The 56,398-nt window shown below is 61.5% G+C and carries 55 protein-coding genes and 1 pseudogene (2 of these 56 only partly in view); 25 read left to right on the forward strand and 31 right to left on the reverse strand.

Going from position 1 to position 56,398, the window contains the following annotated elements:
- The 8 genes and pseudogenes from BSF40_RS25930 to BSF40_RS25970 form a co-directional block, all read right to left on the reverse strand.
- Positions 1-288: the 5' end (the start) of a CoA transferase subunit A gene (locus BSF40_RS25930; protein WP_095967400.1), read on the reverse strand. Its footprint begins 594 nt before the window's first position; 288 of the gene's 882 nt are visible here — the first part of the coding sequence; its start codon is at positions 286-288; its stop codon lies beyond the left edge, outside the window.
- Between the two features lie 11 nt (positions 289-299).
- The gene (locus BSF40_RS25935) at positions 300-1,190 is read right to left on the reverse strand and encodes a VOC family protein (RefSeq protein WP_095967401.1); all 891 of its coding nucleotides are present in this window, start codon (positions 1,188-1,190) and stop codon (positions 300-302) included.
- 263 nt (positions 1,191-1,453) lie between these two features.
- Positions 1,454-1,747 carry a DUF6124 family protein gene (locus BSF40_RS25940; protein WP_095967402.1) on the reverse strand — a complete coding sequence of 98 codons (294 nt, stop codon included), beginning with the start codon at positions 1,745-1,747 and terminating at the stop codon, positions 1,454-1,456.
- Between the two features lie 581 nt (positions 1,748-2,328).
- Positions 2,329-2,763, reverse strand: coding sequence for a hypothetical protein (locus BSF40_RS25945; RefSeq protein WP_095967403.1), 435 nt, complete (start codon positions 2,761-2,763; stop codon positions 2,329-2,331).
- Between the two features lie 119 nt (positions 2,764-2,882).
- Entirely contained in the window at positions 2,883-3,383 is a 501-nt protein-coding gene (locus BSF40_RS25950; RefSeq protein ID WP_095967404.1) for a DUF4822 domain-containing protein, read from the reverse strand.
- 320 nt (positions 3,384-3,703) lie between these two features.
- Positions 3,704-3,892, reverse strand: a pseudogene (locus tag BSF40_RS25955) (DUF6124 family protein); the annotation flags it as partial.
- 344 nt (positions 3,893-4,236) lie between these two features.
- On the reverse strand, positions 4,237-5,358 hold the full coding sequence (locus BSF40_RS25965; RefSeq protein WP_095967405.1) for an LLM class flavin-dependent oxidoreductase: 1,122 nt from the start codon (positions 5,356-5,358) through the stop codon (positions 4,237-4,239).
- Positions 5,359-5,482: 124 nt separating this feature from the next.
- Positions 5,483-6,667: a flavin-dependent monooxygenase gene (locus BSF40_RS25970; RefSeq protein WP_095967406.1), complete on the reverse strand. Its 1,185-nt coding sequence runs from the start codon at positions 6,665-6,667 to the stop codon at positions 5,483-5,485.
- Between the two features lie 1,063 nt (positions 6,668-7,730).
- On the opposite strand from BSF40_RS25970, the gene BSF40_RS25980 reads away from it, so the two are divergent.
- From BSF40_RS25980 to BSF40_RS26005, 6 genes are all read left to right on the forward strand, one after another.
- Positions 7,731-8,246 carry a flavin reductase family protein gene (locus BSF40_RS25980; protein WP_015094274.1) on the forward strand — a complete coding sequence of 172 codons (516 nt, stop codon included), beginning with the start codon at positions 7,731-7,733 and terminating at the stop codon, positions 8,244-8,246.
- A 9-nt stretch (positions 8,247-8,255) separates the two neighbouring features.
- Positions 8,256-9,935, forward strand: coding sequence for an FAD-binding protein (locus BSF40_RS25985; RefSeq protein WP_095967408.1), 1,680 nt, complete (start codon positions 8,256-8,258; stop codon positions 9,933-9,935).
- Entirely contained in the window at positions 9,923-10,678 is a 756-nt protein-coding gene (locus BSF40_RS25990; protein WP_095967409.1) for a glucose 1-dehydrogenase, read from the forward strand. Before BSF40_RS25985 ends, BSF40_RS25990 begins: the two co-directional genes overlap by 13 nt.
- Positions 10,679-10,691: 13 nt before the next feature.
- Complete coding sequence (locus tag BSF40_RS25995; RefSeq protein ID WP_095967410.1) at positions 10,692-11,774, forward strand: ferredoxin--NADP reductase; 1,083 nt, start codon at positions 10,692-10,694, stop codon at positions 11,772-11,774.
- A gap of 237 nt (positions 11,775-12,011) precedes the next feature.
- The gene (locus BSF40_RS26000; protein ID WP_095967411.1) at positions 12,012-12,758 is read left to right on the forward strand and encodes an SDR family NAD(P)-dependent oxidoreductase; all 747 of its coding nucleotides are present in this window, start codon (positions 12,012-12,014) and stop codon (positions 12,756-12,758) included.
- A 72-nt stretch (positions 12,759-12,830) separates the two neighbouring features.
- The gene (locus BSF40_RS26005; RefSeq protein ID WP_095967412.1) at positions 12,831-14,411 is read left to right on the forward strand and encodes a FadD3 family acyl-CoA ligase; all 1,581 of its coding nucleotides are present in this window, start codon (positions 12,831-12,833) and stop codon (positions 14,409-14,411) included.
- Between the two features lie 152 nt (positions 14,412-14,563).
- On the opposite strand, the gene BSF40_RS26010 is transcribed toward BSF40_RS26005, so the two are convergent.
- Both BSF40_RS26010 and BSF40_RS26015 read right to left on the reverse strand, forming a co-directional pair.
- The gene (locus BSF40_RS26010) at positions 14,564-15,442 is read right to left on the reverse strand and encodes an SDR family NAD(P)-dependent oxidoreductase (RefSeq protein WP_095967413.1); all 879 of its coding nucleotides are present in this window, start codon (positions 15,440-15,442) and stop codon (positions 14,564-14,566) included.
- Positions 15,439-17,181: an FAD-dependent oxidoreductase gene (locus BSF40_RS26015; protein WP_095967414.1), complete on the reverse strand. Its 1,743-nt coding sequence runs from the start codon at positions 17,179-17,181 to the stop codon at positions 15,439-15,441. Before BSF40_RS26015 ends, BSF40_RS26010 begins: the two co-directional genes overlap by 4 nt.
- A 324-nt stretch (positions 17,182-17,505) precedes the next feature.
- Between BSF40_RS26015 and BSF40_RS26020 the strand changes: the two genes are divergently transcribed.
- From BSF40_RS26020 to surE, 3 genes are all read left to right on the forward strand, one after another.
- Positions 17,506-19,023, forward strand: a complete 1,518-nt coding sequence (locus BSF40_RS26020) for a DUF1302 domain-containing protein (protein WP_371918126.1) — start codon at positions 17,506-17,508, stop codon at positions 19,021-19,023.
- 23 nt (positions 19,024-19,046) lie between these two features.
- The gene (locus tag BSF40_RS26025) at positions 19,047-20,426 is read left to right on the forward strand and encodes a DUF1329 domain-containing protein (protein ID WP_095967416.1); all 1,380 of its coding nucleotides are present in this window, start codon (positions 19,047-19,049) and stop codon (positions 20,424-20,426) included.
- Between the two features lie 78 nt (positions 20,427-20,504).
- Positions 20,505-21,482 carry a 5'/3'-nucleotidase SurE gene (surE, locus tag BSF40_RS26030; RefSeq protein ID WP_095967417.1) on the forward strand — a complete coding sequence of 326 codons (978 nt, stop codon included), beginning with the start codon at positions 20,505-20,507 and terminating at the stop codon, positions 21,480-21,482.
- A 626-nt stretch (positions 21,483-22,108) separates the two neighbouring features.
- Here surE and BSF40_RS26040 read toward each other — a convergent pair.
- The 4 genes from BSF40_RS26040 to BSF40_RS26060 form a co-directional block, all read right to left on the reverse strand.
- Positions 22,109-22,567, reverse strand: a complete 459-nt coding sequence (locus tag BSF40_RS26040) for a transposase (RefSeq protein WP_095967419.1) — start codon at positions 22,565-22,567, stop codon at positions 22,109-22,111.
- 271 nt (positions 22,568-22,838) lie between these two features.
- Entirely contained in the window at positions 22,839-23,954 is a 1,116-nt protein-coding gene (locus BSF40_RS26050) for a 3,4-dihydroxy-2-butanone-4-phosphate synthase (RefSeq protein ID WP_095967421.1), read from the reverse strand.
- Positions 23,951-24,877: an alpha/beta hydrolase gene (locus BSF40_RS26055; protein WP_095967422.1), complete on the reverse strand. Its 927-nt coding sequence runs from the start codon at positions 24,875-24,877 to the stop codon at positions 23,951-23,953. Before BSF40_RS26055 ends, BSF40_RS26050 begins: the two co-directional genes overlap by 4 nt.
- Positions 24,864-25,703: an SDR family NAD(P)-dependent oxidoreductase gene (locus BSF40_RS26060; protein ID WP_095967423.1), complete on the reverse strand. Its 840-nt coding sequence runs from the start codon at positions 25,701-25,703 to the stop codon at positions 24,864-24,866. Before BSF40_RS26060 ends, BSF40_RS26055 begins: the two co-directional genes overlap by 14 nt.
- Before the next feature lie 146 nt (positions 25,704-25,849).
- Here BSF40_RS26060 and BSF40_RS26065 point away from each other — a divergent pair, with 146 nt between their 5' ends.
- From BSF40_RS26065 to BSF40_RS32790, 4 genes are all read left to right on the forward strand, one after another.
- The gene (locus tag BSF40_RS26065) at positions 25,850-26,893 is read left to right on the forward strand and encodes a Rieske 2Fe-2S domain-containing protein (RefSeq protein ID WP_095967424.1); all 1,044 of its coding nucleotides are present in this window, start codon (positions 25,850-25,852) and stop codon (positions 26,891-26,893) included.
- Positions 26,894-27,029: 136 nt separating this feature from the next.
- Entirely contained in the window at positions 27,030-28,160 is a 1,131-nt protein-coding gene (locus tag BSF40_RS26070) for a helix-turn-helix transcriptional regulator (RefSeq protein ID WP_095967425.1), read from the forward strand.
- Positions 28,161-28,247: 87 nt separating this feature from the next.
- Complete coding sequence (gene nudE, locus BSF40_RS26075; protein ID WP_095967426.1) at positions 28,248-28,796, forward strand: ADP compounds hydrolase NudE; 549 nt, start codon at positions 28,248-28,250, stop codon at positions 28,794-28,796.
- A gap of 347 nt (positions 28,797-29,143) precedes the next feature.
- Entirely contained in the window at positions 29,144-29,311 is a 168-nt protein-coding gene (locus tag BSF40_RS32790; protein WP_007976884.1) for a hypothetical protein, read from the forward strand.
- Between the two features lie 65 nt (positions 29,312-29,376).
- On the opposite strand, the gene dmpG is transcribed toward BSF40_RS32790, so the two are convergent.
- The 4 genes from dmpG to BSF40_RS26095 are packed head-to-tail and all read right to left on the reverse strand — an operon-like array spanning position 29,377 to position 32,982.
- Positions 29,377-30,411, reverse strand: coding sequence for a 4-hydroxy-2-oxovalerate aldolase (dmpG, locus tag BSF40_RS26080; RefSeq protein WP_095967427.1), 1,035 nt, complete (start codon positions 30,409-30,411; stop codon positions 29,377-29,379).
- Between the two features lie 13 nt (positions 30,412-30,424).
- Positions 30,425-31,333: an acetaldehyde dehydrogenase (acetylating) gene (locus tag BSF40_RS26085; RefSeq protein WP_095967428.1), complete on the reverse strand. Its 909-nt coding sequence runs from the start codon at positions 31,331-31,333 to the stop codon at positions 30,425-30,427.
- A gap of 18 nt (positions 31,334-31,351) precedes the next feature.
- Positions 31,352-32,143, reverse strand: a complete 792-nt coding sequence (locus BSF40_RS26090) for a fumarylacetoacetate hydrolase family protein (protein ID WP_095967429.1) — start codon at positions 32,141-32,143, stop codon at positions 31,352-31,354.
- Complete coding sequence (locus tag BSF40_RS26095; RefSeq protein WP_095967430.1) at positions 32,140-32,982, reverse strand: alpha/beta fold hydrolase; 843 nt, start codon at positions 32,980-32,982, stop codon at positions 32,140-32,142. Before BSF40_RS26095 ends, BSF40_RS26090 begins: the two co-directional genes overlap by 4 nt.
- 273 nt (positions 32,983-33,255) lie before the next feature.
- Between BSF40_RS26095 and BSF40_RS26100 the strand changes: the two genes are divergently transcribed.
- Together BSF40_RS26100 and BSF40_RS26105 are read left to right on the forward strand one after the other, a co-directional pair.
- Positions 33,256-34,032: an SDR family oxidoreductase gene (locus BSF40_RS26100; protein ID WP_095967431.1), complete on the forward strand. Its 777-nt coding sequence runs from the start codon at positions 33,256-33,258 to the stop codon at positions 34,030-34,032.
- A 13-nt stretch (positions 34,033-34,045) separates the two neighbouring features.
- Positions 34,046-34,540: an SRPBCC family protein gene (locus tag BSF40_RS26105; RefSeq protein WP_095967432.1), complete on the forward strand. Its 495-nt coding sequence runs from the start codon at positions 34,046-34,048 to the stop codon at positions 34,538-34,540.
- A 307-nt stretch (positions 34,541-34,847) separates the two neighbouring features.
- Here BSF40_RS26105 and BSF40_RS26115 read toward each other — a convergent pair whose 3' ends face one another.
- The 7 genes from BSF40_RS26115 to BSF40_RS26145 are packed head-to-tail and all read right to left on the reverse strand — an operon-like array spanning position 34,848 to position 40,520.
- Positions 34,848-35,282, reverse strand: coding sequence for a nuclear transport factor 2 family protein (locus tag BSF40_RS26115; protein WP_095967433.1), 435 nt, complete (start codon positions 35,280-35,282; stop codon positions 34,848-34,850).
- Positions 35,279-35,668, reverse strand: coding sequence for a steroid Delta-isomerase (locus BSF40_RS26120; RefSeq protein ID WP_095967434.1), 390 nt, complete (start codon positions 35,666-35,668; stop codon positions 35,279-35,281). The genes BSF40_RS26115 and BSF40_RS26120 overlap by 4 nt, the downstream gene beginning before the upstream one ends.
- Entirely contained in the window at positions 35,669-36,871 is a 1,203-nt protein-coding gene (locus BSF40_RS26125) for an acetyl-CoA C-acyltransferase (RefSeq protein WP_095967435.1), read from the reverse strand.
- 29 nt (positions 36,872-36,900) lie between these two features.
- The gene (locus BSF40_RS26130) at positions 36,901-37,359 is read right to left on the reverse strand and encodes a MaoC family dehydratase (RefSeq protein WP_095967436.1); all 459 of its coding nucleotides are present in this window, start codon (positions 37,357-37,359) and stop codon (positions 36,901-36,903) included.
- Positions 37,360-37,361: 2 nt separating this feature from the next.
- A complete protein-coding gene (locus BSF40_RS26135) occupies positions 37,362-38,144 on the reverse strand; it encodes an SDR family oxidoreductase (protein ID WP_095967437.1) in 783 nt (260 codons plus the stop codon).
- Positions 38,145-38,157: 13 nt separating this feature from the next.
- The gene (locus tag BSF40_RS26140) at positions 38,158-39,351 is read right to left on the reverse strand and encodes an acyl-CoA dehydrogenase family protein (protein ID WP_095967438.1); all 1,194 of its coding nucleotides are present in this window, start codon (positions 39,349-39,351) and stop codon (positions 38,158-38,160) included.
- Positions 39,348-40,520, reverse strand: a complete 1,173-nt coding sequence (locus tag BSF40_RS26145) for an acyl-CoA dehydrogenase family protein (protein ID WP_095967467.1) — start codon at positions 40,518-40,520, stop codon at positions 39,348-39,350. Before BSF40_RS26145 ends, BSF40_RS26140 begins: the two co-directional genes overlap by 4 nt.
- Before the next feature lie 172 nt (positions 40,521-40,692).
- On the opposite strand from BSF40_RS26145, the gene BSF40_RS26150 reads away from it, so the two are divergent.
- Positions 40,693-41,337: a YceH family protein gene (locus BSF40_RS26150; RefSeq protein WP_095967439.1), complete on the forward strand. Its 645-nt coding sequence runs from the start codon at positions 40,693-40,695 to the stop codon at positions 41,335-41,337.
- Positions 41,338-41,813: 476 nt separating this feature from the next.
- Here BSF40_RS26150 and BSF40_RS26155 read toward each other — a convergent pair whose 3' ends face one another.
- Both BSF40_RS26155 and BSF40_RS26160 read right to left on the reverse strand, forming a co-directional pair.
- A complete protein-coding gene (locus BSF40_RS26155; protein WP_095967440.1) occupies positions 41,814-42,332 on the reverse strand; it encodes a cupin domain-containing protein in 519 nt (172 codons plus the stop codon).
- 9 nt (positions 42,333-42,341) lie between these two features.
- Positions 42,342-43,160: a shikimate 5-dehydrogenase gene (locus tag BSF40_RS26160; protein WP_015094240.1), complete on the reverse strand. Its 819-nt coding sequence runs from the start codon at positions 43,158-43,160 to the stop codon at positions 42,342-42,344.
- A gap of 246 nt (positions 43,161-43,406) precedes the next feature.
- Here BSF40_RS26160 and BSF40_RS26165 point away from each other — a divergent pair, with 246 nt between their 5' ends.
- The 3 genes from BSF40_RS26165 (at position 43,407) to BSF40_RS26175 (ending at position 44,511) form a co-directional block, all read left to right on the forward strand.
- Positions 43,407-43,772, forward strand: a complete 366-nt coding sequence (locus BSF40_RS26165) for a hypothetical protein (RefSeq protein WP_015094239.1) — start codon at positions 43,407-43,409, stop codon at positions 43,770-43,772.
- A gap of 237 nt (positions 43,773-44,009) precedes the next feature.
- The gene (locus BSF40_RS26170) at positions 44,010-44,204 is read left to right on the forward strand and encodes a hypothetical protein (protein ID WP_095967441.1); all 195 of its coding nucleotides are present in this window, start codon (positions 44,010-44,012) and stop codon (positions 44,202-44,204) included.
- A gap of 115 nt (positions 44,205-44,319) precedes the next feature.
- A complete protein-coding gene (locus tag BSF40_RS26175) occupies positions 44,320-44,511 on the forward strand; it encodes a hypothetical protein (protein ID WP_095967442.1) in 192 nt (63 codons plus the stop codon).
- On the opposite strand, the gene BSF40_RS26180 is transcribed toward BSF40_RS26175, so the two are convergent.
- Entirely contained in the window at positions 44,508-45,569 is a 1,062-nt protein-coding gene (locus BSF40_RS26180; RefSeq protein WP_095967443.1) for an AI-2E family transporter, read from the reverse strand. The two genes, BSF40_RS26175 and BSF40_RS26180, sit on opposite strands and share 4 nt — an antisense overlap.
- 159 nt (positions 45,570-45,728) lie before the next feature.
- On the opposite strand from BSF40_RS26180, the gene yegQ reads away from it, so the two are divergent.
- Entirely contained in the window at positions 45,729-47,054 is a 1,326-nt protein-coding gene (yegQ, locus tag BSF40_RS26185; RefSeq protein ID WP_095967444.1) for a tRNA 5-hydroxyuridine modification protein YegQ, read from the forward strand.
- Positions 47,055-47,157: 103 nt separating this feature from the next.
- On the opposite strand, the gene BSF40_RS26190 is transcribed toward yegQ, so the two are convergent.
- A complete protein-coding gene (locus BSF40_RS26190; protein WP_095967445.1) occupies positions 47,158-48,021 on the reverse strand; it encodes a LysR family transcriptional regulator in 864 nt (287 codons plus the stop codon).
- 96 nt (positions 48,022-48,117) lie between these two features.
- Here BSF40_RS26190 and BSF40_RS26195 point away from each other — a divergent pair, with 96 nt between their 5' ends.
- Positions 48,118-49,029, forward strand: a complete 912-nt coding sequence (locus BSF40_RS26195) for a DMT family transporter (RefSeq protein ID WP_095967446.1) — start codon at positions 48,118-48,120, stop codon at positions 49,027-49,029.
- A 147-nt stretch (positions 49,030-49,176) separates the two neighbouring features.
- On the opposite strand, the gene BSF40_RS26200 is transcribed toward BSF40_RS26195, so the two are convergent.
- Positions 49,177-49,887: a FadR/GntR family transcriptional regulator gene (locus BSF40_RS26200; protein ID WP_095967447.1), complete on the reverse strand. Its 711-nt coding sequence runs from the start codon at positions 49,885-49,887 to the stop codon at positions 49,177-49,179.
- 280 nt (positions 49,888-50,167) lie between these two features.
- Here BSF40_RS26200 and BSF40_RS26205 point away from each other — a divergent pair, with 280 nt between their 5' ends.
- The 3 genes from BSF40_RS26205 to ampC all read left to right on the forward strand — a co-directional run bounded on the left by BSF40_RS26205 (position 50,168) and on the right by ampC (position 54,169).
- Positions 50,168-51,514: an MFS transporter gene (locus BSF40_RS26205; protein ID WP_095967448.1), complete on the forward strand. Its 1,347-nt coding sequence runs from the start codon at positions 50,168-50,170 to the stop codon at positions 51,512-51,514.
- 25 nt (positions 51,515-51,539) lie between these two features.
- A complete protein-coding gene (gene gudD / locus BSF40_RS26210) occupies positions 51,540-52,883 on the forward strand; it encodes a glucarate dehydratase (protein WP_095967449.1) in 1,344 nt (447 codons plus the stop codon).
- Between the two features lie 176 nt (positions 52,884-53,059).
- Entirely contained in the window at positions 53,060-54,169 is a 1,110-nt protein-coding gene (ampC, locus tag BSF40_RS26215) for a class C beta-lactamase (RefSeq protein WP_371918127.1), read from the forward strand.
- Positions 54,170-54,340: 171 nt separating this feature from the next.
- Here ampC and BSF40_RS26220 read toward each other — a convergent pair whose 3' ends face one another.
- Complete coding sequence (locus BSF40_RS26220; protein WP_095967468.1) at positions 54,341-54,694, reverse strand: DUF6124 family protein; 354 nt, start codon at positions 54,692-54,694, stop codon at positions 54,341-54,343.
- A gap of 523 nt (positions 54,695-55,217) precedes the next feature.
- Here BSF40_RS26220 and BSF40_RS26230 point away from each other — a divergent pair.
- A protein-coding gene (locus BSF40_RS26230; RefSeq protein WP_095967452.1) for an AAA family ATPase crosses the window boundary here: on the forward strand, positions 55,218-56,398 show its 5' portion. Its footprint extends 187 nt past the window's final position; the window shows 1,181 of its 1,368 coding nt (coding positions 1-1,181); its start codon is at positions 55,218-55,220; its stop codon lies beyond the right edge, outside the window.

Genomic DNA, 56,398 nt, shown 5'->3' on the forward strand with positions numbered 1-56,398 from the left:
CATCACCTCCAGCGCCGCTTCCTGGCGCGCCTTGCGGAAGTAAGGCTCCAGCGGAATGAAATCCAGGGAGACGAAGGCGAACACCAGTTTCCTGATCTTGCCGGCGGCGCAGAGCATGCCGACATCGGCGCCACCGTAGGCGACCACAGTCAGGTCCTTGAGGTCCGAGCGCAGAATCTCGCGCACCAGCGCCATCGGCTTGCGACGCGGACCCCAGCCACCGATACCGATGGTCATGCCATCACGCAGTTGGCCGACGATCTCGGCGGTGGTCATTTGCTTGTCCATCGTCATGTTCCTCATTGGCGACCGACACTGAAGTCGTGGCCCCAGTGGCTGACCACGGTGCTTTCGAACGGCGTGTGGCGGTCCCAGTCGACCACCAGGCCGTCGCAGCCGTACTCCAGGTCAAACCCGGACGGGGTCTTGATATAGAAAGAAATCATCTGGTCGTTGGTGTGCTGGCCGAGGGTGGCCGACAGCTTCACGCCGTTGGCGTGGACGCGGTCCAGGGCACGGCCGACTTCGTCCAGCGCGTTGACCTCAACCATCATGTGCACGCAGCCGTGGGGCATCGGGCACTCGAAAATCGCCAGCGAGTGGTGACGGCCGTTGTTGCAGTGCAGGAAGTGGATGCGCTTTTGCGGCTCGGCCGGGTCCGGGGTGAAGCGGACTTTCATCAGGTCCGACAGGCCAAAACCCATCACCTGTTCGTAGAAGTCGCGGCAGCGTTCGAAGGCGGGCGCCGGCAGCACCACGTGGCCCATGCCGAGGTCGTTGGTGACAAAACCTTTAACGCCCAACGGCGAAACGAAGCGAGCAAAGTCCTGCAGCGGGCCCCAGAAAATTTCGTGGCGATTGCCATCCGGATCACTGAAGTGCACCAGGTCCTGAACCTTGCGCAGCTCGGCCTCGGCCGCTGTGCCACGGGTCACTTGCACGTCGGCCTGTTGCAGCTCGCTGACCGCCTGCTCCAGCGCCGCCTTGCCGGCCACTTCCCAGCCGCAGGCACCGAAGCCGTTCTCGGCATTTTTCTGCACCAGCACGCGGTAATGACGCTCGTCCATTTTCAGGTACAAAAGCTCATCGTCGCCGCTGACCATCATGCCCAACACCTGGCTTGCGTAATGACGCCATTGCGCCAGGTCGCTGGATAACAGGGTGACGTAACCCAGACCGCGGATATCCATGGATGCACTCCTCGTTTTACTCAGGCCGTGCCGCCCTTCGGCGACTGCCGGGGGAGACTTTATGTAGGGCCTATTCAAACGGGTTCGGGCAGGGGCAACATCGTCCAATGGGACTAGCGGAAATGATGGCTGGGGCATCAAAAATAACTTGTGGGAGCGAGCCTGCTCGCGAAGGCGGAGTGTCAGGCAACAACAATGTTGTATGTGCCGGCCTCTTCGCGAGCAGGCTCGCTCCCACAGTTTTCACATTTGCAGATCAGTAGCTATTCAGGTGGGTCTAGCCGATCCAGTGCACGGTTCACCGACAGCTCGCCGAGCATGATGATCTGGGCGATGCCCAGCAGGGTGTGGCGGCTTGGGCCCTCGGTATGGTCCGCCAGATCGAGTGTCATGACATTCGCCGAGGCCAGCGATTGGCAGGCATCGCCCAGCAGGGTTTGGGCATCGAGTTCGGGATTGACGGTGTACATGGTGCTGGGTTTGCGCGGCATGGCGCGGATGTCGGCGAGTGAGGGGATGCGTTCGGTTTCGGGGGGATTAGGTGAAGGTTTGACCATGATTCAGTCTCCAGAAATTGGAGCCGTCACCCAATTGCGACCAAACAAGGGGGTGGCAGCTGTACGCAGGTTAGTCGACCGGGGAGACACGAAACCGGCGCGCCCGAGAGCGCCCTGCGCACAGCTACCATCAAGTGCAGACATGAAATGACCTGACTTTTTGGAATGCATGCACGCTTCGTGTAACCACAGGCGACTAAACCCGATCACTGATGGGCAGTGACACGAATCAAGTTACCGAGGGGGTCCAAGGCGCACAAGCCGGCGGATTCTGGCGTACCTGTAGGCAACGACGCAAGGCGCTGTAGCTTTCAAGAAGTGATTCCGACAGGCATTAAACACCCCTCACAAACACCCTGTAGGAGCTGCCGCAGGCTGCGATCTTTTGGCGGAGTTGGAGTGGCTGAAGATCAAGATCAAAAGATCGCAGCCTGCGGCAGCTCCTACAGAGGTGTGGTGACTGTGGGATGAGTGCAGGCATAAAAAAACGGGCCGGAAATGGCCCGTTTGAGGAAAGTGCAATTGTGTTCGCAGCCGAGGAAAATCCTACGCGCTCAAGACGCTGCGCACTGGCGTTGTGGTTACTGGGTAGATTTGGCTTCTCGCACTTTCTTTTGCTCTGCCAGGGCTATTTCCTTGAAATCATAGGTCGGAAAGAACTCTGTCCGGTAACTGCCCCACGCGGTGTTTTCGAGTGCGAGGTTGACCGCTGCGAGACGCGAGGCAGGCAGGCGTAAAACGATGACCTGTCCTATCCCCATGGTTATATTCCAGCTGACAACCTCCACCCCGGTCGGAGGGAACACCTTGTAAAACTCCTGTTTGGCGAGTTGCTCTTTCAACTCCCCCAATGGGCGCGATTGATCGTGCTTCAGGAAAACAGTCAACATGAGTGCATTATCTGGCGTGGCGATAGCGTCTTTTGCCGCCGAAGGCGTTGTCGGCTGTGCATGGGCGCCAGCCGAGTATATTCCGGCCAGTAGTAGCGTAGACATCAATAGCGTTCTGAATTTCATACTCATGTTGCACCTTTTATTTTTGGGTTTTTATGGATGCCACTTCAGAGTGGCGTCATTTAACGCGGACGCCTTGAAGTATCGAAATAACTACTTAATAAATGACTGCCGAAAGCCTTTTAGTGCGACATCGAGGTCTTTAAAGGTCCTCTGTAGGGCGCATGGACCACATAGATCCGGACAGGCGCATTGGTATCTACCATGTCGCGAGGCACCTCTCGTGAGTAGGTGAATTCTTCGTCATTTAACTTTTCCAGTCTTCTGACCACCGTTCTGACCGTTCCTTTATCAGGCACCAGGATATGCGTTGTTTTGTCACCGGTGACAAGGAAGTAACCGCCGCCGCCATTGTCATACTTTGATTGCCCGGTATCGGTATAAAAAAATTCATAGCGATTACGGCCGGGATCCCACATGGATATCCCAACAACACCCGGATATTTTTCCTTGACGTCTACTTCCGGGGCTCCCTCTATATAAACCTTGGTTGTCAACCATTGAGGAGATGTGGCCAATGCCTGAATATCAGTCTTATCCTCCATCTGCTTTCCATGGCTGACCAGTGGACTGAGTAATCCAGCGAGGAGCAGGCCTGCAAACATTGTGTTGTATTTTCGCATGGAATAATTCCTTGCCGAGTTTAGTGGTGACGCTTGTTTGTTGTTTTTTCTCTCGTGAAAAAATAATCACTGCGAGCAGCTGATGAAATATAGGAGCGATATCAGTCACTCACAATGCCAGATATATATTTGCAACAATTGCAGCAGTAATGACCTTCAATAAAGCCGAACAAAATAATGAGCGTTTGAACATCTTCGTCAATACCCGGAAATCCCTGTAGGAATTATCGCTGGTCGCGATTTTCTGATCTTGATCTTCTCGGAGTCGATGGAAAATAGAGATCAAAAGATCGCAAACCGCGGCAGTTCCTGGCGTTGCGTTATACCGGTGGTGAGATTTGGTCCAGTACCTGGTTCGCCGTGATCTCCGCCAGCATCACACTGTTTGAAATACCCAGCAAAACATTGCGTGAACTGCCCTCCAGATGGTCGACCAGGTAATGGACCATGACATCGACCGAGGCCAGCGTCTCGACCAAATACACCACCAGGGTTTCGGTCGTGGCCAGTGACGCGAACTTGCGCAAAAACCTGTAGGAGCGAGCTTGCTCGCGATGGTCGCCAACGATAACGCTGAAAGCCTGACACCCCGTGGCGTTTTCCGGTTTATCGCGAGCAGGCTCGCTCCTACAAGGGGTATGCGGTGTTCAATCTTATTCGGCAGGCATAAAAAAACGGGCCTTGGGGGCCCGTTGGAAAGGTGACCTGGCGTCCGTGCCTGGCCTGAAATGCGGTCAAACTGTGGGAGCGGGCTTGCTCGCGAAGGCGGTGTGTCAGGCAGCATAAATATTGAATGTGCCGGCCTCTTCGCGAGCAAGCCCGCTCCCACAGGGGTTGTGGGGTTTGACCCGCATCAACCCTTGCGGAAGTGCGGAATCACCTTCTCGCCAATGTTCTTCAGCGTCTCGAGTTGCGCCCACTGCGGCACGGTGCCCATCTGGCAGATGAACAGGATTTCGTCGGCGCCGGCGTCGATCAGGCGCTGCACGTAGCCGATGCAATCCTCGACGGTGCCGTAGGCGTGGTTCGGGTTCATCATGGCCATGGTCGGGTCGGAGAAGTCGACGCTGACTTCTTCGGAGGCGAAGCGCGACTTGATCACGCTCTGGCCGTTGCCGTCGACGAAGGTGTCGTCCTTCCACTTCTGCGGATCCGGGCGCTCGCCACCGCCGTACCAGTAGCCCAGGGATTCCATGAAGTAACGCTGGCCACGGATACCGATGCGGCGCGCTTCTTCGTTGTCGTCCAGCACGATGGCCGGGCACAGCGCGGCGATGTGGCGGTTAGGACGGAAGCCCACTTGCTTCTTCTCATCGCGGTTGTCGTAGGCCGTGTGATACACCTCGACCTTCTTGGCGATTTCTTCCGGGCCACCGAAGCCCAGTACCAGCGCGCCCATGCCACGACCGCCGGCATTTTTCAGCGACTCGGTGTTGGTGCACGCCAGGTACATCGGCGGGTGCGGATCCTGATACGGTTTTGGATGGATCGGGCGCTTGGGGATCTGCACGAAGTCGCCGTTGTGCTCGATCTCGTCCTGCACGAACATTTTCGGGATCAGGTACATCATCTCGTCGATCTGCGGCTGCAAGGTCGCCAGGTCGTAGCCGAAGGTGCCGGCTTCCTGCTGGGTGCCGCCCTTGCCGACGCCGAAGTGCACACGGCCCTTGGACAGCAGGTCGAGGGTGGCGATGCGCTCGGCGACCTTCACCGGGTGGTTCATCGCCGGAGGCAGGCAGACCACGCCGTGGCCGATGCCGATGCGCTCGGTTTTACCGGCCACGAAAGCCAGCATGGTTTCCGGCGCGGACATGTGCGAGTAGTTGCTCAGCGCGGTGTGCTCTACGCACCAGAAGGTGTCGAAGCCAAGCTTGTCGGCGAGCACAGCCTGCTCGACGGTGTCTTCGAAAATCTTGCGGTCGCCTTCGCGGCTGGAGTCCACCGTCTGGGCTTCGTAAATCAGGGAAAATTTCATGGTTGATCCTTGTGCTTATTTGGATGCGCAGTCGGCGCCGTAGACCTTCGCCTTACCGTCAATGGTCGTGCATCGACGGGGCGCTCGAATCACGCAAACGGACTAGCCGATTTGTAGGGAAGCGTCAGAGGAAAAAGTCGCTGCTTTCCTGCCCCATGCTCACGCCGCCAAGGTTCCAGGCGTACTTGGCCGGGCTGTTGGCGACGTGGGCGCGACCGGTGTGAATGTCGCGGAAGGCACGGTTGATCGCGTGACTGCGGAAGATCGTCGAAGCACCGCTGTTGAACATCAGGTCGCCAACGGCCTTGGCGCACTTGTCGGCCACCAGCGCCGAGTCGTAACGCATCTTCACCCGCTCGGGCATGCTCAACGGCTCACCCTTTTGCGCGCGCTCCAGCATCAAGGCAAAGTTGCGATGCAGCACGGTCTTGCACTCGTCGACGCAGACCATGGCATTGGCCAGCGACGACTGCGCGGCCGGGTCCTGGACCATCTTGCGACCGTCATTGACCCCGACCCGGGCGCGGTTGTGCTCGACAAACTGATCCACCGCGCCTTGCAGGGCACCGATGGCGGACGACGACACCGCTCGCACGAAAATCTGCCCGAACGGCAGGCGGAATAGGGGCGCGGTGTTGACCGCATTGCCCGGACTGTTCTGCATGAAACCGTCGAGCGCACGATGGGTGCGATACTCGGGAACGAAGGCGTTTTCCACCAGAATGTCGTGGGAGCCGGTGGCTTCCAGGCCCATGACGTTCCAGTTGTCGAGAATCTGGTAGTCGCTGCGCGGCACCAGGAACGTCCGATAATCCGGCGCACCGCCCGCCTCTTCCGGCGGCACCAGCGCACCGAGAAACGCCCAGTCGCAGTGCTTGCTGCCGGAAGAAAAGCCCCAGCGGCCGCTCAACTTGAAACCACCGTCGACCCGCTCGACCTTGCCCACCGGCATGTACGAAGACGAGATCAGCACGCTGGAATCGCTACCCCAGACATCCTGCGCCGCGCGGTCGTCGAACAACGCCAGCTGCCAGTTGTGGATCGCCACCACCCCCAGCACCCACGCCGAGGACATGCAGCCCTCGGCCAGGGTCATCTGCACGTCGAAGAAATCCTTGGGCTCCAGCTCATAGCCTTCCCAACGGGACGGTTGCAGGATGCGAAAGAACCCGGCGTCGTGGAAATCCTTCAGGGTTTCTTCAGGCAACTGCCCGGCTTGCGCGGCATTCAGGGCGCGTTCACGCAGGATCGGCACCAACTCACGGGCACGTTGGCTCAGACGCTGGCGAATCAGGTCTTGGTTGAGCATTTTTATTGTTCTCCTTTGTTCACCCCATCCGCCGGGGCGCGCGTGCAACGGGGCGGGTGTAGTGCCCCTACGCTCGCATTCAAACAATGCGCAAAGCGGCGGGCATCCCTCAAACGGACCATGTGGGATAGCGGGATGGGTATCAGGGGGTGTATCTGAAAGGGATGTGTTGCTTGGCAGGCGATATGGATTTTTGAGGGTGTACATATCCGTTGCTGCGGTAACGGCCTCTGGCGGTTCCGCTCTTACAGCGGGTCACTTTGAAAAGCGCAAAGTAACCAAACGCTCTTGCCCCTGACATTCGGTGCCTCGCCGTGGCTCGGCATGCCCTCACTCCGGTCCTGCTCCGTGGGCCCGCCGCCATCGCGAGCAAGCTCGCTCCTACAGTATTTACGGCGAACACCAATTATTCGAACCACACCAAACCTGTGGGAGCGGGCTTGCCCGCGAAGAGGCCGGCACATCTGACATTGATGCTGGCTGACAGACCGCCATCGTACATCCGCCAGATTCAGGTCGGCTGTCAGGCCGCCTTCGCGAGCAAGCTCGCTCCCACAGAAGAGCAAAAGCAGAGCAGCCCACACCGCGCCGCTTCTCACCACTCATCAGGCCGAGCGTTAGCTCGCCTGCAGCTTGTGATCTTGATCCACCCGCCCCCTCGGCAGGCTGAGCGCAGGTGTTCATCCGGGGATGGGCGCGCAGCGCCGTTCGACGCAGTCGAACTCATTGCATGTAGGTCGAAGCGAAGCCGACCGGAGGGCAATGCCCCCGGATGAATACCGGAGCGAAGGAACCCCGAGCCTCAGCGAGGGGCCGTACGTAAGGGGCGAGACCTTTTGGTTACTTTTGGCTGGGCCGGCACTCCGGGCGTTTGCCAAAAGTGACCCGCTGTAAGAGCGGAACCATAAGCCGCCGTTACCGCAGCAACGGATATGTACTCAATCAACCAAGAGCCTGGTCGGCCCAGAGGCCGCCAAGGCCTAGTCCCCTCGGACGATGCTTCAGACCAGAGCCAGAGCAAGAATCCATCGCACTCCACCCCCAACAAAAAAGGCCCAGTGCGATGAACGACGCCAATCTCAAAGCCGACATGCTCCAGGCCATGCGCCGCCTGGCCAAGTCCGTCACCATTATCAGCACCAGCAACGGCTCCGAACGCTTCGCCATGGCCGCCACTGCGGTCGACTCCCTGAGCACCGAACCGCCATCGCTGCTGATCTGCGTGAACAAGACCGCCTCGCCCCACGCCGCACTGGCGACCGGCGCCGACTTCTGCGTGAACATCCTCGGTGTCGACCAACAAGACCTGGCCAACCTGTGCAGCGGCGCGATCAAGGGCGAAGCACGCTTCGACCGTGGCAACTGGCTGACCAGCCCGGGCGGCATTCCTTACCTGGGTGACGCACAATCGGCGATCCTCTGCCGCCAGGACGGCCACTTCAGCTACGGCACCCACACCGTGTTCATCGGACGCATCCTGCAGATCCACACCACTGATGCCATCACCCCGCTGGTCTACCTTGACGGCAGCTACACCACCACCGCCAAACCCGCACCTTCACTCGCAGCCGCTGGCTGAGGCCCGAACATGGACAGCCTGAACCGGTTGACGGCGTTGCGAGTGAACAGCGCCGACCCGTTGCCATGGGATGACCGCTGCGACTTGCTGATCGTCGGGTTTGGCGGAGCTGGCGCCTGTGCCGCCATCGAAGCCAGCACTCGCGGCCTGTCGGTGCTCGCACTGGATCGCTTCGAAGGCGGCGGCGCCACGGCACTCAGCGGTGGCGTGGTCTATGCTGGTGGTGGCACGCCGTATCAGCACCAGGCTGGCTATGAAGACACCAGCGAGGCCATGTTCAACTACCTGCGCCAGGAAGTCGGCGAAGCCGTCAGCCACGAGACATTGCGGGCGTTCTGCGAAGGCAGCCGTGAACAACTGGCCTGGCTGGAACGACAAGGCGCGGCCTTCGAAGCCAGCGTGCCGCCGCACAAAACCTCGTACCCGAGTGACCAGTACTACCTTTATTACTCGGGCAACGAAGCCGTGCCGACCTATGCCGCCAGCGCCAAACCAGCGCCCCGCGGTCACCGCACCAAAGGCCCCGGCATGTCCGGCGCCAGTCTGTTCGCCCCGCTCAAGGCCAGCGCCTTGCGCCACGGCGCACGCCTGCGCAGCCAGTACGAAGTACGGCGGCTGGTGCTAGACCTCGACGACAAGGTCCTCGGCGTCGAAGCCTGGCAGTTGCCGTCGGGTAGTCGCGCTGCCAAACAACATGCGCGCCTGTCGCGCTGGGCCGCGGCCATTCATATGTACGCTCCGGCCTTGGCCGACCGCTTGCGCGCCCGTCAGCGTCGCATCGAACAGACCAGCGCCATCCGCCAATTGATTCGCGCCGAACAGGCAGTGCTGTTGAGCAGTGGCGGCTTTATTTTCAATCGTGATCTGGTGCGCCAACACGCGCCGCAGTACCTGGCCGGTCTGCCGCTGGGCGCCACCGGGTGCAACGGCAGCGGCATCGCCCTGGGCCAGAGCGCCGGGGCCAGCGTGGCACGGATGGACAAGATCAGCGCCTGGCGTTTCATCAATCCGCCGCTGGCCTGGGCCCGCGGGCTGATCGTCAATGCCCGCGGACAACGTTACGCCAACGAAGAAATCTATGGCGCGACCCTCGGCCACGCCATGGTCGAAGAACAGGATGGCCGCGCCATTCTGGTGCTCAACCGTGCGCTGGTAGGTGAGGCATTGAGTCAGGTCGGTCCCGGCAAGGTGTGGAATTTCCAGCGCCTGCCGGTGCTGCTCAACCTGCTGTTCAACGCCAAACGCAGCACCAGCCTGGCCGGGTTGGCCAAGCGCTGCCATCTGCCGCCGGAACTGCTGCGCCAGAGTGTCGAACGCTATTCCCGCGCGGCACGGGGCGAGGTCGCCGACGAGTTCGGCAAGTCCGCGGCGATGCTCGCCAACCTCGACCAGGGCCCGTGGTACGCCCTCGACCTGTCTTTCGACAGCAAACTCTTCCCGTGCCCGGTCATCACCCTGGGCGGGTTGAAAGTCTGCGAGGCCAGCGGTCGGGTGCTGGACCCTGCCGGCCAGCCCATAAACGGCCTGTACAGCGCCGGCCGCAATGCGGTCGGGGTCGCCTCCAACCTGTATGTCTCCGGCCTGTCACTGGCCGACTGCATCTACTCCGGTCGCCGGGCTGCCGCCCACGTGGCCGACCAATTCGCACTTCAAACCGCACGATCAGGAGAACAACAATGCAACGTGTAGAAGGCAAAGTCTGCATCATCACCGGCGCCGCTAGCGGCATTGGTCGCGAAGACGCCCTGCTGCTGGCCCGCGAAGGCGCCAAAGTGGTACTGACCGACCTCAACGAAGAAGCCGGTCGTCAGGCGGCCGTGGAAATCGGCGCCAACGCGCTGTTCATCCGCCACGACATCGCCAGCGAAAGCGACTGGCAACACGTGGTCAAGACCACCGTCGAACACTTCGGCCGCCTCGACGTACTGGTCAACAACGCCGCGATCCTGGCCCTGGGCAGCATCGAAGACACCACCCTGGAGCTGTGGCAGAAGGTGCAGAAGATCAACGGCGACGGCTACTTCCTCGGTTGCAAGTACGCCATCCAGGCGATGAAGGAAAGCGGTGGCGGCTCGATCATCAACATGTCGTCGGTCGCGGCCCTGGGCGCCATGCCGATGTTCTGCGCTTACTCGGCGTCCAAAGGCGCGGTGGCGGCGATGACCCGTTCCATCGCCCTTCACTGCAAGCAGCAGGGCTACCGCATCCGCTGCAACAGCGTGCACCCCGATGGCGTGAACACACCGATGACCCAGGCCCTGGCCGGGGGTCAGCCGATCCCGCAGGAAGCGCTGGACCAGGACCCGATGAACCGCATGGCGGCACCACGGGACATTGCCAACGTGGTGCTGTTCCTCGCCACCGACGAGTCGCGGTTCGTCAACGGTGCCGAGATCCGCGTCGACAACGCCCAACTGATCAGCGGGCTCTGAGGTCGAGGTGAACATGGGCACGCAACAACAGAACCTGACCCCGGCCGAACACACGACGGCAAGCGTCTCATTGCAAGTGTGCGCGGTGATCGACGAGACCGCTGACGCGCGCTCGCTGGTGCTGGACGTACCGCCAACCCTGCGTGAGCGCTTTCGCTACAAACCGGGCCAGTTCCTGAGTTTTCGCGTGCCCTTCGCCGGCAAACTGTTGACCCGCTGCTACTCCATGGCCAGCTCGCCCCTCGCGGACGCGCTGCCCAAGGTCACGGTGAAACGGGTTGACGGTGGCCGGGTGTCGAACTGGATGAACGAAGTGCAGGTCGGCGACTGGCTGGAAGTATTGCCACCGGCCGGGCATTTCTGCCTGGACCCGCAGGCGGACACCGAAAAGCCCCTGGTCCTGTTCGGGGGCGGTTCGGGCATCACCCCGGTGTTTTCCATTCTCAAATCAGTGCTCCATGGCAGCCGGCGGCCGATCAAGTTGATCTACGCCAACCGCGATGAGGCGTCGGTGATTTTCAAGGACGAGCTGTGCCAGCTGATCAAGGCGCATCCTGATCAACTGCACGTGGTGCACGTCCTCGATTCGGTGCAGGGCTTCCTGACGGACCATCAGGTCCGTCATCTGCTGCGCGGATCGGCCGGCGGCGACTACTTCATCTGCGGGCCGGGCCCCTTCATGGACACCGTGGAGCGCACGCTGCTGGCACTGGGCGAAGCGGCCGAACGCATTCATGTCGAACGTTTCGTCTCGCCACCGGACCCCGATGAACTGCTGGCCGAAGAAACGCTGGCACGAGCGGCGGCCATGGATTCGCAATGTGAAGCGCTGATCGTCGAGCTCGACGGCCAGCAACACGAAATTGCCTGTAAACCCGGCGACACCTTGCTGCAAAGTTGCAAAGCGGCTGGCCTCGACGTGCCATCCTCCTGTGAAGAAGGTTTTTGCGGGGCCTGCATGTGCGTGGTCAAGGAAGGCCAGACCCAACTGGCGCACAACGACGTGCTGACCCCCAAGGAACTCGCCGACGGCTGGACGCTGGCCTGCCAGAGCCGCCCGACGGGTGCCCGGGTACACCTGAAATTCCCGGATTGATGGTACGTTCCTACAGCGAAATCCAATCAATTGTGGGAGCGGGCTTGCTCGCGAAGACGGCGTGTCAGACAACGATGATGTCGAGGCTGCCGCCCCCTTCGCGAGCAAGCCCGCTCCCACAGTGGAAATGTGCACGACGGGAGATCTATTGCTTAGTCTCAACGGACGATCACTCAGGCCCGGTCTGCAGTTAGACTCGGCCACAGCATTAGCCCACAACAATAAAGAGGTGCAGTTATGGCTCGTTTGCAGAACAAGGTCGCGGTGGTCACCGGTGGCGCTTCGGGGATCGGTCTGGCCTGCGTGCGCCGTTTCGCCGCCGAAGGCGCGCAAGTGGTCGGGCTGGACATCGGCAGCGCACCGGCGGATTTCCCCGGCCTGTTCATGACTCTCGACGTGCGCGACGAAGCGCAGGTGCAGCAGGTCATGCAAGACGTCATCAGCCGCTTCGGGCGCATCGATATTCTGGTCAACGCCGCCGGCGTCGCCGACCAGGGCAGCGTGACCCAGACCACCACCGCCAACTGGCAACGGGTGATGGACATCAACCTCACCGGCAGCATGCTCACCAGCAAATACGCGCTGGCGTCGATGGTGGAGCAGCGTGGTGGTTCGATCATCAACGTCGGTTCGATCTTCGGCCTGCAAGGCTGCGACGGCAACGTGGCCTACAACGTGTCCAAGGGCGGCATCAACCAGCTGACCCGCTCGATGGCCATCGACTACGGCTACGCCAACATTCGCGTCAACGGCCTGTGCCCGGGCCTGATCGAAACGCCGATGACCAGCATGGTCCGTGACAACGATGCGTTCCACGCCTTCTTCGCCTCGCAGCACATGCTCAGCCGCTCCGGGCAACCGGAAGAAGTGGCCAACGTCGCGCTGTTCCTGGCCTCGGACGAAGCGTCCTTTGTCAGCGGCCAGATGATCGCCGTGGACGGTGGTTTCTCCGCCGGTCGCCGTTTCGCCCCGCCCGCCCAGTAATTCGTTATCCGGCCGGGCGCCCTGCCTGGCCTACTCCCTTTTTCGCAACTGTCTTCTAACCGGGGAGGCCCCATGCCGCCTGTCGCCACCGCACTGACCATCGCTCAACTGTTCGCCAACGCTGCCCAGGCCTACGGCGACCGCCCGGCCATCGAGGACGCGGGCCACGTCATCAGCTACCGACAACTCGACCAGTTGCGCCGCCAGGCTGCCCGCGCCCTGCTGGCCCTCGACGTACAGGCCGGGGACCGCGTGGCGATCTGGGCGCCCAACGTGTGGGAATGGATCGTCGCCGCCGGCGCCCTGCAAAGTGTCGGCGCCGCCCTGGTACCGCTCAATACCCGGATGAAGGGCAGCGAAGCCGGCTACATCCTGCGCGAAAGCGGCACCTGCGTGCTGTTTGCCATCGGCGAATTCCTGGGCGCGGACTACCCCGGCATGCTGGTGTCGGAAGACCTGCCTGAGCTGCGCCACATCGTCAGCCTGCGCGGCGCCAATCCGGGCACCCTGGCCTGGGAGCGCTTTATGGATCTGGCGGCCGACGTGCCGCAACTGGCCCTGCGCACCCGCGAGCAAAGCGTTGGCCCACAAGCCTTGTCCGACGTGCTGTTCACCTCGGGCACCACCGGCAAGCCCAAAGGTGTGATGACCAGCCACGGCCAGAACCTGCGCATCGTGCGCGACTGGAGCGACATCGTCGGGTTGCGCGAAAGCGATCGCTACCTGATCGTCAATCCGTTCTTCCACTCTTTCGGCTACAAGGCCGGCTGGCTGGCCGCATTGATGCGTGGCTGCACCCTCCTGCCGCAGCAAGTGTTCGACGTACAGGCCGTACTCGAATGCGTGCAGCACGAACGCATCACCGTGTTGCCCGGGCCGCCGACGCTGTATCAATCGTTGCTGGCCCATCCGCAACGCAGCGAGTTCGACCTGGGCTCATTGCGGGTAGCGGTAACCGGCGCGGCGGCGATTCCCGTGGAGATGGTCCACCGCATGCGCGACGAACTAGGGTTCGCCACCATCGTCACCGCGTATGGCCTGACGGAAGTCTGCGGTTTCGCCACGATCTGCCGCTCCGGTGATTGCGCAGAGATCGTCGCCAACACCAGCGGCCGGGCGATGCCGGGAGTGGAAGTGCGCTGTGTCGGCAACACTGGCCGCAGCCAACCGGCGAACATTCCCGGTGAAGTGCAGATCCGCGGTTACAACCTGATGCAGGGTTACCTCAACAACCCCGAAGCCAGCCAGGAGATTCTCGACGCCGACGGCTGGCTGCACACCGGCGACATCGGCATGCTCGACGAACAGGGTTACCTGCGCATCACCGACCGCCTAAAGGACATGTTTATCACCGGTGGCTTCAACGTGTACCCGGCGGAGATCGAACAGTGTCTGCTGACCTACCCGGGCGTGGCCCAGGCCGCGGTGATCGGCATCCCCGATGAGCGCATGGGTGAGGTGGCGATGGCGTTCCTGTTGCCTGCGCCAGGAATGGAAATCGAGCAGGCGCGGTTCCTCGCCTGGTGCCGCGAGCAGATGGCCAATTACAAGGTACCGCGTCGGGTGCAGGTGCTGCAGAGCATGCCGATCAATGCCGCGGGGAAAGTGACGAAGAATGTGTTGCGTGAGTGGGCATTGCAGCCAGTCAGTTAAGCGTCGGCGATATTTTGATTAATGCCACATTACCTGTGGGAGCGGGCTTGCCCGCGATGGGGGTGTGTCAGTCAACATCAATGTTGAAGCTGACGCCCTCATCGCGGGCAAGCCCGCTCCCACAGGTTTGTGTGTGCCTGACGACTGTGAATTCAGACCACCCGCGCCGGGTGCTGTTGGCGCGGGTCGCCGAGCATGGCGCGATGGGACGGCGGCTGGCGGCCTTCGGCTTCGCTGATGCCGTAGCCGGGAGCGATTTCGGCGGTGATCAAGGTCTGTCCGGACAACGCCATCAACTGCGGATCATTGAGCAAGGCATGAATCACCCGCCCATTGAATTGCGGGGTTTCGGCATGGGCGAGAAACGCCTGGTACTGCTCGCCATGCTGCTCGCCGGCAATCCGGGTGCGCTCGGTCAATTGCGGGCCGAGCCATAGCGACAACGCCGCCACACCCTGCCCTTCAAAATCGATCGCCATGTCTGCCGCCAGCTTGTCGACCCCGGCCTTTTGCGCACCGTATGCCGGACCATGCATGTAGCACCCGGCCCCGAACGACGACGTGAAGCAGATCAGTCCTTGGGCACTTTTGAGCAACAGCGGCGCGGCGTAGTAGCTGGCGATGTAGGCCGAGCGCAGGCCGACGTCGAGAATCCGTACCAGCTCCAGCGGTTTGGCCCAGAACGGCCCCGGTTCGATCAACTGGTCATGGATGAAGGCGGCGTTGTTCACCAGCAAATCCAGGTGCCCGCATTCCTGCTCTACCCTCTCGAACAACGCCCGGACCTGCGCGTCATCGGCGTGGTCACAGACCACCGCGATACCGCGCCCACCGGCGGCGGTGATCGCGGCGGCGGTTTCCTCCAGCGAGCCGTGCAAGGCATGTCCGTACAGATTCGATCCACCCTGCGCCGGGGCGCGGCCAGTGATGTATACGGTCATGCCCGCCGCACCGAGGGCCAGGGCAATACCCTGCCCCACTCCGCGACTGGCACCGGTCACGATAGCGATCTGTTGACGTGGCTGATTCATTCAACGCTCCCGAACAAGGTTTTGGCCGAAGCGGTTTCGCTCTGGCGCTTGATGTGATTGGCGGCCAGGTAGCCGAAGGTCATGGCCGGGCCGATGGTCGAGCCGGCACCTGGATAAGTGCGGCCCATCATCGAGGCGGCGCTGTTGCCGATGGCGTAAAGGCCGTTGATCGGTTGCCCGTCTTCGTGCAACACGCGGGCGTGCACGTCGGTCAGCAGTCCCCCCTTGGTGCCGATGTCGCCGGCGTCGATGCGCACGGCGTAGAACGGCCCCTTGAGCAATGGCGCCAGGCACGGATTGGGTTGCACGTTCGGGTCGCCGTAGTAGCGGTCGAACAATGAGTCGCCCTTGTGGAAATCCTCGTCGACGCCCTGCACGGCCATGCCGTTGAAGCGCTGCACAGTGCGCAGCAGCCCGCCAGCGTCGACGCCGATTTTCGTCGCCAGTTCTTCCAGGTTCGACGCCTTGTGGAAGTAGTCACGCAGATGCTCGGGCAATTGCCAGTCGCGCTGGGCATAGCCCGGCAGCAAGGCACCGCATGGATATTTGCGGCGGAACTCGGCATCGAACACCAGCCAGCACGGCACGCTCGCGGCGCCCTCGCGGTTGTTGGCGTACATCGCATAAACGATATCGGTATAGGGCGCGGCTTCATTGACGAAACGTTCGCCCGCGGCATTGACCATCACGCACCCCGGCAAGGTTCGTTCGACGAACAACGCACGCTGCTTCTCTTCGCCCTTGACGAAAGTGGTCGGCGCCCACCAGCTGTGCTCCATCAACGCGGTCCGCGCGCCGATGGCCTGGCCGGCGCGGATGCCGTCGCCGGTATTGTTCGGCGGCGTGGCACTCCAGTTGGCCCGGGACGGCTGCGGCAGGTACTGCTCGCGCATCGCCTGGTTGCGCTCGAAACCACCGGCGGCAATGATCACCCCGTAGCGCGCCTTGACGTGGAGCAACTGACCGTTGCGATTGACCCGCGCACCGCCAACCCGGTCGCCGACCAACAGCAGTTCTTCGAGTGCACAGTTGAGCCACAGGGATTTGCCGCGATCCTGCAGCGAACAGCGCAAGGCACCGATCAAGGCATTGCCCAGGGTCAGGTAGCGGTCGCGGCGGGACAAGCGCCGCCCCTCGCGGTCACGCCAGTAACGCCACATCACCCGCAGCGTCAGGCGCAACCAACCGGGGCCACGGCAGAGCAGCACTTGCGCCTCTTTCATGGTCATCGCCATGCGCCCCATCATCAGGGTGCCGGGGGAAGGTGCGCGCATGCGCAGGAATTCTTCGCCGAGTTCGGCGGCATCGAAGGGTTGCGGATCCATCGAGCGATAACCTGGTTTGCCACCCGCGACTTCCGGGTAGTAATCGGCGTAGCGAGGTTGCGCCTCGAAGCGCACCCGGGTGTGTTTTTCCAGGTACTCGACCATCTCCCGGCCATGTTCGACATAGGCTTCGATGCGCCCGTCGTCGATCTCGTCATGGGTCACGGCGCGGATGTAGGCAATCGCTTCGGCTGCAGAATCACTGCCGCCGAGCGCATTGATCCGATGGTTGTTGGGGATCCAGATGCCGCCGCCGGACACCGCCGACGTACCGCCGTACTCGTCGCTCTTCTCGATCAGCAGCGCATTCAAGCCCAGGTCGTGGGCACGCAGCGCAGCGGTCATGCCCCCGGCTCCCGAGCCAATCACCAACACATCACAGCACTCGTCCCATTTGATCCCGGCAGCGTTCATGCGATCACCCTTGTTCAGCGCCCTTCAGGCAGAAACCGCCACCGCCGGATCTTCGCCCGGTGCAGTCGGTCTCGGGATTGTTCGCCGCACGCGCCGGGTGTTCATCGTCCGATGGGACTAAGGCTGAGACTGCGACAGCCCCGTACAAATCGCTTAGTCCGCTTGGACGATGTTGCGCGCAAGTCGTGACTCCATAGTCGCCCACAACACCAATCCCCCCTGAAATGCAGGTCGGGCAGGTCTGACCTGGGCCATGAGGACGACATGATAAAAACAATAATCGCCCCACCAACACAGCACCCTCGCACACAGCTTGTTCTATTGATGCTGGCTGGCGGATTAAGCGCTCACGTTAACGCCATGAGCTTTCAGCCAAGCGAAGACTTGAGCATCGACTGGGACACCACACTGACGTACAGCCTCGCCTGGCGGACCGAGTCTCGCGATCACAAACTGACCGCCGATGCCAACGGCAACGACGGCGACAACGCCTTCGACAAAGGCAGCCTGATCAACAACCGCAGCGGCTTTCTCACCGAAGCCAACATCAAGTGGCAAGACAACTACGGCGTGTTCGTCCGGGCGACGGGCTTCTACGACAACGTCTACGATCAGGGCAACGACAACACCACCGGCACCTCGAACTGCTTCGCCGGTGGCCATTGCAGCCAACCCGACCGCTTCTCCCAGGACACCATCGACCAGCACCGCAATGAACTGCGCATGCTCGATTACTACGCCTACGGCACCTGGGACGTCAGCGGCCACGCCCTCAACGCGCGCCTGGGTAATCAGGTGGTGAGCTGGGGTGAAAGCCTGTTCTACCCGGGCATTTCCGCAGCGCAGAGCCCGGTCGACGCGACCAAGGCGACCACCCCGGGCGTCGAGGTCAAGGAAATCCTGCTGCCGGTCGGCCAACTGTTCACCCAGTTCGCCCTGACCGAAAGCCTGGGTGTCCAGGCGTACTACCAATACAAGTGGGAAAAGACCGAGCTGTTCGGCGTGGGTAGCTACTTCTCCACCACCGACTTCATCGATGAGGGCGGCTTCAACGACGCCTCCGGTTTCGTCACCCGCCTCAAGGACGACAAGCCGAGCGACAGCGGCCAGTACGGTCTGGCCTTCACCTACGCCGCCGAGTCGTTGAACAACACCGAGTTCGGCCTCTACTACTCGCGCTATCACGACAAGACCCCGTCACTGGACTTCGCCTCGACCCTGGGCCGCTACCAGGTGCGCTATTTCGACAACATCGACCTGTTCGGCGCGAGCTTCGCCACCGTGCTGGGCGACGTCAGCTGGGCCGGTGAAGTCAGCTACCGCGACGGCACGCCAGTGATGGTCGACAACGGTTTCTCCAGCCCCGTGCGTGGCAAGACCGTGCAGGCGCAAACGTCGATGATCTACGTGCTCGGCCCAACCTCCTTCGCCGACAACACCACCCTGACCGGTGAGCTGGTCTACAACACCGTGGTCAGCAACGACAAGTCGCAGCCGGTGACCCTGGCGCCGGGCTTCGCGCTGCCGGGAACCGACAGCCTGGTCTATGACCGCGATGCCTGGGGCTACACGGTGCAGGCGAACTTTGACTACAACGACGTGTTCAGCGGATGGGACATGTCGGTGCCTGTCACCTTCAGCGCCGCCGCCCACGGCGACAGTTCGATGGTCGGCTCGATCAACGCCGGCCAGAACGATAACCGCGCCAGCATCGGCAGTTCGTGGCGCTACCTGGGCAACTTCACCGTCGAGGCCCGCTACAACGCCTACCTCGGCAACGCCAACAACAGCCCGTTGGCCGACCGCGACAACGTCGCGCTCAACTTCAAGTACCGGTTCTGATTCCCCTTTCGGAGGAGCACAGCATGTCCAGATTCACCCAAACATTATTGAGCACGGCGCTGACCGTCAGCCTGCTCGGCAGTGGCCTGGCCTACGCCAAGGTCAACCCCGAAGAAGCCGCCCGCCTGGGCCAGGACCTGACCCCGATGGGTGCCGAAAAAGCCGGCAACGCCGACGGCAGCATCCCGGCCTGGACCGGCAAATGGCGCGGCCTGCCACCCGGCCTCAAATACGCTGGCCCGGGCACGCCGTACCCGGACCCGTACGCCGCGGAAAAACCGTTGTTCGTGATCGATTCGAAGAACATGGACAAGTACGCCGACAACCTGAGCGATGGCCAGAAAGCGTTGCTCAAGCGTTACCCTGACACGTTCAAGATCCCGGTGTACCCGAGCCACCGCGACTTCCGCCTGGATCAGCGCCTGGAAGACCAGGTCAAGAAAAACGCCGTCACCGCCGAACTCGACAATGACAACAACGACACGAAAAACGCCTGGGGTGCCTCGCCGTTCCCGATCCCGAAGAACGGCAGCGAGTTGATGTTCAACCATACCTTGCAGGGGCGCGCCAGCACTGAAGAGGCCGTCTACGGCCAGGCGGTGGTGTACTCCAACAAGGAAAAGGTACTGGAAGAGGTCGACTACAAGATCTTCTCGATCTGGTCGAGCCCGGACAAAGCCCTGGATACCGCCAACGGTGTATTCACCCACTTCCTGATCACCACCCTGGAGCCGGTGCGCAAGAAAGGCGAGATCGTGGTCGGCCACGAGTTCATCAACCCGACCGCCTCCCCGCGCCAGGCCTGGCAGTACAGCCCGGGCCAACGCCGGGTCCGTCGCGCACCGACCGTGGGCTACGACTCGCCGACCGGCGCGGGAGGTTTCCGCGTGTACGACGAAGACCGTTTGTTCAACGGTGCGCCGGACCGCTACAACTGGACCATCGTCGGCAAGAAAGAGATCTACATCCCGTACCACAACTACAAGATCGACGACCCGAGCGTAACGGTCGACCAGATCCTGGACACCACCGGTCACGTCGATCCGCAGTACATGCGCTACGAGAAACACCGCGTCTGGGTGTTGCAGGCCAACCTCAAGGAAGGTGCCCGCCACGTATACGCCAAGCGCGTACTGTACCTCGACGAGGACACCTGGTCGGCAACCATGGCCGACAACTACGACAGCCGTGGCCAGTTGTGGCGCACTAACATGCAGACCTCGATCTACGCCTACGAGATGCAGCGCTACCACGCTCGCCTCGGCATCTACCACGACCTGATCGCCGGCTCCTACCTGGTTGACCGCATGCTGGTCGATCAGAAACCGGCCAAGCTCAACGCCACCGCCTTCACCGAAGACGAATTCACCCCTGGCAACCTGCGCAAACTCGGCACCCGCTAAACTCACCGCGCCCCGACCGATTTCTTCGGTCGGGGCGTTGTGCTTTGTAAAATCCGCGCCTCCCACGGAAAAGTCCCCATGAACAAACTCCTCACCGGCGTCATTGCCTTGGCCAGCGTTGGCCTGTCGATGCAAGCCAACGCCCTGAACATCCTGCTGACCAACGACGATGGCTGCCGCGCACCCGGCATCGATGCGATGTACCGCGCCCTGACCGCTGCCGGACACACAGTCACCCTGGTCGGTCCGTTGAACGACAGCAGCGGCATCAGTGCCGCCAGCGTGGTCGTACCCGGCCAGGCCCTGGCGGTGACCGAACTGGCGCCGGGGAAATTTTGCGTCGGGCCGCCGCAAGGCTATACGCCGCCTGCCGGCAAGACTTCCGCCATTGGCACGCCGGTCGATGCGGTCAACGTCGGACTCGACGTGATCCTCAAGGACTCACCGCCGGACCTGGTGGTCTCGGGCAGCAACTTTGGCGAAAACGTCGGCCCGCTGACGCAGATGTCCGGCACCCTCAACGCGGCTGTGCGGGCGATGTTCAAAGGGGTTCCGGCGGTGGCGGTGTCCACGGCCATCGACATGGACCTGATCATCCGCGACCAGCAGGCCGGCTACCGCAAGACCCTCGGCGCGATGGACGACACGGCGCGCTTTGCCGTGAAGGTGATAGAACAGGCGAGCCTGGCCGGTACAGAAGCCAGACAGGCCTGCGCCAGGAGCAAACATCAGTGCGATTTGAACGTGCTGGGCCTGCCGGGTGTCAGCGGCCTGAACCTCAACTACCCGCCGCTGAAACCCGATGAGGTCAAGGGCGTGAGCTTTGCCCCGATCGGCAACTGGGACCGGGTGAACTTCACCTCACAACGTGGCGCCGACGGCGTGGTCCACGTCAACCTGGCCCCGCCGTCGACACCGACCGACGTCCAGCAAAAGGCCGATGCCTATCAACTGTGGCAAGGCCATGCAGTGATCACCGTGATCGACGGCAACATGACCGCACCGCAGACGATGCAGGATCAGGCGAAGAAGATGTTGCAAGGCATCAAGCCTTAAGCCAATGCAGATGGGGAGTACGCAACGCCTGTGAACCACCCCAATCACTGTGGGAGCGAGCCTGCTCGCGAAGAGGCCGGCACATTCAAAATAGATGTCGACCGACACTCCGCCATCGCGAGCAAGCTCGCTCCCACAGAGCTAGCGGGTGTACGCAATCTCTGCGGGTATCCAACAATCATTGTGGGAGCGAACTTGCTCGCGATGAGGCCGGCACATTCAAAATAGATGTCGACCGACACTCCGCCATCGCGAGCAAGCTCGCTCCCACAGAGCTAGCGGGTGTACGCAATCTCTGCGGGTATCCAACAATCATTGTGAGAGCGAGCTTGCTCGCGATGAGGCCGGCACATTCAAAATAGATGTCGAACGACACTCCGCCATCGCGAGCAAGCTCGCTCCCACAGAGCTAGCGGGTGTACGCAATCTCTGCGGGTATCCAACAATCATTGTGGGAGAGCTTGCTCGCGATGAGGCCGGCACATTCAAAATAGATGTCGACCGACACTCCGCCATCGCGAGCAAGCTCGCTCCCACAGAGCCAGCGGGTGTACGCAATCTCTGCGGGTATCCAACAATCATTGTGAGAGCGAGCTTGCTCGCGATAGTGGCAACGCGGTTACGGATCAAACCCATATCGCGTCCCACAGCGGATAATCGCCCAGCTTCCCCACCAATCCCGCGCGCAGCGGGTTGGCGACGACATATCGAGCAAGCTTTACCAGGTCGTCATCCCGCCTCAACGCCCGATCGTGATAGCCCTGCTGCCAAAGACTGCCTTTACGTCCGACGGACATGTTCACGGCTCGCGTACTCAATGATTTGGTTTTTTGCATCAGTTGACTGAGTGAGCACTGCTGCAGTTCGATCAACCAATGAAAATGATCGGGCATGACGACCCAGGCTAAAGAGTTCGCCCAGTATTGTTCCTGTGCATATTGAAATTGCTTGACGACCAGCCTGCCCAAACCGAAATCCTTGAAAACCGGTTCTCGGCCCAGCGTGTTGCTCGTCAGCAGGTAAATCCTGTTGGGTTCAGGATAGCGGCCTGTGCGCAGGCGATGTGAGGCGGGTAAATCCGGCATTCCTTTGCCCTCTACAGGGTGAGTTCAGGAGAAAGGCTAGACCGGTGGATGCTTGAGAGTTGGGTCAGCTTTTGACTGGATGTGTCTGATAGATCGTCATCGCGAGCAAGCTCGCTCCCACAGGGTTTGTGGGTGTACACAAAATACGCAACCAACCGAAATTACTGTGGGAGCGAGCTTGCTCGCGAAGAGGCCGGCACATTCAACATGGATGTTGACTGACCGACCGCCTTCGCGAGCAGGCTCGCTCCCACAGGTTCAGGTGTTGGCTTCAGACTAGCGGCTGGAACGGCACGAACTCGGTCACTTCCAGATCGAAACCGGACACGGCCTTGTAGGGCACCGGCGAGCTCATCAAGCGCATCTTGCGCACGTTCTGGTCGCGCAGGATCTGCGCGCCGATACCCAAGGTCCGTTGCGGAAACTGTGGTGTGCGCGGCTTGCCGCCGCTGCGCTGGCGCAATTGTTCGAGCACGCCCTCGGCGGATTCCTTTTGCGCCAGCAGCACCAGTACGCCGTTACCGGCAGCGGCGATGCTCGCCAGCGAGCGTTCGAGGGTCCACTGCTGTGTCCCGCCTTCGCTTTCACACCCCAGCACGTCACGCAACGTCTCGATGCTTTGCACCCGCACCAGCACCGGTTGCGAGCTGTCGATCCGGCCCTTGACCAGTGCCAGGTGCAACGCGCCCTGGTAGGTGTCCTGATAGGTCGTCACCTGGAACTCGCCGTGGCGAGTCTGCAATGGATACTCACCGCCGCGCTCGATCGTGCCCTCATGCAGGATGCGGTAGTGAATCAGGTCGGCGATGGTGCCGATCCGCAAGCCATGACGCTGGGCGAACTCATGCAACTCGGCACCACGGGCCAGTTCGCCGTCCTCGTTGAGAATGCCCACCAGGGTGGCCGCCGGTTGCCGCCCTGCCAGCCGTGTCAGGTCGCAAGCGGCCTCGACATGACCGGTGCGCTGCATCACGCCACCAGGCAAGGCTTGCACCGGGAAGATATGCCCCGGTTGCACCAGGTCCGCCGGTACGCTGGCCGGGTCGACCGCCACCTGGATCGACCGCGCCCGGTCCGCCGCCGAGATGCCGGTGGACACCCCGGTGGCGGCTTCGATCGAGCGGGTAAACCCCACGCCATGCTGCGCCCGGGAGTTGGGCACCATCAGGTCCAGGCCCAGCGCGCGGCAGCGCTGCTCGGTCAAGGCCAGGCAAATCAGCCCGCGTGCCTGCACCGCCATGAAGGTGACGGCCTCGGCCCCGGCCTGTTCGGCGGCCATCAGCAGCGAGCCTTCGCCGTTGTGTTCATCGTCGGTAATCACCACCATTTGACCGGCGCCGATGGCCTCGATCAGTTGCGGCACCGTGTTGAAAGTCAGGCCGCTCATTTGAGTGCTCCACGCAAATCGGCGCAAGCATCTGTCAACGCTTGTGCTGCTGCTTCAACAAACGGCGCCATGCTGATAAAGCCGTGGATCATGCCTTCGTAACGCTGCACGCGCACCGCCACACCGGCTTCGCGCAGGCACTCGACCAACGCTTCGCCCTCGTCCCGCAGCGGATCGAACCCGGCGGTGAACAATGTGGTCGGCGGCAAGCCTGCCAGGCTTTCGGCTCGCAATGGCGAGGCCAACGGATCATCCGCTTGTCCATCCTCTTGCAGGTATTGCTGCCAGAACCAGCGCATCGCCTTGGCGGAAAGCAGGTAACTTTCGGCGAATGCCTCGAAGGACTGACTGTCGCATCCGGCATCGGTGACCGGGTAGAACAGGCACTGATAGCTGATCTTCGGTCCCTTGCCTTGCGCCGCCAGCTGGCTGACCGCCAGCGCCAGATTGCCACCGGCGCTGTCGCCGGCCACGGCCAGCCGGCTGCCATCGACGCGCAGTTCAGCCGCGTGCTCAACCAGCCAGCAGGTGGCCGCATAGCAATCGAGGGGCGCCGCCGGGAACGGGTGTTCCGGGGCCAATCGATAAGCCACGGACACCACCACCGCCTCGGTCTGGCGCGCCAGCGAACGGCAAAGATTATCGTGGGTATCGAGATTGCCCATGACAAATCCGCCGCCATGGAAATACACCAGCAACGGCAGGTCGGGCGCTTGCGATGGCCGGTACAGCCGTGCATCCAGATCACCGTCCGCGCCGGCCACTTTCAGATCGCGCACCTCGCTCATCGGATCGCCGGGGATGGCCGGCAGCAGGTTATCGGAGAACTGCCGGTACTGAGCGGCATCGACCTGGCTGAAATCGGGTTCCGGGAGGTCGCGAAATTGCTGGAGAACCCCGGCGATCTGCTTATCGAGCGGCATGGGCATCGTCCTCTACGTCGGTCATTTGAAATTGCGGATTGGTCTCGCCCAGGATGCTTTGTACCCGCCGCTCGAGGGCCGGTTTGAAACCCTTGTGGGGCAGGATCCAGAAGCGTTTTTGCGCGACGGCGGCGAACACTAGCGCGGCCAGCTCCGCCGGGGTCATGCCCTGGCGAATGGTGCTGTCGAGCAGTTGACTGAAGTCGGATCCGGCGGTGTCCACCGCCTGGTTCGACGCCATGATTTCACTGGCCACCGGCCCCGGGCACAGTACCGAAACCGACACCGGCGCACCGAGCATGGCAAGTTCGTAATGCAGGGTTTCCGAAAGCGCGACCACCGCCTGCTTGGTCACGTTGTACGGTGCCATCAGCGGACTGCTGACCAGCCCGGCAAGGGACGCGGTGTTGATCACATGGGCTGCCCGGCCCTGACTGAGCAACAGCGGCACGAAACTGCGAATGCCGTTGATCACGCCGCCCAGGTTGACGTCGAGCATGCGCTGCCATTGCGCCTCGGTGATTTCCCAGCTGAAGCCGGTCTGCATGACGCCGGCGTTGTTGAACAGCAGGTCGACCCCGCCAAAGTGCTCGACAGCCCGGTCACGCAAGCGCTCGACCTGCTTCACCTTACCGACATCGGTGACGCAGGCAATCGCTTGCGCACCAGCGGCCTTCAACTCGTCGCACAGGGCTTGCAGGCCCGCCGCATCCCGATCCGCCAGCACCAGGCGCATGCCCAGCGTCGCCGCGTGCTCGGCCAGGCCTCGGCCAATACCACTGGCGGCCCCGGTAATCACCGCGACCGGCCCTTGTTCATTACTCATCGCCAACTCCTGCCATGGGTCCAATGGCGCCAGTAGAGCGGGCCTACTTAAAGCAGCCATCGTCCATTCAGACGATGCCCGCTTTTACAGGGGCGGCAGAATCCCTTACATGCGCCAACCCCGTGATCCCTTGGGAGAATAATAAGATGAGTACCCTGCACCGCATCGAAGCCAAACTGCTGGAAGACCGCTACGCCCGTGGCTGGCATTGCTTGGGCCTGGCTGCGCAATACCGCGACGGCAAAGCCCATCGCCTGGAGGTGTTCGGCACCCGCCTGGTGGCGTTCCAGGGTGAAGACGGTGAACTGCATATTCTCGATGGCTACTGCCCGCACATGGGTGCCGACCTGAGCACCGGTTGCGTTGAGGGCAACTCGATCCGCTGCCCGTTCCACGCCTGGCGCTGGGGCGCCGACGGCGTGTGCGATGACATCCCCTACGCCAAGCGCATCCCGCCACGGGCCAAAATCAAAAGCTGGCCGATCATGGAAGAGAACCAGCTGCTGTTCGTCTGGAATGACCCCGAAGGCAACCCGCCGCTGCCGGAACAACGCATTCCGCGCATCGACGCCTGCTACAGCGACGAATGGGCTGCATGGGAAGTCGCCGAATTGCAGATTGGCACCAACTGCCGCGAACTGATCGACAACATCGCCGACATGGCGCACTTCGGCACCGTGCACGGCGCGCCGGTCGATGAGTTCATCAACATTTTCGAAGGCCACCTGGCCACCCAGATCATGCGCGCGCGCAGCGAACGCCTGTCCGGCGACAGCGTGTTGACCACCGAAGCCACCTACTTCGGCCCGGCCTATCAGATCACCGAAATGAACGGCGCCATGAACGGCCAGCCGATCCATTCGATCCTGCTCAACTGCCACGTGCCGATCGATCTGGACAGCTTCACCCTGCGCTACGGCGTGCTGGTGAAAAAAATCCCGGGGCTCAGCGAAGAGCAGAACCAGGAAATGGCCAAGGCCTACGTGGCACAGGCCCAGGCAGCCTTCTACGAAGACGTGGCCATCTGGCACAGCAAGACCCGCGTCGACAACCCGCTGCTGTGTGACGGCGACGGTCCGGTTTATCAGTTGCGCCGTTGGTACGAGCAGTTCTACACCGACGTCCAGGCGCTGTCGGCGGATGTTGCCGAGCACAAGAAGTATGTCGTGCGCGCCAGCGAACGGGTCTGACGCCAGCGGCTTTTCGCCCGCCCAGGGCCTGATCGGCAGCCGCCTGTCAGGCCCTGAGCCCGAGCGTTGCAAGGAGTCGATACCGGCGCTTATTCTCGGCCACCGCCAACGCTAATAATAAAAACGGTTTTTCCCTATGCAGCAGAGCCTCAGCCTCGATACGTTCAGTGATTTGATCGGCAACCTCTATCAGGGGCCGCTGGAAACCATTCCCTGGGCGACGTTCCTCAATCAGCTCAATGTGCATCTGAACAGCAAGTACGTGACCTTCATCCTGCGTCCGCCCAGTGCCCACGTGGACGGTTTGATGGTCAACACCACCGGCACTTCGACCGAGGCGACCGCGTCGTACAACAAACATTTTTTCAGTCTCGACCCCTTTGTCGACCTGCCCAACCGCCAGGTCGTGACCCTCGCCGAGTTCGTTTCCAACGACGACTGGCAGAATTCCGAGTTCTACAAGAACTTCCTTGAACCGGTGGACGTGTTCCACATCCTCGGTGCCGACATCAACACCGTTGACGGCGCCCAGTGCCGCATTCGCATCAGCCGCGGACGGGACGACAAGCCTTTCGGCAACGAAGAAAAGGCCATGCTCACGCATTTCATTCCGCACCTGGAGCGGTCGATCAAGATCCACATGCAGCTCAACCGCATCGAAGCCGAGCGCAACCTGTACGCCGGCGCGGTGAACCAGATGGCGGTCGGCACGATCATCCTCGACGAGTCCGGCAAGGTGCTGCAGACCAACCAGGTCGCCGACCGGCTGATCCAGGAAAAGGACGGCATCAAACTGGTCAACGATGGCCTGCAGGTGGGAACGGCCCGGGACACCCAGGAGTTCCGCCGCCTGGTCAAGCAGTCGCTGCTGTCGCAAAAGAGCAGCAACCCGTCGGTGGTCGAAGCCCTGCGCGTGCAGCGCCCGTCCGGCAAAGCGGACCTGGGGATCATCGTGCGCTCGGTGCCTTTGACCGACTGGAGCGAAGGCAAGCAGTGCCCGACCGTGGTTATTTTCATCAGCGACCCGGAACAACAGTCCACCGCACCGCAGGAAATCGTGCGCGCGCTGTTCGACTTCACCCCGGCGGAAACCCAGCTGGCGATGCTGTTGGCCAACGGTCTGACCCTGGACGAAGCCTCGGAAGAACTGGGCATCAGCCGCAACACTTCGCGGGCCCACCTGCGCTCGACCTTCTCCAAGACCGGCGTGACCCGCCAGACCATGCTGGTGCGCCTGATCCTGCGCAGCGTGGCGACCCTCGGCTGACCCTCATTGCCGCCCTCGTCCGCTCGGACGATGGCGGCCCCCGTTGTACAGCGCACAGTGTCCTCATCCCAAACAGGGGACTGCCCCATGCGCAACTGCCCAACCATCCTCAAGACTGAACTGCTGGCGCAAAGCGGCCACTTTCAGATCGAAGCCCTGCACCTGCAATTCAGCAATGGCCAGCAGCGGGTCTACGAACGCCTGCGCGGCACCGGTTATCGCTCGGTGATGCTGGTGGCGATGCCCGATTCTGCGCATGTGCTGCTGGTGCGCGAATACGCGGTCGGTGTGGAAAAAACCATACTCGGCCTGCCCAAGGGCGGCGCCGAGCCCGATGAAGACTACTTGCAGGCAGCGCAGCGCGAGCTGAGCGAAGAAGTCGGCCTGCGCGCCGCACGCCTCACCGAACTGGGCGAACTGACCCTGGCACCGGGGCATTTGTGCCATCGCTACCGGGTGGTACTGGCCGAACAACTGAGCCCCTGCCAACTCGAAGGCGACGAACCCGAACCCCTGGAATGCCTGCGAGTGCCCCTGGCGCAGATCCCCGAACTGGTGGCCCGCGGCGAACTGCATGAAGCCAGGGCCATTGCTGCACTGTTCATGGCCATGGGCGCCCTCGCCCGAAGAACCTGACACCACACAGAACCTGTGGGAGCGAGCCGTCTCGCGAAGGGGCCGGTACCTTCAACATCCATGTCGCCTGACACACCACTTTCGCGAGCAGGCTCGCTCCCACAGAGGGTCACGGCCTGACGCAAATCCCGGGAACACCAAATAACCTTGTGGGAGCGGGCTTGCCCGCGAAGAGGCCGGCACAGCCAACATCCATGGTGCCTGACACGCCGCCATCGCGAGCAAGCTCGCTCCCACAAGGTGACGGGGCAGCTTCAAATTGATCGGCTAGTCCATTCGGACGAAGCCACTGGCGAACCGTCGCCATAACCTGTCTCTACAACAATAAAACCGTGTCGAGACCCACCATGCGCAAATCCACTTGTGCTCTATTCATCATCGTCTGTGCAGGCGCTTCCACCAGTCTGTGCCAACTGTTCAAAAACGAAGCCTATCGACCGACCACGGCGTATTTCAGCTGTGCGAGCACGGCGATCAATTGCTATCCACCGCTGGTACGTAATTTGTTGCCTTAAGCGCAAGATTTCACCGGCAATAAAAAAACCACCGAATCATCGGTGGTTTTTTTGCTTCCCCGGGATCAGGTCGGTAACACCCCCCTCGCCCGCGACAGAGTCAGCGCCAAGTCTTCAATCATGTCCTCCTGACCACCCACAGTCCCGCGTCGGCCCAGCTCCACCAACAGCTCACGCGCCGCAATCCCGTACTTCTGCTCAGCCCGTTTGGCGAACAGCAGGAACGAACTGTAAACCCCGGCATACCCCAACGTCAGCGCATCGCGGTCCAGGCGGATCGGCTGGTCCATCATCGGCACCACCAGGTCTTCGGCGACGTCCATGATCTTGTACAGATCGACGCCACTGTTAACGCCCATGCGCTCCAGCACCGCGACGAACACTTCCAGCGGCGTGTTGCCCGCACCCGCGCCAAGGCCCGCAACAGACCCGTCGATGCGTGCAGCACCGGCCTCGATGGCGGCCAGGGAGTTGGCGATGGCCATGCCCATGTTGTGGTGGCCGTGAAAACCGACTTCGGTCCCGGCATTCAGGCCGGCACGCAGGACACCGATCTTTTGCGTCACTTCATCGGGCAGCATGTAGCCGGCCGAGTCGGTGCAATAGATGCAATTGGCGCCGTAGCTTTCCATCAGCCGCGCCTGCTCCAGCAATTTCTCCGGGCTGACCATGTGCGCCATCATCAGGAAGCCGACGGTGTCCAGGCCCATCTTCGCCGACATGCCGATGTGCTGGCCGGATACGTCCGCTTCGGTGCAATGGGTCGCCACGCGAATGGTCGAGACCCCATGCTCATGGGCCATCTTCAGGTGGTCGAGGGTGCCGATCCCCGGCAACAACAGGGCCGAAACCCTGGCCTGTTTCATCTGCGGGATCACCGCAGCGAAGTACTCTTCGTCGCTGTGGGCCGGGAAACCGTAGTTCAGCGACGCACCGCCCAGGCCATCGCCGTGGGTGATTTCGATCAGCGGTACGCCGGCCGCATCGAGGCCGGTGGCCACCGAGACCATTTGTTCAATGCTGATTTGATGCTGTTTGGCGTGCATGCCGTCGCGCAGGCTCATGTCATGCAGACGGACGCTCTTACCTTGCAAATTCATGGCAATTCTCCACTCAACGGACGGGCAGTTGCAGGGTGCCCTTGTGGGCTTCTTCGGCGAACATCTCGGCCGTGCGCAAACCGGCGGCGGTCATGATGTCGAGGTTGCCAGCGGACTTGGGCAGGAAATCGCCGAGACCTTCGACCTCGATGAAGATCGACACCTTGCGCCCGTCGAACACCGGCCCGTTGATCAGCTTGTAGCCGGGCACATAGCGCTGCACCTCGCGAACCATGTCCAGCACCGAGGTTCGGATCGCATCCTGGTTCGGCTCGTCATCGGTCAGGCAGTGGATGGTGTCGCGCATCATCAGCGGCGGCTCGGCCGGGTTGATCACGATGATCGCCTTGCCGCGTCGGGCGCCGCCGATCTTCTCCACCGCACCGGCCGTGGTGCGGGTGAATTCGTCGATGTTCTGGCGGGTGCCCGGGCCGACCGAACCGGAAGACACGGTGGCAATGATTTCGCCGTAGCTCACCGGTTGCACCCGCGACACCGCCGCCACCATTGGGATGGTCGCCTGGCCACCGCAGGTGACCATGTTGACGTTCATCGCCAGGCTCGACGCGTGCTCCTTGAGGTTGACCGGCGGCACGCAGAACGGGCCGATGGCCGCCGGCGTGAGGTCGATCATGATCACCCCGAGTTCGTTGAGTTTGCGGCTGTTTTGCGCGTGCACGTAAGCCGAGGTGGCGTCGAAGGCGATGCGAATATCATCGTCGAGCACGTGCGGCAGCAAGCCATCGACACCGCCGGCGGTGGTTTTGATGCCCATTTCCCGGGCACGTTTCAGGCCTTCGGATTCAGGGTCGACGCCAACCATCCATACCGGCTCGATCCATTGCGATCGGCACATTTTCATCAGCAGATCGGTGCCGATATTGCCCGGGCCGATTATGGCCGCTCTGAGTTTTTTGCTCATGGGGTCAAACTCCAAAAGTCAGGCGCAGAAAGACACCCGGGCACTGCCCAGGCCATCGATGGTCAGAGAAAAACGGTCGCCGGCACGGGCCGGTTCCAGTGGCACCAGGGAGCCGGACAGGATGATTTCCCCGGCCTTGAACGGAATGCCGAAGGCGCCCAGGGTGTTGGCCAGCCAGGCCACCGCCGTCAATGGATTACCCTGAACCGCCGAACCCAGGCCTTCGCTCAAGGGTTCACCGTTCTTGAACACGCGCATGCGCAAGTTGGGCAGGTCCAGTTCGCGGGGGTCGACCTTGCTGTCGCCCAGCACGAATACGCCGCAGGAGGCGTTGTCAGCGACCGTGTCCTGGATGCGGATGCGCCAGTCGTGAATCCGCGAGTCGACGATCTCGAAGCACGGCATTACGTACTCGGTCGCGTCCAGCACATCGGCCTCGGTGATGCCGGGGCCGACCAGGTCGTGCTTGAGCTTGAAGGCGATCTCGCCTTCGGCACGGGGCTGGATCAGTTTGTTGGCGGACAGGGAAATTTGCGCATCGTCGTCGAACGACATCTGCCGGGTGATGAAGCCGAAATCCGGTTGATGCACGTTGAGCATCTGTTGCACCGCCGCCGAGGTCACCCCGATCTTCTTGCCGACGATCTGGTCGCCGGCCGCCACCCGACGCTCAATGGCGTACAGGGAAATGTGATAGGCGTCTTCGATGCTGATCGACGGCCAACGTTCGGTCAGCGGCACCAGGGTGGAGCCGCTGAGCAGCGCCTGATAAAGCTCTTCGCCGAACTCACGGCGCAATTGCACGCTCATCCGCGGGCCTCCTGAAGAAACGCCAGGCACTGGCTGTTGAAAAAGTCACGGTGCTCGACCTGGACCCAATGCCCGCACTCGCTGAGCATCACGAAACGGATTTTGCTGCAGTGCTCAAGCATGGTCAGGGCACCGGAGGACGGGCAGAACTTGTCGTTCATGCCCCAGAAACCAAGGATCGGGCACTGCAACTCCCCCAGGCGCGACGTCATGTTCGGCACCTGCATGGTCGACAGGACGCACACCGGCTGCTGATGCACCACGGCCACCCGCTCGTTGACCGTCTCGTCGCTGATCAGGCTTTCGTCGAACAGCTGCAGCGCCAGCAGGCGACGCATGCCCGCCGCGTCGTTCAGCTCACCCTTGGCGAAGGCCGCACCCATTTTCTGGATACCTTCCATCTGCAGGTAATACTGTTCCTTTTCCATCAGGCCACCGGGTGCCATCAGCACCAGCCGGCTGACACGCTGCGGTTGGTCAAGGGCCAGTTTGATCGCGATCGCGCCGCCCAACGAATTACCGACCAACACACAACGCTGGATGTCGAGGGCATCGAGCAAACCGCTCAGGGCCGCGACAAAGAAGTCCAGGGTGTAGAGGGTGTCGGGTTTGTCCGAGGCGCCGTAGCCTGGCAGATCCGGGACTATCACCCGGTAACCAGCCTCGGCAAACACCGGATAGTTCTGCTTGAAGTTGCTGTGACCGCTGGCGCCCGGCCCGCTGCCATGAATGAAGATCACCGGCTCGCCGTTGCCGCCATCCTTCCCGCTTATATCCACATAGCGCAGCTGCAAACCATCCGGCAGCGTAACGAAGTGCCCTTGCGCTGAAGCGCCCATAAGGTGTCCTCCCGGCCTGTTGTTGTAGCTGGATTATTCAGACGGGCCGGCTGCGCAACATCGTCCGACAGGACTACGCCCCTGCACCTGTAGGAGCGAGCTTGGTCGCGAAAAACGCCAGGACACCGCGGGCATCAGGTTTTACGCGTTATCGTTGACGTCCATCGCGAGCAGGCTCGCTCCTACACCGTTCCTAGTCTCATCGGACGTTGGATTACAGGGACCACAGACCTAGCATCGACGGCATTCCCGAGCGGCAAAAAGAGAATTCCCATGCTTGATCCAATGGACTTTCGCGGCAAAGTGGTACTGGTCACCGGCGGTGGCAAAGGTGTGGGTCGCGGCATCAGCCAGCGCTTTCTCGACTGCGGCGCCGAGGTGGTGATCTGCGGTCGCCAAGCCCCGCCATCCGTGCCTGCCAGCGGCGGACGCGATGCGCTGTTCGTGCCCTGCGACCTGCGGGACGTCGAACAATCCGGGCGCTTGATCGCACAGATCGTCGAGCGTTTCGGCCGCCTCGATGTGCTGGTCAACAACGCCGGCGGCTCACCGAATGCCGACGCGGCCACCGCGTCTCCCCGTTTCAGTGAAGCGATCATTCGCTTGAACCTGATCGCTCCACTGAACCTGTGTCAGCAGGCCAACCAGGTGATGCAGGCCCAGGCCGACGGCGGCGCGATCATCAATATCTGCAGCGTCAGCGCCACCCGCCCCTCCCCCGGCACCGCCGCCTATGGCGCGGCCAAGGCCGGCCTGCTGAACCTGACCACTTCGCTGGCGGTGGAATGGGCGCCGAAGGTGCGGGTCAATGCGGTGATCGCCGGGCTGATTCTCACCGAGCAGGCGGCCATGCATTATGGTGACGACGCGGGCATTGCCCGGGTGGCGGCGACCATTCCAATGCAACGCCTGGCGACCCCGGAGGACATTGGCGATACCTGCCTGTACCTGGCGTCGCCTTTGGCCCGTTATGTCAGCGGCGCGAACATCGCGGTGCACGGTGCCGGCGAGCGACCGGCGTTTCTCGATGCGGCACAATCCCATTCATAAGAGGACTTTCGACATGCCCGTAGCCAGCCACAGCGTTGTACTGAACCTCACCCAACAAGCCGCCTGGGCCAAACTGTGCGACCTGAGCCTCGCTCCGTATTACGTACCGGGCCTGACCGGCTGCCAGTTTCATCCAGGCGCAACGGAGGGTGTCGGCACCAGTCGCCGGGTGCTGCGCAAGGGCGGTCAGTATCTGGATGAAAGCGTGGTGCAGTGGCGCGACGGCACGGGGTTCGTGCTGCGGTTGCACAAGGGCGGCAATGACTCGCCCTTTCCGTTTCGCGAGGCGAGTTTCAGTTATGCCCTGCAAGCTGAAGGCGACACGACCCGCATCACCCTGCAAATGCGATACAGCCTGCGCGGTGGCAGGTTGGCAGAGTGGTTGCTGGCCAAGGCCTTCGACAAGGTCGTGAGGCAGATTGCGGAGAATCTCAAGGCGTACTACGAAACCGGCCGGACACAGAATGCGGATATGGCTGTCAGCACATCCAACATCAATGTTGCCTGACTTATCGCCATCGCGAGCAGGCTCGCTCCCACAGGGGGAATGGGGTTGTACGCTAATGCCAGGTTCACCACAAAAACTGTGGGAGCGAGCCTGCTCGCGATGAGGTCGGCACATCCAACATTGATGTCGCCTGACACGCCGCCTTCGCGGGCAAGCCCGCTCCCACAGGGGATTGGGGGGTTGCAAGTACCAGGTTCACCCTAAAACCGGTGGGAGCGAGCTTGCTCGCGAAGGGGCCGGAACATCCAACATCAATGTCGCCTGACACGCCGCCATCGCGAGCAGGCTCGCTCCCACAGGGGCCACCTCAGGAACGCGCCACTTCCGAGTGAGCAATAAAACGGGTGGCGACGATCTTCCATTGGCCGGCGATACGCTGGTAACGGTCCTGATAGAACCCACCCAACTGCCGCGTCGCCCCGCTCTCGCCATCCAGGTTGAAATACCACAGGGCCCAACGGCCCTGGGCCTGATCCTCGCCCAGCACCTCGATTTCCGGGTTGGCGCCATGATGCAGGTCGATCACCCGCGCATGGCAGGCCAGTTCGCGGTACAGCGCGACAAAACTGTCGCGCTCACGAAAGACCCCCAACGGACCGTAATCGATCAGCACTTCACCGTCGGCAAAGCAGTCGGCAATCACCTCGACCTGCTTGAGGTCGCAGGCATTGAGGTAGCGATGCTTGAGCTGGCGGATGTCCTCCAGCGCTTCCAGGCGGGCGATCCGTTGTTCCAGGTTCATGCTTCACCTCGCGCAGTTACGTTAACTTCACTCCAGTAGGCTTTCATCGAGCGGATCTTGCCGTCGGCATCGAACTCCATCACGTCGATCACATGCAGCGAACACGGTTGCCCGCCCCACTCCATGTCGACCCGGAACGGCATCGCCCCGCAACCGTTGAGCGTCGCGCGCACCGGGCCGGTCCGGGTTGCCGAGACGTTCATCGCCCCCAGCCCCTCACGATAAAAACGCGCGATGGTGTCGATGCCCTGCAACGGCGCCTGGCCGACCGGGTCTTCAACGGTGGCGTCTTTGGCGTAGAGCGCGAGGATGCCTTCGATGTCGCCGGCATCCACCAGCTCCACATAACGCGCCATGGTCGCCTGGATCTGCTCTGCGCTGATCATTCAGACCACCTCGAACAGGGCGGCGGCGCCCATGCCGCCACCGATGCACATGCTCACCACCACATACCGCAAACCGCGACGCTGGCCTTCGATCAGCGCATGGCCAACCATCCGCGCCCCGGACATGCCGAACGGATGACCGATGGAAATCGCCCCGCCGTTGACGTTCAGGCGCTCGGCGGGAATGCCCAGGGTGTCGCGGCAGTACAGCACCTGACAGGCGAACGCTTCGTTCAACTCCCAGAGGCCGATGTGGTCCATGGTCAGTCCGTGGCGCTTGAGCAGCTTGGGAATGGCGTAGACCGGACCGATGCCCATCTCATCGGAGTTGCAACCGGCGACGGCCATGCCGCGATAGATCCCCAGCGGTTCCAGGCCACGCTTCTCGGCCATTTTCGCGCTCATCAACACCGAGGCCGACGCACCGTCGGACAACTGCGAAGCATTGCCAGCGGTGATGAAACGCCCCTTGTCGCTCCACTGACCGCCCGGCCATACCGGCTCCAGCGCTTTCAGGCTCTGGAGGGTGGTGTCGATGCGGTTGCACTCGTCGCGCAGCAAGGTGACGGATTCATAACCGGATTCGCCGGTAGCCTTGTCGAACAGTGCCTTGCGGCTGGCCAGCGGCGCGAGTTCGCGGTCGAAGCGCCCGGCGCTCTGGGCCTGTGCGGTACGCAGCTGACTCTGGTAGCTGTACTCGTCCTGCTCGTCGCGGGAGATGCCATAACGTGCGGAGACGATCTCGGCGGTTTCGATCATCGGGATGTAGGCGTGCGGGTCCAGCTCGATCACCGAAGCCGACTGGTTGCGATAGAGGTTCTTGTGCTTGTTCTGCACCAGGGAAATCGACTCCAGGCCACCGGCCACGGCGATGTCGATTTCGTCGCACATGATGCCTTTGGCGGCCATGGCGATGCTCATCAGGCCCGACGAGCACTGGCGCTCGACGGCCATCCCGGCAACCGATGTCGGCAAACCGCCGGCGATCGCGCACAGGCGCCCCAGGTTGTAGGACTGCGTACCCTGCTGCGCGGCGGCGCCAATGATCACGTCGTCCACTTCACCCGGCTCGATGCCGGCGCGACGCACGGCTTCGCGCACCACGTGGCCCCCCAGTTGCGGCGCCTCGGTGTCATTGAACGCACCGCGAAAGGCCTTGCCGATCGGAGTACGGGCGGTCGAAACGATGACGGCTTCTTTCATGCTGGATTCCTCGAAAATGCTGTTGAAGGTCAGGCCGGGTAATAGCGACTGATGGTGTCGACCACGACGCCTGGACGTTCCTGGCCGTCGATGTCGACGCTGACGCGGATGGTCGCCTGCACGCCGCCCTTCACTTCCTCGACCGCGATCAATTGCGCACTGCCGCGTACCCGCGAACCGACGCGCACCACCGAAGGGAAGCGCACCCGTTCGCAACCGTAGTTGACGCCCATGACCAGGCCACGGACTTCGACGATCTGCGGCAGGAACAGGTTGACCAGTGACAGGCTCAGGTAGCCATGGGCGATGCAGGCGCCAAACGGGCCATCGGCGGCCTTGAGCGGATCGACGTGAATCCACTGGTGATCGCCGGTGGCGTCGGCGAACCGGTCGATGCGGTCCTGCTCCAGCAGCAGCCAGTCGCTGACGCCGAGCGATTGCCCAACGGCCTCAAACAGGGCCATCGGCGTCTCGAAAATACGTGGCATGGTCACGCCCTCTGGCTGGATACCGACAACACTTCGCCGGTCATGTAGGAGCTGTAGTCGCTGGCCAGGAACATCATCACGTTGGCCACTTCCCAGACTTCGGCGGCGCGGCCGAAGGCTTCGTTGGCGGCGAGTTGATCGAGCACCGCCTGGGGCGCGGATTTGCGCAGGAAATCGTGCAGGGCGATGCTCGGACTGACCGCGTTGATGCGGATGCCGTAGTCGGCGGCCTCGACCGCTGCACAGCGGGTCAGCGCCATGACCCCGGCCTTGGCCGCGGCGTAGTGCGACTGTTCTTTCTGCGCGCGCCAGCCCAGTACCGAGGCGTTATTGACGATGACGCCGGCACGCCGCTCCATCATTTTCGGCAGCATGGCGCGGGTCATGCGCATGGTGCCGGTGAGCGTCACATCCAGCACCCGGTTCCACTCCTCGTCGCCCATCTCCACCAGCAGGCGCGAGCCGCCGAGACCGGCGTTGTTGATCAGCACGTCGACACCTTGCAGGTCGCGCTCGGCGCAAGCGATCAACTGCTGCACCTGGGTTTCGTCGGCGACGTTGCAGACCTGGCCGAAGACCTGCTGCAACCCGGTGGTTTCGCGAATTTTCAGCACTGCTTCGGCCAACCGGCCTTCATGGATGTCGCTGATCATCAGCGCACGGCAACCTTCCTCGGCAGCACGCACGGCGGCGGAAAAACCGATCCCGGCACCCGCCGCCGCGGTGATCAGTACCGACTTGCCGCGCAGCAGGCCGCGACCTTCAACATATTGAGGTACAGACATGAACTCTCTCCTTTCAGGCGCGCGGACGCGGCTCTTTGGGCATGCCCAAGGCACGCTCGGCGATGATGTTGCGCTGGATTTCGTTGCTGCCGCCGTACAGGGTGTCGGCGCGGCTGAACAGGTACAGCGACTGCAAACGGGTCAGTTGGTAGGGCGCCGCTTCGAGCAACTCCGCTTCGGCGCCGAGCACGTCCATCGCCAACTTGCCGAGGCTGGCGTGCCAGGTCGACCAGAACAGCTTGTAGATGGTCGCCTCCTTGCGCAGCGAACCGTCCTGGCTACCCGAAAGCATGCGCAGCGAGTTGTAGCGCATGATCCGCAACCCGCTCCAGGCTTCGGCCAGGCGCTGGCGCAGGATCGGATCGCGGTCGGCGCCGTTGGCTTTAGCAATGGCGATGATTTCGTTGAGTTCGTTCTGAAACTGCATCTGCTGGCCGAGGGTCGACACACCGCGCTCGAAACCGAGCAACGCCATGGCGATCTTCCAGCCGTCGCCCGGCGCGCCGATGATGTTGGCGGCGTCGGTGCGGGCATAGTCGAAGAACACTTCGTTGAACTCCGAGGTGCCGGTCAGTTGCTCGATAGGCCGCACGGTGATGTCTGCCTGGGCCATCGGCACCAGCAGGAACGACAGGCCGCGATGGCCGACGCTGCCAGGTTCAGTACGGGCGATCACAAAGCACCAGTCCGATTCGTGGGCCAGGGAGGTCCAGACTTTCTGGCCATTGATCACCCATTGGCCGCTCGCCTCATCCAGCGTGGCGCGGGTCTTGACGTTGGCCAGGTCGGAACCGGCGCCCGGCTCCGAATAGCCTTGGCACCAGAACGACGTGCCGCTGACGATTCCCGGCAAAAAGCGCTGTTGCTGTTCGACCGTGCCGAACGCGGCAATGGTCGGCCCGGCCAGCCCTTCGCCGATATGACCCATGCGACCGGGGCCGCCGGCGCGGGCGTATTCTTCGTGGAAAATCACTTGCCGGGTGATCGACAAGCCACGCCCGCCATGCTCCGGCGCCCAGCCGACGCAGGTCCAGCCGCCTTCGGCGAGCTTGCGCTCCCAAGCTTTGCGCTCTTCGGGAAACATGTGCTCGTCGCCCGGACCGCCGCGAAAACGCAGGGTCTCGAACTCACCGCAAAGGTTGGCGCTCATCCAATCGGCCACTTCCTGGCGGAAGCGTTCGTCCTGTTCGCTGAAACTGATTTTCATGGCTGCTCTCCAAGAATCACCGAAGCAATGCGCTCGCGATGCCAGGCCGGTAGTCCGAGGAAACTTTCGCTGGCGCGGGCGCGCTTGAAGTAGAGGTGCGGGTCGTATTCCCAGGTGAAACCGACGCCGCCGTGCAACTGGATCGATTCGGACGCGCAGTGGAAATAGGTCTCGGAGCACTGCGCCTTGGCCAGCGCCGCCGCCAGCGGCAGTTCGGCCGCGACCTGCGGATCCCCCTGCGGATCGAGGACTTCCTGGGCCACGCACGCGGCGTAGTAGCTGGCCGATCGCGCGCATTCGACTTGCAGCATCATGTCCGCGGCGCGGTGTTTGAGGGCCTGAAAACTGGCAATCGGGCGCCCGAACTGCTGGCGTTCCTGCATGTAGGCCACGCTGAGGTCGAGCACCTGCTGCGCGCCGCCGGTCTGCTCGGCGGCCAGACCGATGCAGGCCAGTTGCAGGACCCGCTCAAGGTGCGGCCAGCCGTGACCGAACTCACCCAGCAGCGCGTCAGCTTCAAGGTACAGGCCCTTGAGCTGGATCCGCGCCTGGCGCCGGGTCTGGTCCATGGTCGGCAACATCTGCCGCTCGATGCCGGCTTGTGCCGCGTTCACGACAAACAGGCTAATGCCCTTTTCGCCAGTGGTTCCGGGTTGTCGTGCGGCAATGATCAATAGATCAGCGCCATGGCCGTCGAGAACATGCTTGAGGGTGCCATCGAGGATGAACCCGTCGCCTTCGGCCACCACCGTTGCCTGGACATCGTCGGCCGACCAGCCGTTGGCACTGCTGAACGCCAGGGTCGCCGTCACGCTGCCATCGGCGATCGACGGCAACCAACGCTGTTTCTGTTCATTATTGGCAGCCAGCAACAGCGCGGGTGTGGCCATGCAGGCGGTGGCGAAAAACGGCGAGCACAGCAAACGCCGGCCCATCTGCTCGAGCAGGATCGTCAGCTCGACAAAGCCGAGGCCAAGGCCACCGTAGGTTTCGGGGATATGAATGGCGGGCCAGTACATTTCCTGGCACAACCGCTGCCAGAGGGCTTCGTCAAAACCCCGTTCACTGACCATTGCCGCCCGCACGGCGGCAGAATCCGAGACATCGGCGAGGAAGCCCTCGGCCGATGCGCGGATCATTTCCTGTTCGTCGCTGAATGCAAACTCCATCGCGGCGCCTTCTGCTCGTTTGGCGGGGCGCGCGTGGCGCAACACCCCTTTGAGCATGAAGTCTGGCGCCAGCGGGACGCGGCAGAATCGTTAGCCTTGCCTAGTCCGAACGGGCGATGTCAAAGTGCGCTCACGCAAGTGAAAAACATGAATCAGCTAAGGATGCAGAACCATGAGCACTGAGCAAGAGACGACTTTCGACGAACCGCGGCTCAACAGTACGGAAATTCGCATTCTGGGTTCGTTGATCGAGAAACAGGCCACCAGCCCGGAAACCTATCCCCTGACCCTCAATGCCCTGGTGATCGCCTGCAACCAGAAAACCAGCCGCGAGCCGGTGATGAACCTGACGCCGGGCCAGGTCGGCCAGAGCCTGCGCGCGCTCGAAGGGCGCGGCTTCGCCAGGCTGGTGATGGGCAGCCGTGCCGATCGTTGGGAACACAAGGTCGACAAGGCCCTGGAACTGGTGCCGGCGCAGGTGATCCTGACCGGGCTGATGTTTCTGCGTGGCCCGCAGACCGTCAATGAGCTGCAGACCCGCAGCGGTCGCATGCATGAATTCGAAGACGCCGAACAGGTCGTGCATCAACTCGAACGCCTGATTGCCCGGGGCCTGGCCGTGCTGATACCGCGTCAGGCCGGCCAGCGCGAAGACCGCTATACCCACGCCTTGGGCGACCCGGCGGATATCGAGGCGATCATGGCGGCCCGGCAGAACCCGGTCGAACGTGGCAACAGCGGGGTTTCAGTAGAACGGATCGAAGAACTGGAAGCGCGGATTGCGGCGCTGGAAGAGCGGTTGGCACGGCTGGAATAGTCTGGATGATTGCCTGGCACAAAACCTGTGGGCTGGCTGACATGTGTGATTGACACAAACCTGTGGGAGCGGGCTTGCTCGCGAAAGCGGTTTGTCAGTCACATCAATGCTGGATGAGCCGACGCTTTCGCGGGCAAGCCCGCTCCCACAGTGGAGCTGTGGACCGACTGGCATTTGTGATTGACACAAAACCTGTGGGAGCGAGCTTGCTCGCGAAAGCGGATTGTCAGTCACATCAATGCTGGATGTGCCGACGCTTTCGCGGGCAAGCCCGCTCCCACAGTGAATCTGTGGGCTGACTGGCATGTGTGATCGACACAAAACCTGTGGGAGCGGGCTTGCTCGCGAAAGCGGATTGTCAGTCACATCAATGCTGGATGTGCCGACGCTTTCGCGGGCAAGCCCGCTCCCACAGTGAATCCATGGGCTGGCTGACATGTGTGATCGACACAGAACCTGTGGGAGCAGCCTTTGAGTTACTCCCCGTCCCAGTAATCCACCCCATCCGCCTGTCGGGCCACCGCTACAAATCCGGAAGCCTTGCCCTCGGCATCGACCGTGAAGTCATCCATCACGGCATATTTGCCGGAATCCGGGTACTCACAGATCTCCGGCGATTGCTGAGTGCTGACGGCCAGGTAACGCAACTCGCCATTGCTGGTATTGATGATCTGATGCGCCCTTTCAGGCCCGCCCGGCGGGCAGGCAATCACATCACCGGCGCGGATTGGAAAACGTTCGGATCCCAGGCGGACTTCCCCTTCCCCGGCCACGACGTAGAACATTTCCTCATTGACCCGATGACTGTGAAACGGGCTGCCACGCATGCCCGGCTCCAGCACATACAGGCGATAACCCAGCTTTTTCGCCCCCAGTTGCTGACCGACTCGGGCCTGGCGCTGTTGATAACGACCGGCGGTTTCACCGCTCGGCGCAAATGCTTCGGGCAGCGGTTCAAGCTCGACAGTGTTCAAATTGAGAATGGGCGGATGCATGGACACCTCTTAGCTGCGGGCAAACGCCACGGCCTTCTGGAATTGCTCATCCGTCGGCCGTACACCGGTATAGAGCACAAATTGCTCCAGCGCCTGGATCGCGATCACTTCCAGCCCGGTGATGACCCGCTTGCCTTCGGCGCGGGCACGCACGATCAGCGGCGTTTCCGAGGGGATCGCCACCACATCGAAGACGGTTTCCGCTTTTTCGATCACATCGCCCTCAAAGGCCAGTTGCTCGGCCTCCGGCCCTCCCGTCATGCCGATCGGGGTGACATTGACCAGCATCTGCGGGCGACGACTCCCCAGCTCTGCCTGCCACTCATACCCCAACGACTGCGCCAGTGCCTGCCCGGCGCGCTCGTTGCGGGCCACGATCAGGCCGTTTTCATATCCGCCATCGCGCAAGGCGCTCGCCACGGCCTTGGCCATGCCGCCGCTGCCGCGCAAGGCAAAGGTCGAGTCCTTGGGCACCTGGTGTTTTTCCAGCAACTGGGCCACGGCGATGTAATCGGTGTTGTAGGCCTTGAGATGACCGTCGGTGTTGACGATGGTGTTGATCGATTGAATGGCGGCGGCAGAGGCGTCGAGTTCATCCACCAGGGCAATGCAGGCTTCCTTGAACGGCATCGACACGCCACAACCACGAATGCGCAGGGCGCGAATGCCGGCGACGGCGCCCGGCAGGTCCTGGCTGGCAAAGGCCTTGTAGTAGAAGTTCAGGCCCAGTTGTTCATACAGATGATTATGAAAACGCAGGCCAAAGTTCCCGGGGCGCCCTGAAAGGGACATGCACAGCTGGGTGTCTTTGTTGGGGTTCATCTGCATGGCAAAGCTCCTTCAAATGCACTTTTCGGATGGACGGGATTAGCCGTCCATCGGGATCTGATCGATCATGAAAGCCTGGACGCACGGGCTTAAACAGGTCGGTAAGAAAGTCGGTACAGACCTTACACAAAATTTACCTGGCGGCCGTGCTGTTTTTCGAAAAAAAGCTGTCTTAGAAGTATCCCCGCGACAATCCCTGGGTCTATTGCAGGCACAGGCGCCGGGCTGAAGAACCGAGGAACTATCATGATCCGTAAAATCCCCACAGTAGCCTTGCTGATCGGCGCCCTCGCTATCACGGGACAGGCGCAAGCCCATGGTGGTGGTAATTACTGGCAGGGTCCGGCGGTGTTTGGCGCGATCGTCGGTACTGCCATCGTAGGTTCGGCTCTGATCAACGCCAACCGCCCGGTCTATGTCGCGCCGCAACCGGTCTACGCCCCGCCGCCTCCGGTTTATTACGCGCCACCGCCCCCGGTTTACTACCAGCCGGCCCCGGTCTACGTGCAGCAACCGATCTACTACCGCCCAGCCCCGGTTTACTATGGGCCACCCCGTGGCTACTACGGCCCGCCACGCGGCTACTACGGCCCACGACACGGCCGCTGGTAACGAAGACATCAAGCCCCGCTGAAACAGCGGGGCATTTTTTTGAGCCCGTTGGTCGGCGCAGGTCTGGATAAATCTCGCCAAGGTCGCTATCGGGACAGTGCGCCCGGCAGAAACGGGCAAGATGGACTCGACCGGTTTTGTGCCGCGCGGCGAAAAACGGTCATATTTTTGTCATGACAGATCCGCAAGCTCGGTGCTGTCCGTCGAAAACAGCTTGATAACAACAAGGACGACCACATGCCAACGCAAAACCCGCACCGCATCGTCGGTCTGTGCACCTCCAGCAAGGTGTACAACGCACTGACCGAACTCAAGCACCTGGAAGGTCATCGCAGCGCCAAGTTTCTCTCGCTGCTGACGCAAAACCTGGTGCGCAAGGGCCTGCTCAACGAGCAGGAAGTGGTGAACATGCTCGATCAGGTGGTCAGCTGACCGACCAACGGTCGTTTGCCCCCGCTGGCATCAATGACCACTATTGAAAGCGTTGATTACTCATCGAGGCACCCGGACCTTAAAGTAGCTCCACAGATTGATGGAGGTACTTGTCATGTCCCAGGTTCAGATCATGTCCGTTATCGGCAGCGCCGTCCCCGCACAGCTCAGAGAGCTGGGCATGCTCGCCTGCTGGTATCTGGTGCAGGACGGAGTGCAGATCAGCGGCCCGCTCACTTCGCTGCCCGCCGCCCGTGAACTGTCGCAACGCATCGGCACCGGCCAGTCCGGCAGGCTCAGCGCCTAGGGCAGCTGCACCCGCGGTTTGGTTTCGATGAAAATGTCCCAGCTGGACATGAACAGGGCCGCGATCAACGGGCCGATGACAAAGCCGTTCAGCCCGAAAATCGCCAGGCCGCCGAGGGTCGAGATCAGTATCATGTAGTCCGGCATCCGGGTGTCCTTGCCCACCAGAATCGGTCGAAGCACGTTATCCACCAGGCCGATCACGAAGATCCCGAACAATCCCAGCACCACGCCCTGCCAGATCGCCCCGGTGAGCAGGAAAAACGCCGCCACCGGCACCCAGACAATCCCCGCCCCCACCGCCGGCAACAGCGACAGAAACGCCATCAACACCGCCCAGAGCAATACACTGGGAATGTCCAGGAACCAGAAAATCAGGCCACCCAGCGCGCCCTGTGTGATCGCCACCAGCAGGTTGCCCTTGACCGTAGCCCGTACCACGCGATTGAACTTGAGCTGCAAACGACGTTTCTGCTGTTCCTCCAACGGCACCGCCGTACGCACCTTGCGCGCCAGTTCCGCGCCGTCGCGCAGGAAGAAGAACAGCAGGTACAGCATGATGAAGAAACTGACGATGAACTCGAACGTACCCTGGCCAAAAATGAAGGCCTTGGCGGCCAGTTCCTGTCCGCCGGTCATCGCACTCTTGACGATTTTCTCTCGCAGCCCGTTCAACTCGCCCATGCCGAAGCGATCCAGCAGATGCTGAAAATACGGCGGCAGGATGTGCTTGAACTGCGTCACGTACCCGGCGATGTCCAGTTCGCCGCTCTCGATGTTCTTGTAGAGCGCAACCCCCTCCTGGACCAGGAGGCTGCTGAGGACTATCACTGGCAGGATCGCGATCAACAGGCAGATGCTCAGCGTGAGCAGTGACGTGAGGTTGCGCTCCCAGCCGAACTTCAACTGCAGCCGCCGTTGCAGCGGAGCAAAGAGGATGGCGAGGATGACCGCCCAGAACACGGCGCCGTAGAACGGCAGCAGGATCCAGATGAAGGCGACGCTCACCAGGGCCAGAAGGATGGTCAGCGATCTGTCTTTCAGGGTTTCTTCGTTCATATTCGATCCATGCCCGCCGGGACGAAAAACTTGCGCCCTGATGTTTAGTCCGCTACGGCTCGCGCGAGTGCCATCTCTTTGTTGATCAGACATAGATCCAGGTCAATAAACGCTTGGCACGGGGCGTTTACCCTGCGCGGCTTTTGCGACGACTCCACCATGAACCTCACCGCGCCAGAACTGCTCGCCCCCGCCGGCACCCTGAAAAACATGCGTTATGCCTTCGCCTATGGCGCCGATGCCGTGTACGCCGGCCAGCCGCGCTACAGCCTGCGGGTGCGCAACAACGAATTCGACCACGCCAACCTCGCCCTCGGCATCCGCGAGGCCCAGGCGCAGGGCAAGCGCTTCTACGTGGTGGTGAACATCGCGCCGCACAACGCCAAGCTCAAGACCTTCCTCAAGGACCTTGAACCGGTGATCGCCATGGCCCCCGATGCGCTGATCATGTCCGACCCCGGCCTGATCATGCTGGTGCGCCGGCACTACCCGCAGATGCCGGTCCACCTTTCAGTGCAGGCCAATACCGTGAACTGGGCAAGTGTCGAGTTCTGGCAGCAGCAAGGCTTGAGCCGGATCATCCTGTCGCGGGAGCTGTCGCTGGAAGAGATCGCCGAGATCCGCGGGCAAGTGCCTGCCATGGAACTGGAAGTGTTCGTGCATGGAGCATTGTGCATGGCCTATTCCGGGCGCTGCCTGCTGTCGGGGTACATGAACAGGCGCGACGCCAATCAGGGCAGTTGCACCAATGCCTGTCGCTGGAAATATTCGGCGCAGCCGGCCACGGAAAACCAGCTGGGCGAAATCGTGCAGACATTCGACCCCGAACCGACCCTGGGCATCGGCGCGCCCACCAATCAGGTGTTCCTGTTGCAGGAAGCCAATCGTCCCGGCGAACAGATGCCTGCCTTCGAAGACGAACATGGCACGTACATCATGAACGCCAAGGATCTGCGTGCCGTGCAGCACGTCGAACGCCTGACACGGATGGGCGTGCACTCGTTGAAAATCGAAGGCCGGACCAAATCGCACTTTTATTGCGCGCGCACCACCCAGGTTTATCGTCGGGCCATCGACGACGCAGTGGCGGGCCGGGTCTTCGACCGTGGCCTGATGAGCGACCTGGAATCCCTCGCCCAGCGCGGCTACACCGAAGGTTTTCTGCGGCGGCATGTGCATGACGAATACCAGAACTACCAGAACGGCAGTTCGGTGTCGGAACGGCAACAGTTTGTCGGTGAGCTGACCGGGCAGCGCCGGGATCGCATGGCCGAGGTCAAGGTGAAAAACCGCTTCGGCGTGGGTGACCACATGGAACTGATGACACCCAAGGGCAACTTCCACTTCGATCTGCATCAGTTGCAGAACGCCAAGGGTGGAGCGATCGACGTTGCACCGGGGGATGGGCATACGGTGTATTTGCCGATACCGGATGCGGTGGATCTGAGTTTTGGCCTGCTGATGCGAGATATCAACATGCCGTAGTTCCTGTGGGAGCGGGCTTGCTCGCGAAGGGGACGGCACATTCAAAGTCAATGTTGCCTGACACACCGCCTTCGCGAGCAAGCCCGCTCCCACAGGTACTGCGTTAAGCAAATTCCTCGCGGAGCATCGCCACGAACGCCTCACGCGCCGGGTGCACCCCGGCGTTTTCGTGCCAGTAGAACAGGCTCTCGATGGCCGTCAGTTCGGGAAACTCAAACGCCACGCACCCGGCGCCCTTGGCGTATTGATCGAAAACCCCTTTAGTCACCAGCGCCACACCGGCCCCGGCGCTGACGCAACCGACAATCGCGCCATAGCTGGCCAGACTGACAATCGGCAGCGCCAACCCATTTCGCAATAGCCAATGCTCCATCGCCGCCCGGTAAGGACAGCCCTGGGGCCAAAGGAACATCGTCTTGTCATGCAGGTCCGTCACGCTGCGCAACGGCCCCAGGGATGTCGAGGCGATCAGCAGCAACTCTTCGCGGTACATCGGCGTGCGCTTGAGGTGCGAACGTTCGACATCCACCGCGACGATGGCGCCGTCGAGCTTGTGATTGAGCGTGTCGTCGAGCAACTGGCTCCAGGTGCCGGTGGTCAGTTCCAGCGCTACCTGCGGGAAACGCTTGTGGAATTTCGCCAGCAGGCGCGGCAAACGCCCGGTGGCCGACGACTCGATGGCGCCGATGCGCAACGGCCCTGAGGGTTCGGCTGAAGGATCGACCGCCCGCTTGGCCTCGGCGGTCAGGGCGAGAATTTTCGAGGCGTAGGCCAGGAAGGTCTGCCCCGACGGGCTGATGCGCAGCCCTCGGCCTTCGCGCAGGAACAGCGCGACACCCAGCTCAGCCTCGAGGGCCTTGATCCGTGCCGTGATGTTGGACGGCACACAATGCAACAATTCGGCCGCGCGGGCGATGCTGCCGACGTCGGCCACGGTCTTGAACATGCGAATCTGTGCCAGCTCCATACATCACCCATAGTGAACGATTAGCGCAGTATAAGTCAGTTGTGGCGAACGATAGGCTTTCTGATACTCCGTGCATCAGCCCACAGGTGCACGACCATGACGCCGCTCACACCCTCCCCCGTTTCACCCTGGAAAATCATTCTGGCCATGGCATTTGTCGTGGCGTGCTGGGGATACTCCCCGACCGGCATTCATATCGGCTTGCAGGCCTACGACCCCGTGCACCTGGCCCTGCTGCGCTTCCTGCTGGCCTCCGTGTTCATGGCCGTGGTCGCGATGTTCAAGGGCATCCGCCTGCCCAGCCTGCGAGACTTGCCGCTGATGTTCGGCCTGGGTTTCTTTGCCGTGAGCCTGCATCACGTGGCGATCAACTTCGGGCAGCAGGGAGTCAGCGCAGGCGCTTCGAGCGTCCTGGCCCAGACCACGCCACTGTTCAGCACATTGATCGCGCGCTTCGTGCTCAAGGATCAGGTGAGCCTGTGGCGCTGGGGTTGTGTGCTGCTCGGGTTGTTTGGCGTGGTGATCGTGGTGGCGGGCGATCATGGCCTGGGCAGCATTGACGCCCACGGCTTGCTGATCCTGCTGGCGGCGGTGTCCTGGAGCCTCTACTTTGCCCTGCAAAAACATCACACCGGGCGTTACGACGGGCTGACGCTGGTGTGCTACACGGTATGGTCCGGTACGGTGCTGTTGTTGATTTTTCTGCCCGGCCTTGTGGATCAAGTCGCCCTGGCGCCGATGCGCGTGCAGTGGGCAGTGATTGCCCTGGGGATATTCCCCAGTGCCCTGGCGTACCTGGCCTGGGCCTATGTACTGACGCATGTCGATTTGAGCCGGGCGACCATGACGCTGTATTTGACGCCGCCGACGGCGATGGTGATTGCGTCTTATGTGCTCGGCGAACGGCCGACGTTGATGATAGTGGTGGGTGGGCTGGTGGTGTTGGCGAGCGTGCTGGCGTTGAATCTGGAGCGGCGGGCTGTGGTTGTTCAGGTTGCTCGGGTCTGATCCATGTTTTGCGCCGTCTGGTCGGGCGCCTTCGCGGGCAAGCCCGCTCCCACAGGGTTTTATGGTTGCCGCGGTTCCTGAGCACGACCCAGAACCTGTGGGAGCGTGGCTTGCCCGCGATGAACGATAACGCGGTGTCACTGACGATCAGCTGGCCGAAAACCGGTCACGACTGTTGGTCAGGTGCAACCACATCGCCGCCCGCGCCGCGTCCGGGTCCTGGCGCTTGATGGCGTTGAGGATCGCCTCGTGCTCAAGATTGGCCAGCTCGCCGAGCTTGCTCAAGTCCACGGCCCCCCGCTCGGCCGCATTGACCCGGGTGCGCGGGATCATGGCGCTGCCCAGGTGCTGCATGATTTCGGTGAAGCAGACATTGCCGGTGGCTTCGGCGATCAGCAGATGAAAACGCCGGTCCGCTTCGACACAGCTGTCGTTGTTGGCCAGCAGGCTTTGATAATCGTCCAGCGCTTCACGCATCTGCGCCAGTTGCAGATCGGTGCGGCGAGTTGCCGCCAGCGCCGCCGCCTGGGTTTCCAGGCCCATGCGCAACTCCAGAATGCTGCGTACCCCCAACGCCGTGTCGACATTCAGCCGCAGCCCCTGCTCCGGTACGCGCTCGATCACGAACGTGCCAATGCCATGCCGGGTTTCCACCAGCCCCGAGGCCTGCAACTTCGAGATCGCCTCGCGCACCACCGTGCGACTGACCCCGTGTTCCTGAACGATGGTGTTTTCCGACGGCAGCTTGTCGCCGGGCAACATCTGGCCGAGCAGGATGCGCTGGGTCAGTTTCTCCACCAGGTCATGGGCCAGGTTGTGGCTGCGCTTGCGGGCAGGTGCTTCGAGGTCTTCTTGCATGAGGGTGTCCGGAAGTCAGGGCTATCGAATCGTAGCACCGCGCCGGGCGGGAATCCTGAAAAATCTCGCTCAACTTGTATGACAACACTCAACAACCTGCCCATATCGATTCGTTTTAAAGGCCACCCGCTGCCATCACCAGAATAAAAAATCTCTAATACAGCGCCATTTCATTGGACAAAGGCGGTTGCAAGATCAAAAAACCTAGTTGTATGATGTCTATCAACAACGCAGCACTCAGCTTCACCCCGCATAAAAATAACGAGTGGGAGAAAACGCAGTGAATACATCCGTCTCCGGGATGCACGACGACGCCAATTCAGCGCTGAAGTCCGCCATCGCCAAAGTCAAACGTCACGTCTTGCCGCTGTTCGTCATCATGTTCATCGTCAATTACATTGATCGCGTGAACATCGGTTTCGTCCGCGCCCACATGGAACACGACCTGGGCATTGGCGCGGCCGCCTACGGCCTCGGCGCCGGTCTGTTCTTCATCGGTTATGCGCTGTTCGAAGTGCCCTCCAACATCCTTCTGCAAAAAGTCGGCGCCCGCATCTGGCTGACGCGGATCATGCTGACCTGGGGCCTGGTCGCCGCAGGCATGGCGTTCATCCAGAACGAAACCCACTTCTACATCCTTCGATTTCTGCTGGGCGTGGCCGAGGCCGGATTCTTTCCCGGGGTGATCTACTACTTCACCCGCTGGTTGCCTGGCGTAGAGCGTGGCAAGGCGATTGCCATCTTCCTCAGTGGCTCGGCGATTGCCTCGCTGATCTCCGGCCCCCTGTCCGGTTTGCTGCTGCAAATCAGCGGACTCGGCATGCATGGCTGGCAATGGATGTACTTCATCGAAGGCATGTTCTCGGTGGGTCTGTGTGTTTTTGTCTGGTTCTGGCTCGATTCCAAACCCCACGATGCCAAATGGCTGAGCCGCGACGAGCAGGACGCGCTGGTCAAGGCCATCGACGACGAGCAACTGGCCCGCGAAGCCGCCACACCGATCAAGCCGTCACTGGGCAAGCTGCTCAAGGACCGCCAGATCATCCTGTTCTGCCTGATCTATTTCTTTATCCAGCTGACCATCTACGCCGCGACTTTCTGGCTGCCGAGCATCATCAAGAAGATGGGCGACCTCAGCGACTTCCAGGTCGGAATGTTCAACTCGATTCCGTGGCTGCTGTCGATTGTCGGCATGTATGCCTTCGCCTCGTTGTCGGCCAAGTGGAAGCATCAGCAAGCCTGGGTCGCCGCGGCCCTGCTGATCGCCGCTGCCGGGATGTTCATGTCCACCACCGGCGGGCCGGTCTTCGCCTTCGTCGCGATCTGTTTTGCGGCGCTGGGCTTCAAATCGGCCTCATCGCTGTTCTGGCCGATTCCCCAGGCTTACCTGGACGCACGCATCGCCGCCGGCGTCATCGCGCTGATCAACTCGGTGGGCAACCTCGGTGGTTTCGTCGCGCCGACCACGTTCGGTCTGCTGGAGGAACGCACCGGCTCCATCCAGGGCGGACTCTACGGCTTGGCCGCGACCTCGATCATCGCCGCGATCATCGTCTTTGCCGCGCGCAACAAACCCAAGGTCGCCCCCGTCACCGCACCGGGCAAACCAGCGCCCCATCACGCCTGAAACATTGGTTCAAAAGGATAACAACATGACCGCACACGACACCGCCAAAGCCCCGATCATCACCAGCCTGCAGGTTGTTCCGGTGGCCGGCCACGACGGTATGCTGCTCAATCTCAGCGGCGCCCACGGCCCGTTTTTCACCCGCAATATCGTGATCCTCAAGGACAACGCCGGCCACACCGGCGTCGGCGAAGTGCCGGGTGGCGAGCGCATTCGCCAGACCCTGGAAGACGCACGCAGCCTGGTGGTCGGCAGCCCGATCGGCACCTACCAGAAGATTCTCAACCAGGTACGCCAGACCTTCGCCGACCGCGATGCTGGCGGTCGCGGATTGCAGACCTTCGACCTGCGCATCACCATCCACGCCGTCACCGGCCTGGAAGCCGCGCTGCTCGATCTGCTCGGCCAGCACCTGGACGTGCCGGTCGCCGCCCTGCTCGGCGAAGGCCAGCAGCGCGATGAAGTGAAGATGCTTGGCTATCTGTTTTATGTCGGTGATCGCAACGAAACAGACCTCGCCTACCGCAGCGAGCCCGACGCCGACAACGACTGGTTCTGCGTACGTCACGAAAAAGCCATGACCGCCGAGGCGGTGGTCCGCCTGGCCGAGGCGGCGCACGCGCGTTATGGCTTCAAGGACTTCAAGCTCAAGGGCGGCGTGCTCAGCGGCGACGCCGAAATCGAAGCGGTCACCGCCCTCGCCGAACGTTTCCCCGAGGCGCGCATCACCCTTGACCCGAATGGGGCCTGGTCACTGAAAGAAGCCATCCGCCTGTGCCGCGATCAGCACCGCGTGCTGGCCTACGCCGAAGACCCGTGCGGGGCGGAAAACGGTTACTCGGGGCGCGAAGTCATGGCTGAATTCCGCCGGGCCACGGGGTTGAAAACCGCAACCAACATGATCGCCACCGACTGGCGGGAGATGGGCCACGCGATCCAGTTGCAGTCGGTCGACATTCCCCTGGCCGATCCGCACTTCTGGACCATGCAGGGTTCGGTGCGCGTGGCGCAGATGTGCCACGAATGGGGCCTCACCTGGGGTTCGCACTCCAACAACCACTTCGACATTTCCCTGGCGATGTTCACCCATGTCGCGGCAGCCGCGCCGGGCGAGATCACCGCCATCGACACCCACTGGATCTGGCAGGACGGCCAGCGCCTGACCAAGGCCCCGCTGCAAATCGTCGACGGTTGCGTGCAGGTGCCGCAGAAACCGGGGCTGGGGGTGGAACTGGACATGGATCAGGTCGCCAAAGCTCATGAACTGTACAAAGGCATGGGCCTGGGGGCGCGGGATGACAGCGTGGCCATGCAGTTTCTGATTCCGGGCTGGACGTTCGATAACAAGCGGCCGTGCCTGGTACGTTGAAACGCCAAGTGGGTTGAATCGCCAAGTGAGTTGATTCAAGGGTTGCGCGTGGCCGCCTGTTGGCGGCCGGGTTAAAAAGCGCTCGGAGCCTGGCGCTTAACCCCCTAAAATGGCGCGCAACTGAATCAACGACGGATGAAACCCACATGGACAGGCTGAAAACCATCGCCGCCGGCATGGCGATATTTGCCGCAGGCCAGTGCGTGGCACAGGATCAAATCGAGACGCTGGTGAACGCCGCTGTACAGCCGGTGATTCAGGCCGAAGGTATCCACGGCATGGCCGTGGCGGTCACCGTCAACGGCCAAGCGCACTACTTCAACTATGGCGTCGCCTCGAAGGAAACCGGCAGCCCCGTCACAAAGGACACCCTGTTCGAAATCGGCTCCGTCAGCAAAACCTTCACCGCCACCCTCGCCGCCTACGCCCAGGCCACCGGCAAGCTGTCACTGTCGGACAAGGCCAGCCAGGTTCTGCCGGCCTTGCGTGGCAGCGCTTTCGACCACATCAGCGCGCTGCAACTGGGCACCTACAGCGCTGGCGGCCTGCCGCTGCAATTTCCTGCCGAATCTGATTCGGCCGACAAAATGCTCGGCTACTACACACAATGGAAACCGCTCTACGCCCCCGGCAGTCACCGACTGTATTCGAACCCCAGCCTTGGCCTGTTCGGCTACCTCGCCGCCCACAGCATGGGCCAGCCGTTTGATGACCTGATGGAGAAAACCCTGCTGCCGAAACTGGGCCTCAAGCACACCTACGTGCATGTGCCGCAGGACCAGATGGCGCTGTACGCCCAGGGCTACAACAAGGACGGTAAGCCAGTGCGGGTCACTCCCGGGGCGCTGGATTCCGAGGCGTACGGGGTGAAAACCAGCGCCGCAGACTTGCTGGCCTACGTCGACGCCAACATGAAGCCGGCGTCTCTGGAAAAGCCGTTGCAGCAAGCCATCGCCTTGACCCATAGCGCCTACTACAGCGTTGGCGACATGACCCAGGGCCTGGGCTGGGAGATGTATCGCTACCCGATCACACTGGATCGCTTGCTGGACGGCAACTCCACGCCGATGGCCATGGAGGCGCACAAAGTCCAGTGGCTGCACCCGCCGCAAGCGCAGCCGCAGAACGTGTTGATCAACAAGACAGGTTCAACCGGTGGCTTTGGCGCTTACGTGGCGTACGTGCCATCGAAGGAGATCGGCATTGTGATGCTGGCTAACAAAAACTTCCCAAATGCGCAGCGGGTCAGGATTGCGCATCGGATTCTGAGTGCCCTTGCCCAATAAGCCTTGCTTGAAAAAGGGGGCTACTAGAGGTTAATGCCGATCAGTCAAGGGATCGGCCAGCGCGGAACCTGTGGCGAGGGAGCTTGCTCCCGCTGGACTGCGCAGCAGGCCCATTTGTTGGGGCCGCTTCGCTGCCCAGCGGGAGCAAGCTCCCTCGCCACGGGTTCAGTGTCACGCTGAGTTGATCGGCACACCTTCGGGTGGGTCGATATTGTCCAGCGCGCGGTTCACCAACAATTCGCCCACCACTGCCAATTGCTGAATCGACAGGGCCACATTGCGGTTGGAGCTTTCCAGGTTACAGGCCAGATCGGTGACCAGCACGTTCAGGGACGCTAGGGTTTCACAGGCGTGGCACAGCAGCGTTGGGGTGTCGACGTTTGGGAGGATGGTGAAGATGTGACTGACCGGGTCGGCGTGTTTGGGGTTGCGCAAGCGAGCGCTGACGGCGGGTTCGGTGATGTCTGACAGTGGGGAATTTGAGTCGGATGGGGATTGCGGGGGATTCGGACTTAGCTTTTTCATGAAGAAGTACCATTGGGGATTGTTGAGAAAACTACCCATCTCACTTCCACATGAGGGTGGCAGCTGTACGCAGGTGTGGAAGTCCAGGTCAATCCACCAAAACCCGGTGCACTCGAAAGTGCTCCCGCGCACAGCCGCCAAAACGCGGCAATGTTGACATAAAAAATGTCGACTTGCGCTCCAGGGGCATTGGTAGATGGCTTGAACCAACGGACTTCCACATCCGACCGCTGATTTGCAGCGGCTGAAGAAGACTATCGATACGGTCTAATGGGCACCAGTTCACGGGATACGCCACGCCTTGAAGGAAATTTCCGACGCAATTGAAGTCCTTTGCCTACGCTCGATTTTCTAAGCATCTAGTTACAAACACCTTTTTGCTCATGACCGTTGTGATGCAGGCGAAACCGTTGTATCTAATGGACCTCCCAAGCCTGCGAACGGCATCGGATCAATCCGTGGCCGGGAATGACATAATGCGCGCTCAACTATTCAAACCGACTGACCCTAAAAGGGCGTTGTAATGGAAATCAGCAAATTCAAGGTCACGGATGTCGGTCGGTTTACCGAATTGGACATTCCGTTGGCCCCCACCCCACAACATCCTTCAAATGTGACGGTCTTGGTGGGGAATAATGGAGCAGGGAAAACCACCCTTTTGAAATCACTGGCTACCTCTTTGAGCTGGTTGGTTTCAAGAATTCGCACCGAAAAAGGCAATGGCAATCACCTTGCGGAAGAGGACATTCGAAACGGCACTTCTGTCGCGTCCATTTTGATTGCCGTAGTAGACATGTCTCAGGCAAATCCAAACAATCCCGAGGCTGATCCTGAAGATGCACTGTTTAGATGGGGAATTGCTCGCACCAGGCAAGGCCGGAAGTCTACTGTTCATAGCGAATTATCAGATGTCACTCGCTTGGCGGACCACTACCGCAACCAACTGACAGCAGATGACAAGGCCTCACTCCCACTCATCGCCTACTACCCCGTCGAACGCTCGGTTCTGGAAATCCCACTAAAAATCCGCACCAAACACACCTTCGACCAACTCGACGGCTACGACAACGCATTGAATCGCGGCGTCGATTTCCGTCGCTTCTTCGAATGGTTCCGTGAACGCGAAGACAGCGAAAACGAAACCGGTGTATCCGACACTGCGTTAGCCGAAATTTCCGCAAAGTTTGGCAAGGACAGTGATATCTGGAAAACCCTTTCCCAGTTGAAGGCTTCGTCTCGCGACCGTCAATTGACGGCTGTTCGCTCAGCTATCGCCGCATTCATGCCCGGCTTCAGCAATTTGCGAGTGCAGCGCAAGCCACGCCTGCACATGGCAATCGACAAGGACGGCGTGACGCTTAACGTCTCCCAGCTCTCGCAAGGCGAAAAGTCGATGATGGCGTTGGTCGGCGACATCGCTCGCCGATTGGCGATGATGAATCAGTCTCTGGACAACCCCTTGGAGGGTGACGGCATCGTCCTGATCGACGAGGTCGATTTGCACCTGCACCCCAAATGGCAGCGCAGCCTGATTCGGCAGTTGAGCGAGACCTTCCCCAATTGCCAGTTTGTCCTGACCACTCACTCGCCGCTGGTCATCAGCGACGCGAAAGACGTGCTGTGCTACGTGCTCAATGACGGGGAACTGCAGGAACACAATGGTCTGTATGGATTGGATGCCAATCAGGTGTTGCTGGAGGTCAT

Source organism: Pseudomonas sp. ACN5 (genome assembly GCF_002303975.1).
In the GTDB taxonomy this organism is placed as follows: Bacteria; Pseudomonadota; Gammaproteobacteria; order Pseudomonadales; family Pseudomonadaceae; genus Aquipseudomonas; species Aquipseudomonas laurylsulfatiphila.

Bases quoted from the DNA above. Each gene is read 5' to 3' on its own strand.
- BSF40_RS32790 (WP_007976884.1), top strand. From the start codon at position 29,144: ATGCGCAAATCCACTTGTGCTCTATTCATCATCGTCTGTGCAGGCGCT.
- BSF40_RS26085 (WP_095967428.1), bottom strand. From the start codon at position 31,333: ATGAGCAAAAAACTCAGAGCGGCCATAATCGGCCCGGGCAATATCGGC.
- BSF40_RS26135 (WP_095967437.1), bottom strand. From the start codon at position 38,144: ATGTCTGTACCTCAATATGTTGAAGGTCGCGGCCTGCTGCGCGGCAAG.
- BSF40_RS26170 (WP_095967441.1), top strand. From the start codon at position 44,010: ATGCCAACGCAAAACCCGCACCGCATCGTCGGTCTGTGCACCTCCAGC.
- BSF40_RS26090 (WP_095967429.1), bottom strand. From the start codon at position 32,143: ATGAGCGTGCAATTGCGCCGTGAGTTCGGCGAAGAGCTTTATCAGGCG.
- BSF40_RS25995 (WP_095967410.1), top strand. From the start codon at position 10,692: ATGGGCACGCAACAACAGAACCTGACCCCGGCCGAACACACGACGGCA.
- BSF40_RS26155 (WP_095967440.1), bottom strand. From the start codon at position 42,332: ATGCATCCGCCCATTCTCAATTTGAACACTGTCGAGCTTGAACCGCTG.
- BSF40_RS26120 (WP_095967434.1), bottom strand. From the start codon at position 35,668: ATGATCAGCGCAGAGCAGATCCAGGCGACCATGGCGCGTTATGTGGAG.
- BSF40_RS25980 (WP_015094274.1), top strand. From the start codon at position 7,731: ATGAACGACGCCAATCTCAAAGCCGACATGCTCCAGGCCATGCGCCGC.
- BSF40_RS25990 (WP_095967409.1), top strand. From the start codon at position 9,923: ATGCAACGTGTAGAAGGCAAAGTCTGCATCATCACCGGCGCCGCTAGC.
- BSF40_RS26095 (WP_095967430.1), bottom strand. From the start codon at position 32,982: ATGGGCGCTTCAGCGCAAGGGCACTTCGTTACGCTGCCGGATGGTTTG.
- nudE (WP_095967426.1), top strand. From the start codon at position 28,248: ATGCGCAACTGCCCAACCATCCTCAAGACTGAACTGCTGGCGCAAAGC.
- BSF40_RS25985 (WP_095967408.1), top strand. From the start codon at position 8,256: ATGGACAGCCTGAACCGGTTGACGGCGTTGCGAGTGAACAGCGCCGAC.
- BSF40_RS26180 (WP_095967443.1), bottom strand. From the start codon at position 45,569: ATGAACGAAGAAACCCTGAAAGACAGATCGCTGACCATCCTTCTGGCC.
- yegQ (WP_095967444.1), top strand. From the start codon at position 45,729: ATGAACCTCACCGCGCCAGAACTGCTCGCCCCCGCCGGCACCCTGAAA.
- BSF40_RS26015 (WP_095967414.1), bottom strand. From the start codon at position 17,181: ATGAACGCTGCCGGGATCAAATGGGACGAGTGCTGTGATGTGTTGGTG.
- BSF40_RS25965 (WP_095967405.1), bottom strand. From the start codon at position 5,358: ATGAAATTTTCCCTGATTTACGAAGCCCAGACGGTGGACTCCAGCCGC.
- BSF40_RS26100 (WP_095967431.1), top strand. From the start codon at position 33,256: ATGCTTGATCCAATGGACTTTCGCGGCAAAGTGGTACTGGTCACCGGC.
- BSF40_RS26200 (WP_095967447.1), bottom strand. From the start codon at position 49,887: ATGCAAGAAGACCTCGAAGCACCTGCCCGCAAGCGCAGCCACAACCTG.
- BSF40_RS26195 (WP_095967446.1), top strand. From the start codon at position 48,118: ATGACGCCGCTCACACCCTCCCCCGTTTCACCCTGGAAAATCATTCTG.
- BSF40_RS26025 (WP_095967416.1), top strand. From the start codon at position 19,047: ATGTCCAGATTCACCCAAACATTATTGAGCACGGCGCTGACCGTCAGC.
- BSF40_RS26020 (WP_371918126.1), top strand. From the start codon at position 17,506: ATGCTGGCTGGCGGATTAAGCGCTCACGTTAACGCCATGAGCTTTCAG.
- BSF40_RS26070 (WP_095967425.1), top strand. From the start codon at position 27,030: ATGCAGCAGAGCCTCAGCCTCGATACGTTCAGTGATTTGATCGGCAAC.
- BSF40_RS26115 (WP_095967433.1), bottom strand. From the start codon at position 35,282: ATGAACCTGGAACAACGGATCGCCCGCCTGGAAGCGCTGGAGGACATC.
- BSF40_RS25940 (WP_095967402.1), bottom strand. From the start codon at position 1,747: ATGGTCAAACCTTCACCTAATCCCCCCGAAACCGAACGCATCCCCTCA.
- BSF40_RS26105 (WP_095967432.1), top strand. From the start codon at position 34,046: ATGCCCGTAGCCAGCCACAGCGTTGTACTGAACCTCACCCAACAAGCC.
- BSF40_RS26220 (WP_095967468.1), bottom strand. From the start codon at position 54,694: ATGAAAAAGCTAAGTCCGAATCCCCCGCAATCCCCATCCGACTCAAAT.
- BSF40_RS26000 (WP_095967411.1), top strand. From the start codon at position 12,012: ATGGCTCGTTTGCAGAACAAGGTCGCGGTGGTCACCGGTGGCGCTTCG.
- BSF40_RS25950 (WP_095967404.1), bottom strand. From the start codon at position 3,383: ATGCGAAAATACAACACAATGTTTGCAGGCCTGCTCCTCGCTGGATTA.
- ampC (WP_371918127.1), top strand. From the start codon at position 53,060: ATGGCGATATTTGCCGCAGGCCAGTGCGTGGCACAGGATCAAATCGAG.
- dmpG (WP_095967427.1), bottom strand. From the start codon at position 30,411: ATGAATTTGCAAGGTAAGAGCGTCCGTCTGCATGACATGAGCCTGCGC.
- BSF40_RS26150 (WP_095967439.1), top strand. From the start codon at position 40,693: ATGAGCACTGAGCAAGAGACGACTTTCGACGAACCGCGGCTCAACAGT.
- BSF40_RS26055 (WP_095967422.1), bottom strand. From the start codon at position 24,877: ATGCCGCTCGATAAGCAGATCGCCGGGGTTCTCCAGCAATTTCGCGAC.
- BSF40_RS25945 (WP_095967403.1), bottom strand. From the start codon at position 2,763: ATGAAATTCAGAACGCTATTGATGTCTACGCTACTACTGGCCGGAATA.
- BSF40_RS26050 (WP_095967421.1), bottom strand. From the start codon at position 23,954: ATGAGCGGCCTGACTTTCAACACGGTGCCGCAACTGATCGAGGCCATC.
- BSF40_RS26160 (WP_015094240.1), bottom strand. From the start codon at position 43,160: ATGCAGATGAACCCCAACAAAGACACCCAGCTGTGCATGTCCCTTTCA.
- BSF40_RS25970 (WP_095967406.1), bottom strand. From the start codon at position 6,667: ATGCTCAACCAAGACCTGATTCGCCAGCGTCTGAGCCAACGTGCCCGT.
- BSF40_RS26130 (WP_095967436.1), bottom strand. From the start codon at position 37,359: ATGCCACGTATTTTCGAGACGCCGATGGCCCTGTTTGAGGCCGTTGGG.
- BSF40_RS26140 (WP_095967438.1), bottom strand. From the start codon at position 39,351: ATGAAAATCAGTTTCAGCGAACAGGACGAACGCTTCCGCCAGGAAGTG.
- BSF40_RS26175 (WP_095967442.1), top strand. From the start codon at position 44,320: ATGTCCCAGGTTCAGATCATGTCCGTTATCGGCAGCGCCGTCCCCGCA.
- BSF40_RS26065 (WP_095967424.1), top strand. From the start codon at position 25,850: ATGAGTACCCTGCACCGCATCGAAGCCAAACTGCTGGAAGACCGCTAC.
- BSF40_RS25935 (WP_095967401.1), bottom strand. From the start codon at position 1,190: ATGGATATCCGCGGTCTGGGTTACGTCACCCTGTTATCCAGCGACCTG.
- BSF40_RS26010 (WP_095967413.1), bottom strand. From the start codon at position 15,442: ATGAATCAGCCACGTCAACAGATCGCTATCGTGACCGGTGCCAGTCGC.
- gudD (WP_095967449.1), top strand. From the start codon at position 51,540: ATGACCGCACACGACACCGCCAAAGCCCCGATCATCACCAGCCTGCAG.
- surE (WP_095967417.1), top strand. From the start codon at position 20,505: ATGAACAAACTCCTCACCGGCGTCATTGCCTTGGCCAGCGTTGGCCTG.
- BSF40_RS26165 (WP_015094239.1), top strand. From the start codon at position 43,407: ATGATCCGTAAAATCCCCACAGTAGCCTTGCTGATCGGCGCCCTCGCT.
- BSF40_RS26190 (WP_095967445.1), bottom strand. From the start codon at position 48,021: ATGGAGCTGGCACAGATTCGCATGTTCAAGACCGTGGCCGACGTCGGC.
- BSF40_RS26145 (WP_095967467.1), bottom strand. From the start codon at position 40,520: ATGGAGTTTGCATTCAGCGACGAACAGGAAATGATCCGCGCATCGGCC.
- BSF40_RS26005 (WP_095967412.1), top strand. From the start codon at position 12,831: ATGCCGCCTGTCGCCACCGCACTGACCATCGCTCAACTGTTCGCCAAC.
- BSF40_RS26125 (WP_095967435.1), bottom strand. From the start codon at position 36,871: ATGAAAGAAGCCGTCATCGTTTCGACCGCCCGTACTCCGATCGGCAAG.
- BSF40_RS26040 (WP_095967419.1), bottom strand. From the start codon at position 22,567: ATGCCGGATTTACCCGCCTCACATCGCCTGCGCACAGGCCGCTATCCT.
- BSF40_RS26060 (WP_095967423.1), bottom strand. From the start codon at position 25,703: ATGAGTAATGAACAAGGGCCGGTCGCGGTGATTACCGGGGCCGCCAGT.